Here is a 56,231-nt window from a genome sequence, read left to right as displayed (position 1 = left end):
CATAGGGCAGGGCGCCAAGAACCTCGACCCGGCCCACCGCAAGGACGGCGTCGCCCTGCTGCTGCTCGGCGTCGCGCTGATCGTCGCCGCGGGCACCTGGGCCGACCTCAAGGGCCCCGTCGGCGACCTCGTCGAGATCCTCGTGACCGGCGCCTTCGGCCGGCTGGACCTGCTCGTGCCGATCCTGCTCGGCGCCATCGCCGTACGCCTCATCCGGCACCCCGAGAAGCCCGAGGCCAACGGGCGGATCGTGATCGGCCTGTCCGCGCTCGTCATCGGCGTGCTCGGCCAGGTGCACATCGCCTGCGGCTCACCGGCCCGCAGCGAGGGCATGCAGGCCATACGGGACGCCGGCGGCCTCATCGGCTGGGGCGCGGCCACCCCGCTGTCGTACACGATGACCGACGTGCTGGCCGTGCCGCTGCTCGTGCTGCTCACCGTCTTCGGGCTGCTCGTCGTCACGGCCACCCCGGTCAACGCCATCCCGCAGCGGCTGCGGCAGCTCGGGGTGCGGCTCGGCGTGGTCCACGCCCCGGAGACGGACGAGTTCACGAACGACGACGAGCGCTACGACGAGCAGTGGCGCGAGGCGCTGCCCGCCCGCCCCCGCAAGCGCGCCCAACCGGCCGCCGCCGAGCCGTACGACCCCGACGCGGCCGAGCAGGAGGCACTCAGCCGGCGCCGCGGCAGGCCCCGGCGGTCCGCCGTGCCGCAGCCCGAGATGAACCGTCCGATGGACGCCGTGGACGTCGCCGCCGCTGCCGCCGCCGCGCTCGACGGCGCCGTACTGCACGGGATGCCGCCCTCGCCGCTGGTCGCCGACCTCACCCAGGGCGTGAGCACCGGGGACCGCGAGTCCACGACCCCGACGCCCACGCCGGTGCCGGCCGCGCGGCCGCAGCCGGGCAAGCTCAAGAAGGACGCCACGAAGGCGGCCGGAGGGGAACCGGCGGGCGGCGCGGTCCCCGACCTCACCAAGACGCCGCTGCCCAAGGAGCGGGACCTGCCGCCGCGCGCCGAGCAGCTCCAGCTCTCCGGCGACATCACCTATTCCCTGCCGTCCCTCGACTCCCTCACGCGCGGCGGACCCGGCAAGGCGCGCAGCGCGGCCAACGACGCCATAGTCGCCTCGCTGACCACCGTCTTCACCGAGTTCAAGGTCGACGCCGCCGTCACCGGCTTCACCCGCGGCCCGACGGTCACGCGCTACGAGGTCGAGCTGGGCCCCGCCGTGAAGGTCGAGCGGATCACCGCGCTGACCAAGAACATCGCCTACGCCGTCGCCAGCCCCGACGTGCGGATCATCAGCCCGATCCCCGGCAAGTCCGCGGTCGGCATCGAGATCCCCAACACCGACCGGGAGATGGTCAACCTCGGCGACGTGCTGCGGCTCGCGGAGTCCGCCGAGGACGACGACCCGATGCTGGTCGCCTTCGGCAAGGACGTCGAGGGCGGCTACGTCATGCACTCGCTGGCGAAGATGCCGCACATGCTGGTCGCCGGTGCCACCGGCTCCGGCAAGTCGTCCTGCATCAACTGCCTGATCACCTCGATCATGATGCGGGCGACCCCGGAGGACGTCCGGATGATCCTGGTCGACCCCAAGCGCGTCGAGCTGACCGCGTACGAGGGCATCCCGCACCTGATCACGCCGATCATCACCAACCCGAAGCGGGCCGCCGAAGCGCTCCAGTGGGTCGTGCGCGAGATGGACCTGCGCTACGACGATCTCGCCGCCTACGGCTACCGGCACATCGACGACTTCAACCGCGCGGTGCGCGAGGGCAAGGTCAAGCCGCCCGAGGGCAGCGAGCGCGAACTCCAGCCGTACCCGTACCTGCTGGTGATCGTGGACGAGCTGGCCGACCTCATGATGGTCGCCCCGCGCGACGTCGAGGACGCGATCGTGCGGATCACGCAGCTCGCGCGCGCGGCCGGCATCCACCTGGTGCTCGCCACCCAGCGGCCCTCCGTGGACGTCGTGACCGGCCTGATCAAGGCCAACGTGCCCTCCAGGCTCGCCTTCGCCACCTCCTCGCTCGCCGACTCCCGGGTCATCCTCGACCAGCCCGGCGCCGAGAAGCTGATCGGCAAGGGCGACGGACTCTTCCTGCCGATGGGCGCGAACAAGCCGACCCGCATGCAGGGCGCGTTCGTGACCGAGGAGGAGGTCGCGACCGTCGTCCAGCACTGCAAGGACCAGATGGCGCCGGTCTTCCGCGAGGACGTCACGGTCGGCACCAAGCAGAAGAAGGAGATCGACGAGGACATCGGCGACGACCTCGACCTGCTGTGCCAGGCGGCCGAGCTGGTCGTCTCCACGCAGTTCGGGTCCACCTCGATGCTCCAGCGCAAGCTGCGGGTCGGCTTCGCGAAGGCCGGGCGGCTGATGGACCTGATGGAGTCGCGGAGCATCGTCGGACCGAGCGAGGGTTCGAAGGCTCGTGACGTTCTTGTGAAGCCTGATGAGCTGGACGGCGTGCTCGCGGTGATCCGTGGGGAGTCTGAAGGGTAGGGGCGGGTAGGAGAAGGGTTCCGCCGACGATCCGCCGACGTTTCGCCGACGGAGGGTCACGACGGCCGGGCGGCGTCACCACGGCCGGGCGGCCGATCGTGACTCACCCGTTAGGGATCATTGAGCAACCGTTTCCCCAGGCCCTACGTCAAGTTGAGGGAAGTGACAAACAGGTAGTCCACCATCGGGGTGCCGGGCCATTCCGATGGCGTAAAGGTCGTACCGCCCGGTTGCCCCACCCGTTTGCACCCCCCCTAGACTGAACGCCCAGCACAGGCGGCTAAACGCTCGAAAGGCGCCCCCGTGTCCAACGGCAAATCCCCTGAAGACGAGCGTCCGATCGAAGACGTGTCCCAAGACGCCCCTGACGACGTTTCCGAGGAAGCCCGCCCCTCCGTCGGCCACGCCCTGAGGCAGGCCCGGATCGCCGCCGGGCTGACCGTCGACGACATCACCACCGCCACCCGGGTCCGCATCGCCATCGTGCACGCCATCGAGGCGGACGACTTCGCGCCCTGCGGCGGCGACGTCTACGCGCGCGGGCACATCCGCACCCTGGCCAAGGCCGTCGGGCTCGACCCGGCCGAGCTGCTCGCGCGGTTCGACGCCGAGCACGGCGGACGCCCGGCGCCGACCCCCGCCGCGCCCCTGTTCGAGGCGGAGCGCATCCGTCCCGAGCGGCGCGGACCCAACTGGACCGCCGCCATGGTCGCCGCGATCGTCGCCGTGATCGGCTTCGTGGGCTTCACGTTCGTCAAGGGCGGCGACGACGGCGGCAACGAGGCGAGCGTCGCCGAGGGGGCCCAGCCCTCGTCCGGCGAGTCCGCCTCGTCGAGCGCCAAGCCCAAGAAGCCCGCCGACCCCAAGCCGGAACCGAGCGACAGCGCCATCGCCGCCGCGCCCGCGGACAAGGTGACCGTCAAGGTCAGCGCCACCGAGGGCCGCAGCTGGATCTCCGCCCAGGACCACAACGGCCGGCTGCTCTTCGACGGACTGCTCAAGCAGGGCGACTCCAAGACCTTCCAGGACAACGAGAAGGTCAAACTCGTCCTCGGGGACGCCGGAGCCATCCAGCTCTACGTCAACGGCAAGAAGATCGAGGACGACTTCCGGCCCGGCGCCGTCGAGCGCCTGACGTACACGAAGGGCGACCCGCAGGTCGGATAGGCGGTGCGGGGACCGCGTCGACGCGGGGTCGGCCGGGATCGGCCAACCCCGTCGACGTGGGCCGTCGGCGGGACGAAGTAGTCTTGAGCCCATGCCTGAAAGCCGTACCGTCGCACTCGTCACCCTTGGCTGCGCCCGTAACGAGGTGGACTCGGAGGAGCTCGCAGGCCGTCTGGAGGCGGACGGCTGGAAGCTCGTCGACGACGCCGAGGAAGCGGACGTCGCCGTCGTGAACACATGCGGCTTCGTCGAGGCCGCCAAGAAGGACTCCGTGGACGCCCTCCTGGAGGCCAACGACCTCAAGGGCCACGGAAGAACGCAGGCCGTCGTGGCGGTGGGCTGCATGGCCGAGCGGTACGGCAAGGAGCTGGCCGACGCCCTCCCGGAGGCCGACGGCGTCCTCGGCTTCGACGACTACGCCGACATCTCCGACCGCCTGCAGACCATCCTGAACGGCGGCATCCACGCCGCCCACACCCCGCGCGACCGGCGCAAGCTGCTGCCGATCAGCCCCGCCGAGCGGCAGGAGGCCGGTGCCGCGGTCGCCCTGCCGGGACACGGCCCGACCGACCTGCCCGAGGGCGTCGCCCCCGCCTCGGGGCCCCGCGCGCCGCTGCGCCGCCGGCTGGACGGCTCCCCGGTCGCCTCGGTGAAGCTGGCCTCGGGCTGCGACCGGCGCTGCTCCTTCTGCGCCATCCCGTCCTTCCGCGGCTCCTTCATCTCGCGCCGCCCCAGCGACGTGCTGAACGAGACACGCTGGCTGGCCGAGCAGGGCGTCAAGGAGATCATGCTGGTCTCCGAGAACAACACCTCCTACGGCAAGGACCTCGGCGACATCCGGCTCCTGGAGTCGCTGCTGCCGAACCTGGCCGAGGTCGACGGCATCGAGCGGGTGCGGGTCAGCTACCTCCAGCCGGCCGAGATGCGCCCCGGCCTGATCGACGTGCTGACCTCCACCGAGAAGGTCGCGCCCTACTTCGACCTCTCCTTCCAGCACTCCGCGCCGAACGTGCTGCGCGCGATGCGCCGCTTCGGCGACACCGACCGCTTCCTGGAGCTCCTCGACACCATCCGGAGCAAGGCGCCCGAGGCGGGCGTGCGCTCCAACTTCATCGTCGGCTTCCCCGGCGAGTCCGAGGCCGACCTCGCCGAGCTGGAGCGGTTCCTCAACCACGCCCGCCTCGACGCCATCGGCGTCTTCGGCTACTCCGACGAGGAGGGCACCGAGGCGGCGACCTACGGCGACAAGCTGGACGAGGACGTCGTCGCCGAGCGGTTGGCACGGGTCTCCCGCCTGGCCGAGGAACTGGTCTCGCAGCGGGCCGACGAGCGCGTCGGGGCGACCGTGCGGGTACTCGTCGAGTCCGTGGACCCGGCCGGCGAGGGGGACGGCGTCCGCGGCCGCGCGGAGCACCAGGCGCCGGAGACGGACGGCCAGGTGCTGCTCACGAGCGGCGCGGGCCTGAGTGTCGGTCGTATGGTCGACGCGAAGGTGGTCGGTACGGAGGGTGTCGACCTGGTGGCCGAACCGCTGCTGGGCTCGCCCGAGTGGAGTGAGGAGGCCGGCAGATGACCGGAGTCCCGGCGTCCGCGGCGGGCGGCTCCTCCAGTGCGCGCCGGACCGGCCCGCGCGGCGCCTCGGGCGCGGCACAGGAACCGGCCGGGCGCACGACTTCGGGGGGCGCCGTGGAACGGGATGCGGGAGAGCGGCGAGGGGCCACCGAGGGTGGTGCCGGCGCGCGCGGTGGCAAGATCGCGGCGGCCGCCGTCAACCAGGCGAGTGTCTGGAACGTCGCCAATCTGCTGACGATGCTCCGGCTGCTCCTGGTGCCGGCCTTCGTCGCGCTCATGCTCGGCAACGGCGGGTACGACCCGGCCTGGCGCTCCTTCGCCTGGGCCGCCTTCGCCATCGCCATGATCACCGACCTCTTCGACGGTCACCTGGCGCGCACTTACAACCTCGTCACCGACTTCGGGAAGATCGCCGATCCCATCGCCGACAAGGCGATCATGGGTGCGGCGCTCATCTGCCTGTCCGCGCTCGGCGACCTGCCGTGGTGGGTGACGGCCGTCATCCTCGGCCGGGAACTCGGGATCACCGTCCTGCGTTTCGTGGTCATCCGGTACGGCGTCATCCCCGCGAGCCGGGGCGGCAAGCTCAAGACGCTCATCCAGGGCATCGCCGTCGGCATGTACGTCCTGGCGCTGACGGGGCCCCTGGCCACCCTGAGGTTCTGGGTGATGGCGGCGGCGGTCGTCCTGACCGTCGCGACCGGCCTGGACTATGTGAAGCAGGCCATTGTGCTGCGCCGCCGGGGAATCGCCGAACGCAGAGCGGCGTTGAAGGAGACGGAAGTTTGAGTTCCACGGCCGCCGACGTGGTGCGACTACTCACGGTCAGGGGCGAGACCCTCGCGGTCGCCGAGTCACTGACGGGTGGCATGGTCGCTGCCACGCTCACGGCGGTCCCCGGGGCGTCCAAGGCCTTCCGGGGCTCCGTCACCGCGTACGCGACGGAGCTGAAGCGGGAGCTGCTCGGCGTCGACGGCGAGCTGCTCGCGGCGCGCGGAGCGGTGGATGCGCAGGTCGCCGCCCAGATGGCGGCAGGCGTACGCACGGCGCTGGGCGCCGACTGGGGCATCGCGACGACGGGCGTCGCCGGTCCGGACCCGCAGGACGGGCAGCCCGTGGGGACGGTTTTCGTCGCCGTGGACGGGCCCTTCAGGGCCGAGCAGGGTTGCGCCGATGGCGGAAAAGTGGAGGCGCTGCGGTTGAACGGCGACCGCGCGGAAATTCGTATGGAGAGTGTACAGAGCGTACTCGCACTTCTTTTGAGGGAGCTTGCGAGCGAACAGACCGGGAATGAGCGGGCACAGGATACGGAACGGAACGGGGGGTTTTGATGTTTGCAGCCCTGAGTGAACACGACATCGCTCCCCGCACGGCCGCGGCGCGAGGCGGTACGGTGGGGCGTGAAGGATGCGGTTACACGGTCCGAGGAGGGAGCCACCGATGATTCTGCTCCGTCGCCTGCTGGGTGACGTGCTGCGTCGGCAGCGCCAACGCCAGGGCCGTACTCTGCGCGAAGTCTCCTCGTCCGCCCGAGTCTCACTCGGCTATCTCTCCGAGGTGGAGCGGGGGCAGAAGGAGGCTTCTTCCGAGCTGCTCTCCGCCATCTGCGACGCGCTGGACGTACGGATGTCCGAGCTCATGCGTGAAGTGAGCGACGAGCTCGCCCTTGCCGAGCTGGCCCGGTCCGCCGCGGCGACGCCCAGCGAGACCGTACCGGCACCGGTGCGTCCGATGCTGGGTTCCGTGTCGGTGACCGGTGTGCCACCGGAACGGGTGACCATCAAGGCGCCCGCCGAGGCAGTGGACGTCGTCGCCGCCTGAGCGCCCGAGAACGTGTGCGTGTGAGGCCCCGGCCAGGGGCGCTCCGGAGATCCGGAGCGACGAGGTCGGGGTTTTCGCATGCCCGGAGGTGTCCGGCGTGCGGGTGTGAAGGGCTCTCAGCGGTGCCGCCGCCGGTTTGCCGGTCCGTGTGGGGGCGGTCATCGTGGAAGGAGATGGCCGGGGGGCGAACCGACGGAGGCGTGGATGTACGTCGTGAAGAGCCCGTTGTCCGACGCGGACCTGAAGACCGTCTCCGAGGCGTTGCAGGGCGCTCTCGTCGACCTGGTCGACCTGGCCCTGGTGGCGAAGCAGATCCACTGGAACGTGGTCGGCCCGCGCTTCCGCTCCGTACACCTCCAGCTGGACGAACTCGTCGGCACCGCCCGCACGCACTCGGACACGGTGGCGGAACGTGCCTCGGCGCTCGGCGTCTCCCCGGACGGGCGGGCCGCGACGGTCGCCGTCGGCAGCGGCATCGACGTGACCCCCGAGGGCTGGGTCGACGACACCACCGCCGTCCAGACCGTCGTGGACGCACTGGGCGCGGTGATCGGGCGCATGCGTGAGCGGATCGCGGCGAGCGGTGAGCCCGACCCCGTGAGCCAGGACATCTTCATCCAGATCACGGCCGATCTCGAGAAGCAGCACTGGATGTTCCAGGCCGAAAACGGATGACGCGGGATGGTCTCGGCGCGGACGGCTCGCCGGGCGGCCGCGCTGGGCCTCGGCGTGCTGTGGTGGTGGGCCGTGCTGCGCCTGGCGCTGGAGCCCGGCGCCGGGGTCCTCGAAGGGGCGGTCGCGGTCGGCGGCTGGGGGCTGAGCGTGCTGCCGGTGCACTGTGTGCCACGGCGCCGGGCCGCCGGGGCGCTGGGAGCCGGACGGTGGCGACGGGCCCTGCGCGGGGCGCGGACGCGGGGAGCGGCCACGACCCTCCCGGACGGGCGCTGACCCTTTACGGCGGGTGCCTGGAGGCGTAACGTACAACCAAATGGTTGTAGATGAAGTGGTCGAAGAGGCGGAAGCGGGTACGGACCGCCTGTTCCAGGCCCTGGCCGACCTGACCCGCCGCGACATCCTGCGCCGCTGCGTGCGGGACGACCTGTCGGTGTCCCGGCTGGCCGAGGCCTATCCGATGAGCTTCGCCGCGGTGCAGAAGCACGTCGCGGTACTGGAGCGGGCCGGTCTCGTGGTCAAGGAGCGCTGCGGACGGGAGCAGCTCGTGCGGACCGATCCCGACGCCCTGGGCCGGGCCCGCCGTGCCCTGGACGAACTGGAGGCCGCCTGGCGCGGACGGGTGGAGCGGATGTCCGGTCTGCTCGCCGAGGCGCCGGAGGCCGGATCCGCAGCGCGGCAACCGACGGAAGGACAGAGCCGATGAGTGTCACCAGCCTGGACAAGGATCTCGACAACCTGACCCTCACCCTGGTCGCCGACTTCGCCGCTCCGGTGGAACGGGTGTGGCAGCTGTGGTCCGATCCCCGGCAGCTGGAGCGCTGGTGGGGGCCGCCGGCCTACCCGGCGACGGTGGAGGAGCACGATCTGACGCCGGGCGGAGACGTCACGTACTTCATGACCGGCCCGGAAGGCGAGAAGTTCCGGGGCTGGTGGCGGGTGGCCACGGTCGACGCCCCGAGGTCGCTGGAGTTCACGGACGGATTCGCCGACGAGGACGGGGTGCCGAACGCCGCGATGCCGACGACCGCGAACCGGGTGACGCTCACCGAGCGCGACGGCGGCACCCGCATGGAGATGCGGGCGGTCTTCGACACCCGGGAGCAGATGGAGCAGCTCATGACGATGGGCATGGCGGAGGGCCTGCGCGAGGCGGCCGGCCAGATGGACGCTCTGCTCGCCGCCTAGGACCCGTCCGGCCCGCGGCCTTCCCGGGGTGGCTCGCTCAGCGTCGTGGCCGGACGCCCGTCCGGCCGCCCGGACGCGGTGCGGGCCCCGCCTGGCAGGTCGGGCACCAGTACGTGGGGCGCTCACGGGAGCCGTCGCCCTGGTCGGCCACCCGGACCGACGTGCCGCAGCGCAGGCAGGGGCGGGGAGCCCGGCCGTACACGAACAGGTCCTGGCCGCGCAGGCCCGTCGTGCGGCGGACCGGGCGGTCGCGGTTGGCCTCCAGGAGCTTCTTGGCGAGCGTGGGCAGCCGCGCGGCCCGGTCGGCGGGCAGTTCGCCCACCGGCAGCCAGGGGGTGACGCCGAGCAGGAAGCACAGCTCGCTCTTGTAGACGTTGCCGATGCCGGCGAGATTGCGCTGGTCGAGCAGGGCCTCACCGAGCGCGCGGGGCGGGTCCGCGCGCAGGTTGTCCAGGGCCCGCTCCGGGTCCCAGTCGGGGCCGAGCAGGTCGGGGCCCAGATGGCCGACGGCGCGCTGCTCCTCGGCGGTGCGCAGGATGTCCAGCACCGGGAGGCGGTAGCCGACGGCCGTGCGGTCGGCGGTGCCGAGGATCACCCTGATCTGGTGCGCCGGGCCGCCGCTCCAGCGCTGCCCGGGCGCGAACACCTTCCAGGAGCCGTCCATCCGCAGGTGCGAGTGGACCGTCAGGCCGCCCTCGACACGGGTCAGCAGATGCTTGCCGCGCGGGGTGACGTCCAGGACGGTGCGGCCGGTGAGGTCGACCGTGGCGTACCGGGGGACGCGGAAGTCGCTGCGGGTCAGCACCCGGCCCGCGAGGGCGTCGTGCAGCCGTCGCGCCGCCTGCCAGACCGTGTCTCCTTCGGGCATGACTCAAGGGTGACAGGGTCACGCCCTGATGCGCAGACCGCGCGGGGTGGCGATGAACCCCGCCCCCTCCAGGAGGGGGCCGAACGGGGACGTCAGGGCCGCCGTGCCGTTGACCCGCTCCACCGTGACCGTGCCGAGGGAACCGGCGCGGGCGGCCTCCGCGAGCGCTTCGGCGGCGGCTCGCAGCCGTGGGTCCTCGGTGGGCAGCCGGTCCGGGTCAGAGGGCCACAGCAGCAGGGTCTTGCCGCCGCGCTCCATGTAGAGCGCCGGTTCGCCCTCGACGAGCACCACCAGGGAGCCCGCCTTGCGACCGGGCTTGTGCGTGGCACCGGCCGGCGGTTCGGGCCAGCCGAGGGCCGCACCGTAAGCGTTCGCCGGGTCGGCGGCGGCCAGTACGACGGCCCGCGGACCGACGGAGGCGCGGTCGCGACGGCCGGGGAAACCGGTGTCGTACCCGCCGCGCGGGCCCTCGGAGCGGCCGTGCGCGCCGCCCCCGCGCGGACCGCCGCCCCCGCGCGGGCCGCCGGCGCCCGGCTCGGCGTAGTCGCGAGGTGAGATGTAGTCGCCCCGGGAGGGTGAACGCCCCAGACCGTCGGGGTCGGCGAAGACATCGTCGGAGGGGCGGCCGGCGCCGATGTCGCCGAAGGGGTCCTGGGGGTCGAAGGGGGCGAGGGGGTCGAGGGAGGAGTCGTCGGCGGGGCCGGGGGAGTCGTGAGGTCCGGCGGGGCCGCCGGTCCCGGGCCGGGGCGCGGAACCCTCGGGCCCCGATCCGTTCGCGGAGCCAACGGTCCCGCGGCGGTTCGCGGAGCCGTCGCGCGGGAAGTCCTCCGGCCCGGCCGGGCCATCACCGCGCTCGCGTGCGTTGGCCACCGCGCGCAACCGGTCCACGGCGCCCTCCATGGCGAACTGTGCCGCGCCGAGCCCCTCCACCACGTAACCGCGGCGGGCCTGGCCGCTCTCCTCGAACGCGGCCAGGATCCGGTACACCGCCGAGAAGCCGCCCTCGACGCCCTCCGCGGCGACGGCGCCGCGGGTCACCACGCCGTGCCGGTCGAGCAGCGTGCGGGCCAGGGCATGGGCCCGCACGGTGCCGTCGGCCTCGCGGTCGGGCAGCAGCGACCAGCGGCCCGCGACCGTCGGCGGGCCGGTGCGGGACGCCGGGCGGGCGGCGGCCGTCAACGAGCCGTACCGGCCGCGCGGCACCGCGCGCTTGGCACGGTGGGCCGTGGAACCCGCGGTGCGGCCGGAGCCCAGCACGGAGCGCAGGGGTGCCAGTGTGTCGTTGGTCAGCCGCCCGGACCAGGCCAGGTCCCACAGGGCGTCGGCCAGCTGCGGATCGGTGGCCTCCGGGTGGGTAGTGGCGCGGACCTGGTCGGCGATCTGGCGGAAGAACAAGCCGTATCCGCCCGAGAGCGTGCTCAGGACGGACTCGTGCAGGGCGGTCGTCTCCAGGGGGTGTGGGGGCGGCAGGAGCAGCGGGGCCGCGTCCGCGAGGTAGAGGGAGACCCAGCCGTCCTTGCCGGGCAGTGACCCCGCCCCGGCCCACACCACCTCACCGGCGGCCGTCAGCTCGTCCAGCATCGCGGGGTTGTAGTGCGCCACGCGGGAGGGCAGCACCAGCTTCTCCAGGGCGGAGGCGGGCACGGAGGCGCCCTGCAACTGCTCGACGGCGCGGACCAGCCCGTCGATGCCGCGCAGCGTGTGCCCCTTGCCGATGTGCTGCCACTGGGGGAGGAACTGGCCGAGCGCGGCCGGTGCCACCGGCTCCAGCTCGTGCCGGAGCGCGGCCAGGGAACGGCGGCGCAGCCTGCGCAGGACGGTCGCGTCGCACCACTCCTGGCCGATGCCGGCCGGATGGAACTCGCCCTGCACGACCCGCCCCGACCCCGCGAGCCGCTGGAGGGCCCCCTCGGTGACCGCGACGCCCAGACCGAAGCGGGCCGCCGCGGTGACCGACGTGAAGGGGCCGTGGGTGCGGGCATGGCGGGCGAGGAGGTCACCGAGCGGGTCCTTGACCGGCTCGGTGAAGGCCTCCGGCACACCGACGGGCAGCGCCGTGCCCAGCGCGTCGCGCAGACGGCCCGCGTCCTCGATCGCCGCCCAGTGGTCGGCGCCGGCGATCCGCACCCTGATCGCGCGGCGGGCCGCGGCCAGCTCGGGCGCCCACTGCGGTTCGGCGCCGCGCTCGGCCAGCTCCGCGTCCGTCAACGGGCCGAGCATCCGCAGCAGGTCGGCGACGCCCTCGGGATCCTTGATGCGGCGGTCCTCGGTGAGCCATTGCAGCTCGCGCTCCAGCTCGGTGAGCACCTCCGCGTCGAGCAGCTCGCGCAGCTCCGCCTGGCCGAGCAGCTCGGCCAGCAGCCGCGAGTCCAGGGACAGGGCGGCGGCCCGGCGCTCGGCGAGCGGCGAGTCGCCCTCGTACAGGAACTGGGCCACGTAGCCGAAGAGCAGGGAGCGGGCGAACGGCGACGGTTCCGGGGTGGTGACCTCGACCAGGCGGACCTTGCGAGTCTCCACGTCGCCCATCAGCTCGACCAGGCCGGGGACGTCGAAGACGTCCTGGAGGCACTCGCGGACCGCCTCCAGGACGATCGGGAACGAGCCGTACTCGCTCGCCACCTCCAGCAGCTGCGCGGCGCGCTGGCGCTGCTGCCACAGCGGGGTGCGCTTGCCGGGGCTGCGGCGCGGCAGCAGCAGCGCACGGGCCGCGCACTCGCGGAAGCGGGACGCGAACAGGGCCGAGCCACCCACCTGGTCGGTGACGACCCGGTCGACCTCGCCCTTGTCGAAGACGACGTCGGCCGCGCCGACCGGCGCCTTCTCCGCGTCGTACTCGAGGCCCGGCTTCGCAGGGTCCTGGTCGAGGAAGTCAAGGCCCATCAGGTCGGCGTCCGGCAGGCGCAGCACGATGCCGTCGTCGGCGTGCATGACCTGGGCGTCCATGCCGTAGCGCTCGGACAGGCGGGCGCCCAGGGCGAGGGCCCAGGGGGCGTGGACCTGGGCGCCGAAGGGGGAGTGGACCACGACCCGCCAGTCGCCCAGCTCGTCCCGGAAGCGCTCGACGACGATGGTGCGGTCGTCGGGGACGTGGCCGCAGGCCTCGCGCTGTTCGTCGAGGTACGACAGCACGTTGTCCGCGGCCCAGGCGTCCAGACCCGCGGTGACCAGGCGCAGCCGGGCGTCCTCCTTGGACAGGGAGCCGACCTCGCGCAGGAACGCGCCCAGCGCGCGGCCCAGCTCCAGGGGGCGGCCCAGTTGGTCGCCCTTCCAGAAGGGCAGCCTGCCCGGCACGCCCGGCGCCGGGGAGACCAGGACCCGGTCGCGGGTGATGTCCTCGATCCGCCAGGAACTGGTGCCGAGCGTGAAGACGTCGCCCACGCGGGACTCGTACACCATCTCCTCGTCCAGCTCGCCGACCCGGCCGCCGCCCTTCTTCGGGTCGGCCCCGGCGAGGAACACCCCGAAGAGCCCGCGGTCGGGAATCGTCCCCCCGGACGTCACGGCGAGCCGCTGCGCCCCCGGGCGGCCGGTGACCGTGCCGGCGACCCGGTCCCACACCACGCGCGGGCGCAGCTCGGCGAAGGCGTCGGACGGGTAGCGGCCCGCGAGCATGTCCAGGACGGCGGTGAAGGCCGACTCCGGCAGCGAGGCGAAGGGTGCGGCGCGGCGGACGGTGGTGAGGAGGTCGTCGACCTGCCAGGTGTCCAGCGCGGTCATCGCCACCAGCTGCTGGGCCAGCACGTCCAGCGGGTTGGCGGGGATCCGCAGGGCCTCGATGGCGCCGCTGCGCATCCGCTCGGTGACCACGGCGGACTGCACCAGGTCGCCGCGGTACTTGGGGAAGACCACACCCGTGGAGACCGCGCCGACCTGGTGGCCCGCGCGCCCCACGCGCTGCAGGCCGGAGGCGACGGAGGGCGGCGACTCGACCTGGACCACCAGGTCGACGGCGCCCATGTCGATGCCCAGCTCCAGGCTGGAGGTCGCGACGACGGCGGGCAGCCGCCCCGCCTTGAGGTCCTCCTCGACCAGGGCGCGCTGCTCCTTGGAGACCGAGCCGTGGTGGGCGCGGGCGATCACGGGCGGGGCGCCCTGGGCGGCGCCCGAGCCGCCCATCAGCTCGGCGGGGGAGTGGTGCTCGTCCAGGGGCTCGCCGGTGGCCCGCTCGTACGCGATCTCGTTGAGCCGGTTGCACAGACGCTCGGCAAGCCGTCGGGAGTTGGCGAAGACGATCGTGGAGCGGTGCGACTGGACCAGGTCGGTGATCCGCTCCTCGACGTGCGGCCAGATCGACGGGCGCTCCGCCCCCTCGTTGCCTTCCGCGACCGGGGAGCCGCCCAGCTCGCCGAGGTCCTCTACGGGGACGACGACGGACAGGTCGAACTCCTTGCCCGACTCCGGCTGGACGATCTCGACCCGGCCGCGCGGGGCGAGGAACCGGGCGACCTCGTCCACCGGGCGGACCGTCGCCGACAGCCCGATGCGGCGGGCCGGCTTCGGCAGCAGCTCGTCCAGCCGCTCCAGGGTGAGCGCGAGATGGGCGCCGCGCTTGGTGCCCGCGACCGCGTGCACCTCGTCCAGGATCACCGTCTCGATGCCGGTCAGCGCGTCGCGCGTGGCCGACGTCAGCATCAGGAAGAGGGACTCCGGGGTGGTGATCAGGATGTCCGGCGGCCGGGTGGACAGGGCACGGCGCTCGGCGGCCGGGGTGTCGCCGGAGCGGATGCCGACCTTGACCTCGGGCTCGGGCAGGCCGAGGCGCACGGACTCCTGGCGGATGCCGGTCAGCGGACTGCGGAGATTGCGCTCGACGTCGACGGCCAGGGCCTTCAGCGGGGAGACGTACAGGACGCGGCAGCGCTTCTTGGGGTCGGCGGGCGGGGGAGTCGAGGTCAGCTGGTCCAGCGCGGCGAGGAAGGCGGCCAGCGTCTTGCCGGAGCCGGTGGGGGCGACCACCAGGACGTCCGAGCCCTGCGAGATGGCCTGCCACGCGCCCGCCTGCGCGGAGGTGGGTGCGGAGAAGGCCCCCGTGAACCAGCCGCGGGTCGCGGGTGAGAAGCCGTCCAGGGCTCGGTGTGCGGAGCTGACCATGGCTCCATCGTGCACCCGGCCACTGACAATCGGCCTGGGCCGGGCCCGGAGCCGGGAGCGGCGGGTGCCGGAGCCCGGCGGTGTCCCGGGCTGAGTGCAGGTGCAGGTGCAGGTCGGGGCGCGAGGACCAGGGCCGGGCGTCCGGGTGTGTCTCCGGGGCCCGCCGCGGGTGACGGAGAATGGGGGCATGGCGGGATCGGGCGAGCGCGCACGGCACTGGCGTTACGCGGAGCTGCCCGACGTCGACCTGCTCCGCGCCCAGTACATACGCAAGACCTTCGTGCGCCACACGCACGAGCACTTCGTCATCGCCGCCATCGCCGACGGTGTGGAGGTCTTCCACCACGGCGGGAGCGACCAGTACGCCGGGGCCGGCTCCCTCGCCCTGGTCAACCCGGACACCCCGCACACGGGGCGGGCCGGGGTGCCGGAGGGGTGGCGGTACGGGGCCGTCTACCCGGCGCCCGGGCTGGTGGCCGAAATCGCGGCGGAGACGACGACGCTGCGCGGGACGCCGGGGTTCGTCCGGCCGGTGCTCGACGACCCGTACGCCGTCGAGCTGGTGCACCGCGTGCTGCGGGCCGCCGACGACGGGAACGCGCTCGCCGCCGACACCCTGCTGCGGGTGGCCGTGACCCGGCTGCTGCGGCTGAACGGCGGTCCGCTGCCCCGGCGGCGGGTGCGTACCGCCGGGGCCGGGACGGCGGCACGCGCGCGTGCCGTGCTGGAGGAGCGGATGGCCGACCCGCCGAGCCTGGAGCGGCTCGCCGGGGAACTCGGAAGCAGCCCGTTCGCGTTGCTGCGGGCCTTCCGGGACGCCTACGGAATGCCGCCCCACACCTGGCTGACGGACGCCCGGGTGCGTCGGGCGCGGCGGCTGCTGGACGCCGGGACCTCCCCGGCCGAGGCCGCCGTCGCCGTGGGGTTCACCGACCAGCCGCACCTGAACCGGCACTTCGCGCGGATCGTCGGTGTGCCGCCCGGTTCCTACCAGCGCGAGCGCAAGAACGTACAAGACGCGCCGCGGGAGCCGCTCCTACCGTTCGAGGCGTGACAGAACAGACCGCCCTCCCCGACGCTCCCGACACGGGAGGCGCCGGTGCCAAGCCGGACGCCGCCGTCGTACGGGACGCCCTCGGGGTCGGAGTCGCCGTCGGACTGTCGGGGTTCGCCTTCGGGGTGACCTCGGCCGGCAGCGGACTCACCCTGGCCCAGACCTGCGCCCTCAGCCTCCTGGTGTTCACCGGGGCGTCCCAGTTCGCGCTCGTCGGCGCGCTCGCAGCAGGCGGAAACCCGCTCACCGCGGCCGCGGGGGCCTTCTTCCTGGGCGTCCGCAACGCCTTCTACGGGCTGCGCCTGTCGCAGTTGCTGGCCCTCCCGCGCGCGGTGCGGCCGTTCGCCGCGCAGTGGGTCATCGACGAGACGACGGCCGTGGCGCTCGCACAGCCCACCCGGCGCGGCGTCCGGATCGGCTTCACCGTCACCGGACTCACGCTGTACGTCCTGTGGAACCTCACCACCCTGCTCGGCGCGCTGGGCGCCGAGGCCATCGGGGACACCGACGCCTGGGGCCTCGACGCGGCCGGGCCGGCGGTCTTCCTCGCGCTGCTCGCGCCGATGCTGAAGAACACCACGGAGCGCGCGGTCGCCGCCCTGGCCGTCCTCCTGGGGCTCGGTCTGCTGCCCGTGCTGCCCGCCGGCGTGCCCGTCCTGGTGGCCGCGCTCGCGGCGCCGCTCGTCCTGTGGGCGCGCGGACGCCGCGCGGGTGACACCGAGGACGGTGCGGCCCGCGGGACCGCCGAGGGGGAGGGCGAGCGATGAGCGTGTGGATCGCGATCGGCGTGACCGCCGTGGGCTGCTACGCGGTCAAGCTCCTCGGGCTGCTGGTGCCCGCGGGCGCCCTGGAACGGCCCCTGGTCCGGCGGCTCGCCGCGCTGCTGCCCGTCGCCCTGCTCGCGGCGCTCACCGCCCAGCAGACCTTCGCCGACGGGCAGCGGCTCGTGCTGGACGCGCGGGCCGCCGGAGTCGCCGCGGCCGCCGTCGCGCTGCTGCTGCGCGCGCCGTTCCTGCTCGTCGTCGCGGCGGCCGTGGTGGTCACCGCGGGCGTACGGGCCATGGGCGGCTGAGCCGGCGGGTCAGCCCAGGGGACGGCCGTACGCCCGGAGGGTGCGCAGGGCCTCGAGCGTCATCCGGCCGCGGGCCTCCAGCGCCGGGACGGGCGCCCAACGCCGTCGCCGCACGGGCCAGCCGCCGTCGTCCTCCTGCCCGGCCGCGAGGAAGTCGAGGGAACGGGCCATCTCGTCGTCCGTGAACCACGCGCGCGCGAGCGAACGCGGATCCCTCGCGTAGTCGTGCGGGAAGAGGTGCTCGCCGGGAGTGTGGCCGGCCGGGACCGGACAGGCGTCGAGATCGTCCGGGTCCAGCACGGCGAGCCGCTGCTCGCGCACCAGGCGGCCCAGCCGGTCGGCCGCGGCTCGCGCGCGCGGACGGTCCGGAGCGGTGTCCAGGAAGGCCACGGCCGCCCGGGCCTCGCACGGGTGCGGCGACCCCAGCGACTCGGCCGCCTGCCAGCAGAAGTCCGTGGCCCGGAACAGCCACGCGTGCCAGACCTCGTTGCGGTGCAGCAGGCCGACCACCGGTCCGGTGACGAGCAGCTCGCCGGGAGGGTCGGCCACGACCGGCAGGAAGGGCGCGGCCGGTGCCCCGTCCCGGTCCGCACGGGTCACCGGCAGGGCACCGTCCGGGGTGGACACGGCGGTCAGATAGCGGCAGACCCGTTCGGCCCGCTGTCCGCCGCAGCGGCCGACGGCGTCCAGGACGCGCAGCGCGTGCGCGGTGTGCAGCGGCTGACTGGCCGGGCCGCGCAGATCGGGCTCCAGGGCGTGGCCGTACCCGCCGTCGTCGTTGCGGTAGGCCTCCAGCGCGGTCTCCACCGGGCCGGGGTCCCCGCCGCGGAAGTCGTGCGCGAACAGCCGCTGCTCCAGTACGCGCGCGGTGAGCCAGACGAAGTGCTCCGCGCGCGCGAGCGGTGAGCGCGGGCCCTGGGCGCGGGGGGACGCGGGCGGCGGGATCGCGGGGAGTGGGGACGCTCCGGTTTCGGCCATGGGACAGACCGTAGGCCGAAAGGCGGTTCCGGCAGGTGGTCCCGGCTCGGGGGCCACTCTCAGGGGCGGGATACTGGGGGCATGCGGTTGACGGTCTTCTGGGAGCGGATGACGGATCACTTCGGTCCGGGGTACGCCGACACCTTCGCGCGGGATCACGTGATGACGGAGCTGGGCGGGCGTACGGTGCACGAGGCGCTGGACGCCGGCTGGGACGCGAAGGACGTGTGGCGCGTGGTGTGCACCGTCATGAACGTGCCGCGGGAACAGCGGTGACGGTTCACGAAGATCGCCGTACCGGGCTCTCATGCCGGTGGCGTGGGCGAGACTTGCTCCGTGGCATCCACTGACGAGACCGGGCAGGCCGCCCGGCACGCACCCCCGGCGGGCACCGCGCCGCCCGCCGGCCCCCCGGCCCACGGTTCCGCGGCGGGGCCGGGCGCCCGCATGCCGCGCTGGCTGCCGCGCGCCATGGTGCTGGCCCTCGCGCTCATCGCCGCCTTCCAGCTGGGCAGCTGGGCCTTCCACCAGCTCACCGGGCTGCTCATCAACGTCCTCATCGCGTTCTTCCTGGCCCTGGCCATCGAGCCCGCGGTGAGCTGGATGGCCGGGCGCGGCATGCGCCGGGGGTTCGCCACCTTCCTCGTCTTCCTCGCCGTGCTGATCGCCGCCGCGGGATTCGTCACCCTGCTCGGCTCCATGCTCGCGGGCCAGATCGTCAAGATGGTCGAGGAGTTCCCGGACTACCTCGACTCCGTCATCAACTGGGTCAACGGCCACTTCCACACCGAGCTGAGACGGGTCGACATCCAGGAGGGACTGCTCCGCTCCGACTGGCTGCGCAACTACGTGCAGAACAGCGCGACGGGCGTCCTGGACGTGTCGGCGCAGGTCCTCGGCGGCCTCTTCCAGCTGCTGACGGTGCTGCTGTTCTCGTTCTACTTCGCCGCCGACGGCCCCCGGCTGCGGCGCGGGCTCTGCTCCGTCCTGCCGCCCGCCCGCCAGGCGGAGGTCCTGCGCGCGTGGGAGATCGCCGTGGACAAGACCGGCGGCTACCTGTACTCACGCGGGTTGATGGCGCTGGTCTCCGGCGTCGCGCACTACATCCTCCTGGAGATCCTCGAGGTGCCCTACGCGCCCGCGCTCGCCGTGTGGGTGGGTCTGGTGTCGCAGTTCATCCCGACCATCGGCACCTATCTCGCGGGCGCCCTGCCCATGCTGATCGCGTTCACGGTCAATCCCTGGTACGCGCTGTGGGTGCTGGTCTTCGTGGTGATCTACCAGCAGTTCGAGAACTACGTACTGCAGCCCAAGCTGACGTCGAAGACCGTGGACATCCACCCCGCGGTCGCCTTCGGCTCCGTCATCGCGGGCACCGCCCTCCTCGGCGCCGTCGGCGCGCTGATCGCCATCCCGGCGGTCGCCACACTGCAGGCGTTCCTCGGCGCGTACGTCAAGCGCTACGACGTCACGGACGACCCCCGCGTCCACGGGCGCAGGGGCCGCCGGTCGGTGTCCGGGACGTCCACGCGTCTGCGCAAACTGTGGACCCGGCGCCCGGAGCCGGGGCTGGAGGGACCGGAGCGCACGGAGGGACCGGAGCGCACGGAGGGCGGGGAGGGCACGGACGGCACCAGGGACGGTGGCTCCTCCTGAGGTGCGGCGCACCCGCCTGAGGGACGCCGCCCCGCGGCCTCAGTAGGTGAGACCGGCCCACACACCGGCGCCGGCGGCCGCGCAGCAGCATCCCTGCCCCGGCCACCATCCGCCCCGTACGCCTGCGGGAGCAGGGTCAGCCCTGCGGTTCCTGCGGCTTGGCGTCGATCTCCCGCAGGTTGCGGTCCTTGAACTCGGTGCGGGTCTCGGTGCGGTGACCGCGGGCGATGTAGTCCCGCACCACCGCCTCGACGGCGTCCTGGGGTGAGCCGATACCGGCCAGGACCATCACCTCCACCACGAGTTCGGCGTCGAGATCGATGGTGATCCTGGCCATGTGCGTCCCCTCTCCGACCTCTCCCGGTGTCGCATCCGCATCCAACCACCTGGCTCGCCGCCCGGGGGACGTACGCTCGGAAGTGCCGCGTGGTGCGCTTGACACGAAAATCGAACATCCATTCTTATGGAAGCTCCGGCGGGGCTCGTGACGGGTGATTCGAGTGGGTTCGGGGTGAGATGCACCCGAGTTATCCACAGGCCGGACCCGCATCGGGGCCCATTGTCAGTGGCAGGCATTAGCGTCTTTGACGTGAAGCGATCGAATCAAGCAAACCGGGTGGAACCCATGGCAGGAACCGACCGCGAGAAGGCCCTGGACGCCGCGCTCGCACAGATTGAACGGCAATTCGGCAAGGGCGCGGTCATGCGCATGGGTGACCGGACCAACGAGCCCATCGAGGTCATCCCGACCGGGTCTACCGCGCTCGACGTGGCCCTCGGCGTCGGAGGCATCCCGCGTGGCCGTGTCGTGGAGGTCTACGGCCCCGAGTCCTCGGGCAAGACGACCCTGACCCTGCACGCGGTGGCGAACGCGCAGAAGGCCGGCGGCCAGGTCGCGTTCGTGGACGCCGAGCACGCCCTCGACCCCGAGTACGCGAAGAAGCTCGGTGTCGACATCGACAACCTGATCCTGTCCCAGCCGGACAACGGTGAGCAGGCCCTGGAGATCGTGGACATGCTGGTCCGCTCCGGCGCCCTCGACCTCATCGTCATCGACTCCGTCGCCGCGCTCGTCCCGCGCGCGGAGATCGAGGGCGAGATGGGCGACAGCCACGTCGGTCTGCAGGCCCGGCTGATGAGCCAGGCCCTGCGGAAGATCACCAGCGCGCTCAACCAGTCCAAGACCACCGCGATCTTCATCAACCAGCTCCGCGAGAAGATCGGCGTGATGTTCGGCTCCCCGGAGACCACGACCGGTGGCCGGGCACTGAAGTTCTACGCCTCGGTGCGACTCGACATCCGGCGGATCGAGACGCTGAAGGACGGCACCGACGCGGTCGGCAACCGCACCCGCGTCAAGGTGGTCAAGAACAAGGTCGCGCCGCCCTTCAAGCAGGCCGAGTTCGACATCCTCTACGGCCAGGGCATCAGCCGCGAGGGCGGTCTGATCGACATGGGCGTGGAGAACGGCTTCGTCCGCAAGGCCGGCGCCTGGTACACGTACGAGGGCGACCAGCTCGGTCAGGGCAAGGAGAACGCGCGCAACTTCCTGAAGGACAACCCCGACCTGGCCAACGAGATCGAGAAGAAGATCAAGCAGAAGCTGGGCGTCGGCGTGCACCCCGAGGAGTCGGCCACCGAGCCCGGCGCGGACGCCGCCTCCGCCGCCCCGGCCGACGCCGCACCGGCGGTGCCCGCACCCACGACCGCCAAGGCCACCAAGTCCAAGGCCACGGCAGCCAAGAGCTGACCCGTGACCCGACGAACCGACTGGGCCGAGTACGCGAGCGGCTCCGCCGGGGCGGGCGACGACGCGTACGGGGCGGCTGCGGCCCCGTACGAGACGGATCCTTCCGCCGTCGCTCCCCGCGAGGACGGCGCGGCACGCCTCGGTGACGGCGAGGTGCGCCGCGAAGGCGGGCGGGGCCGTGGAGCGGGCGGCACGCGCGGGCGCCGAAGGCGCGAGCGTGTGGAGCCGTCCGCCGAGGACGGAGGTGCCACTTCCTCGTCGAGGGCCGAGAAGGGGGAGCCTCCGCGGGACCCGGTGGAGCAGGCACGGGCGATCTGCCTGCGCCTGCTCACCGGGACCCCGCGCACCCGCAGACAACTGGCCGACGCCCTGCGCAAGCGGGAGATCCCCGAGGAGGCCGCGGAGGAGGTGCTGTCCAGGTTCGAGGAGGTCGGCCTGATCAACGACGGCGCCTTCGCCCAGGCCTGGGTGGAGTCCCGGCACCACGGCCGCGGGCTGGCCAGGCGCGCCCTCGCCAGGGAACTGCGCACCAAGGGCGTCGAGGCGACGCTCATCGACGTGGCGGTGTCCCAACTGGACACCGAGCAGGAGGAGGAGACCGCGCGCGACCTGGTCGCCCGCAAGCTGCGCGCCACCCGGGGCCTCGACCGCGACAAGAGACTGCGCCGCCTCGCCGGCATGCTGGCCCGCAAGGGCTACTCCGAGGGCATGGCCCTGCGGGTGGTCCGCCAGGCGCTGGAGGAAGAGGGCGAGGACACGGAACACCTCGGCGACGAGGGGTTCTGAGCAGGCGTCCGGCCCGAGGGCACGGCCGAGGAGCGGACACCCCCGTCTTTCCGACCTCCATGGGCACCGAACCGGACACCATCCTGGGGGCGGTGGTGGTCGACCCGGAGGCCGTCGGACGGGTCGACGCGTGTTCGACGCCGGTTGGGCCGGAGAGACCGCCGCCACCACGGCGCGGGCCCACCCCGGCGTGGACTACGCCTTCGTCGCCGACGAGCAGACGAGACCGGTGAACTGGCCGTCCGCAACACCATCGCGCTGCTGCGCGGCAGGAAGACGCAGAAGGTCGGCAGCACCTCGATCCGTCCGGTCACGAAGGGCAACGCGGACACGGCACTCCTGCACTGCCCCGCCGACTACTGATCCCGTGCCGCCACCGGGAGGCCCGCCGTCCGCCAGGCCTGGAAGCCGCCGATCAGGTCGGTGGCCCGGTGCAGTCCCAGACGGTGCAGTGACTCCGCCGCCAGGCTGGAGGCGTAACCCTCGTCGCACACCACGACCACCCGCACGTCGTGATCCGTCGCCTCGGGGACGCGGTGGCTGCCCAGCGGGTCCAGCCGCCATTCCAGTTCGTTGCGCTCGATCACCAGCGCGCCGGGAATCACACCGTCCCGCTCGCGCAGGGCGGCGTACCGGATGTCGACCAGCAGCGCCGTGCCCGCCTCGGCGGCGTCGTACGCCTCTTCCGGCGCGATCCGCCGATACCCGGCGCGTACCCGTTCCAGCAGGGCGTCGATTCCGGTGGGCCCGCTCACTGCCAGTCCTGCGGGCGCTCGACCTGCTCCAGGCGCAGGGTCTGTCCGCTGCGGCTGTAGCGGCGGATCTGCGGCAGGGGCGGGTAGTAGGCGTGCACGGACACCGCGTGGCGGTCGGAGGACTCGTTGAGGACCTCGTGCACGTGGTGCCGGCCGAAGGCGCGCCCCGTGCCGACGGACAGCCGACGCTCCCGGTCCACACCGTCGCTGAGTTCGAGGGTCTTCCAGCCGTCGGTGGGCAGGCGGGCGGCGAGCGCGTTCTCCTTGAGCTCGCCCGCGGCCGTGACGAAGGCACCCACGGAGTCGGCGTGATCGTGCCAGCCGGTGCCGGTGCCGGGCGGCCATCCGATCAGCCAGGCCTCGCTGCCACCCGGCCCGGCCAGCCGCATCCAGGTACGGCCCTCGGGGTCGAGCGGCAGGGAGGCGACCAGTTGGGCGTCGGCCGCCGCCCGCCGTACGAAGTCGAGGAGCTGGGCCTGCGTCGGGGCGGGCGTGGACGCGGACGCGGATACGGGAGAAGCGGGAGAAACGGAGGGGAGGGACACGGGTACCGTCCTGGGAGTTCGCAAGGGAGCGCGCGGCGGCATGTCGACGGGCGGGGCGCGCGAAGGAAAGGGGAGGCGAATTCAGCAGGACGGACGACACACGCAGCCCGCATAGCGGACGAGGTCCATATGGACCCTCCGCCACAGGCACACACAGGTGTCGGTCACGATCCGGAGTAGACCATGACGGTGCGGGCCGGTCAACTCAGCGTCACCATGCGGACAGCGACCGCGCCCCCGGGCGTCCGGACGGGCGGCGGGACCGGCACCCGGCCGACGCGACCGCTGGACGCGACCGCTGGTCGTGACCGCTCAGCGTGAACCCGCCGCGGCCCCCGCCCCCTCCGCGGCCTCGGTCGCCGCCCTGGCCGCCGCCCCGCCCAACGCGCTCTCGGCAGCCGCGTAGAGGTCGGCCGGGCGCACCCCGTTCAGTGCCGTGACCAGGTGGCCGTCGGGCCGCACGAGCAGCACCGTGTGGGCCGCGGCACCCGGGTAGCTCTCGGCGACCAGCAGCTCGGCGTGGTGGGGCAGCGCGGTCACCGCGGCCGCCAGCCGGGGCATGATCCCGGCCGTCACCCAGTGCTTGCGGTCCCACACCCCGGTGCCCGGCGCGATCAGTACCACCAGCAGCGCCCCGCGCCCCAGCCGGTCGCGCAGCCGTACGAAGGTGCCGTCCTCCGCTGTGACGCGCACATCGGTGACGGGTGTCCCCGGCGGTGTACCCACGGACACCTCCCCGCCGAGGGCCTCGGGCGCGAGCGGCGAGTCGGCGTACGTTCCCTGCGCGCCCAGCGTGCCGCGGCCGAGGTGACCGTCCGTCAGCAGTGCGTCGTTGCCGCGGGCGGAGCCGGGCACGTAGGCGCGCAGTCCGCCGCCGCCGCGCACCAGCGGGAGCAACTGGTCGGCGGCGCGCAGCCGCGCGGAGATCGCCGCCCGACGTTCCTGCTGGTAGCTGTCGAGCAGCGCCTCACGTGGCCCGTGGTGCCAGGCCAGGGCCAGTTTCCAGGCGAGGTTGTCCGCGTCCAGGAGCCCCTCCTCCAGGCCCTGCGTGCCCAGCGCGCCCAGCAGATGCGCCGCATCCCCGGCCAGCAGCACCCGGCCCACCCGCCAGCGGCGGGCGAGGCGGTGGTGGACCGTGTGGACGCCGGTGTCGAGGAGCTCGTATGACGGGGTCGAACCGTCGGCCGCCCATCCGGCGAGGGTCTCGCGGATCCGGTTCACCAGCAGTTCGGGCGTGACCAGGTCCTTGCCGGGCGGCAGCAGCCAGTCCAGGCGCCACACGCCGTCCGGCAGCGGGCGGCCGACCACCTCGCCGGTCGAGGGCCCGGCCGTCCGCCACGGCGGCATGCGGTGGAGCAACGCCTCGTCGGGCCACGGGAGTTCGGTCCGCAGTGCGGCGACGGCGTATCGTTCCACCGCCGTACGGCCGGGGAAGCGGATGTCCTGGAGCTTGCGGACGGTGGAGCGCGGGCCGTCGCAGCCGACCAGGTAACTGCCGCGCCACCACGTGCCGGCGGGGCCGCGGGTGTGGGCCGTGACGCCGGACTTCTCCTGCTCGATGCCGTCCAGTCGGCTGTCCACGGCGATCCTGACCAGCCGCTCGCGGGCGAGCGCCGTGCGCAGGACCCCGGCCAGCTCGTGCTGGGCGATGTGCAGGGGGGCCCGGTCGGCGTCGCCGAACACGACCCCGCGCGTCACCTGCTTGCGCCGCATCGACCGCCATCCGGCCCAACGCGAACCCAGCCCCGTCAGCGGTGCGCCGGTCAGCCGCTCGACGAGCGCGACGGCCTCCTCGCGCAGGACGACGGTGCGCGCGGGGCGCGGTTCGTCCTTGCCGGGTCCCTCGTCGAGGACGACGCAGGGCACCTCCTGCCGCGCCAGCGCCAGGGCGAGCGTGAGCCCGACGGGCCCCGCTCCGGTGATGATCACCGGGTCCACGGTGCGGCGCCCCCTGCCCGTGGCGGTGTCCCGGGGGACGTGGGTGAACAGGACATTTGAGCAGGGTGCACGGTCACAGAACGTATGCAACCTATTGCCGCTGCTTGCGTCAAGCGACGGAGGCCGTGGCGATCATGCCACGGCCTCCGCCTATGGTCATACGAGATGACCGAGTGTCAGGTGTGCTAGACCTTGCCGACCGTTCCGGCATCGGCGGTCTCCACGTCGTCCGCGCTGAGCACCGCACCGGTCGACTTCTTCGCCCGCCGCAGCCGGCGCTCCAGCCAGCTCGCGAAGGTGGTGAGGGAGAAGTTGAGCGCGATGTAGATCACCGCGACCACGGTGAAGCTGGCGATCACGTTGGCGCCGTAGTAGCCGCTCATCGTGTTGGCCGAGGCGAGCAGCTCGGGGAAGGTGAGGACCGCACCACCGAGCGCGGTGTCCTTGAGGATCACGACGAGCTGGCTGACGATGGCCGGGAGCATCGTGGTGACCGCCTGCGGCAGCAGGATCAGCCGCATCGACTGCCCCTTGCGCAACCCGATCGCCATCGCTCCCTCGGCCTGCCCCTTGGGCAGCGCGAGGATGCCTGCCCGGACGATCTCCGCGAGGACGGAGGCGTTGTACAGCACCAGGCCCGTGACGACCGCGTACAGCGGACGGTCGTCCGAACTGACGTCGGTGTACTCGGCGAACAGGGCCAGACCGAAGATCATCAGGACCAGCACGGGGATCGAGCGGAAGAACTCCACCACGATCGCGACCGGAATCCGTACCCACGCGTGGTCCGACAGCCGGGCGATGCCGAGCACGGCACCGAGCGGCAGCGCGATGACCATGGAGAGAGCCGCGGCCTTGAGGGTGTTCTGCAGGCCGGGCCAGATGTACGTCGACCAGGGCTCGTCGCTGGTGAAGAACATCTGCCACTTCGCCCAGTCGAGCTGGCCCTTCTCGTCGAGGGTCGTGTAGACCCACCACAGCAGGGCCAGGACGACCACCACGAAGACGGCCGTGAACACGACGTTGCGTCGCTTGGCGCGCGGCCCCTGCGCGTCGTAGAGAACGGAACTCATCGCTTCACCGCCACCTTCTTGCCCACCCAGCCGAGAATCAGACCGGTCGGCAGCGTCAGGATCACGAAGCCGACGGCGATGATCGCGGAGATCAGCAGCAGCTGCGCCTCGTTCTCGATCATGTCCTTCATCAGCGCGGCGGCTTCGGCAACGCCGATGGCCGCGGCGACCGTGGTGTTCTTGATGAGTGCGATCAGTACGTTCGCCAGCGGGCCGACCGTGGAGCGGAACGCCTGCGGCAGCACCACCAGGCGCAGCACCTGACCGAAGCTCAGCCCGATCGCCCGGGCCGCCTCCGCCTGACCGACGGGCACGGTGTTGATGCCGGAACGCAGGGCTTCACACACGAAGGCCGAGGTGTAGAGGACCAGACCCAGGACGGCGAGCCGGAAGTTGATCGTCTCGAAGCTGTCGCCGCCGCCGAGTGTGACGCCGAGGGTCTGGTTGAGACCGAGGGACGCGAACAAGATGATGACGGTGAGCGGGATGTTCCGCACGGTGTTCACGTACGCGGCGCCGAGGCCGCGCATCAACGGCACCGGGCCGACGCGCATGGCGGCCAGTATGGTGCCCCAGATCAGGGAGCCGACGGCTGACAGTGCAGCGAGCTGCACTGTCGTCCAGAAGGCTCCCAACAGGTCGTAATCCTGAAGAAAGTCGAACACGATCTCCCGCGCTTCCGCGTGTAGGGATGCCCGCCCCGGCGCGCCGCCCCTTCCGGAGGGCGGCGCACCGGGGCGGGCCCGGCCTCAGCTCTTGATGTCGCCGATCTTCGGCGCCGGCTCGTTCTTGTAGTTGGCCGGACCGAAGTTGTCCTCCACGGCCTTGTCCCAGGCCCCGTCGGTGGCCATGGCCTCGAGCGCGTCGTTGATCTTGGCCTTGAGGTCGCTGCCCTTCTTGACGCCGATGCCGTAGTTCTCGTTGGTCATCTTGAAGCCGCCGAGCTTGAACTTGCCCTTGAACTGCGACTGGGCGGCGTAACCGGCGAGGATCGAGTCGTCCGTCGTCAGCGCGTCGATGGCGCCGGTCTGCAGGCCGTTCAGACAGGCGGAGTACGTCGGGTACTTCTGCAGCTGGGCCTTGGGCGCGAGCTTGTCCTTGACGTTCTGCGCCGAGGTCGAGCCGGTGACCGAGCAGAGCTTCGCGTCGTTCAGGTCCTCCGGCGACTTGATCTTGTCGTCGTCGGCGCGGATCAGCACGTCCTGGTGGGCCAGCAGGTACGGGCCGGCGAAGTCGACCTTCTCCGAGCGCTCGGGGGTGATCGAGTACGTGGCGGCGATGAAGTCGACGTCACCGCGCTGCAGCATGGTCTCGCGGTCGGCGCTCTTCGACTCCTTCCACTCGATCTGGTCCTCGGTGTAGCCGAGCTTCTTGGCGACGTACGTGGCGACGTCCACGTCGAAGCCCGCGTAGCCGTCCGGGGTCTTCTGGCCGAGGCCGGGCTGGTCGAACTTGATGCCGATGGTGATCTTCTTGCCGCCACCGTCGGACGAGCCGCTGTCCTTGTCGTCGCCGCCGCAGGCGGTGGCGGTCAGGGCGAGGGCGAGCACGGCGGCCGAGGCGGCGGAGACCTTGCGAAGCTTCATGGTGGACATCCTTTGGCTGTGATCGAGCTGCGATCGGACGATCAGAGGATCAGGCGATCAGGTGCGGCTGCCGGGAACGGGCCGCCGGTGCGGCCGGCGCGGGGCGCCGGAGCCGCTCCGAAATCTCAGTGGTGCAGGATCTTCGACAGGAAGTCCTTGGCACGGTCGCTGCGCGGATTGCTGAAGAACTGGTCCGGCGTGGCCTCTTCGACGATGCGGCCGTCCGCCATGAACACCACGCGGTTGGCGGCCGAGCGGGCGAAGCCCATCTCGTGCGTGACCACGATCATGGTCATCCCGTCCTCGGCGAGCTGCTTCATGACCTCGAGGACCTCGTTGATCATCTCCGGGTCGAGGGCCGACGTCGGCTCGTCGAAGAGCATGACCTTCGGGTCCATGGCCAGCGCACGCGCGATGGCGACACGCTGCTGCTGGCCGCCGGACAGCTGCGCGGGGTACTTGTCCGCCTGCGCGCCCACGCCGACCCGGTCGAGCAGGGCGCGGGCCTTCTCCTCGGCCTTCTTGGCGTCGACCTTGCGGACCTTGACCTGGCCCAGGGTCACGTTCTCGAGCACCGTCTTGTGCGCGAAGAGGTTGAACGACTGGAAGACCATGCCGACGTCGGCCCGCAGCCTGGCCAGCTCCTTGCCCTCGGCGGGCAGCGGCTTGCCGTCGATCGTGATCGAACCGTCGTCGACGGTCTCCAGCCGGTTGATGGTGCGGCACAGGGTGGACTTGCCGGACCCGGAGGGTCCGATGACCACGACGACCTCGCCGCGCTGAATCGTCAGGTCAATGTCCTGGAGCACGTGCAACGCGCCGAAGTGCTTGTTGACACTCTTCAGGACGACCAGTTCGCCGGTCGCAGCCTTGTCTTCCTTGGCCACCGATACTTCGGTCATCGCTCTCGGGCTCCGTCCTCCTGGGTTTCGCAGGACAGTAGTGACCCGGGACACGTCGCGTCTCTACATCTGAGCGAGATCTGAGCATCACGATCCGATAGCAATCGGACACGAGTCGTAGCACTTGTGAGCTGGGCGCATATCGGCCGGATAACTTCGAGCGGCCGCAACCGGAAGCCTCTTGACGCCGTCGCCCTCCATCGGCGTCACTGCACAGGACGCACGCGCGCGTGCCCGTCCATGAGCCCGTCCCGATTTCTACCCGCCCCGAGCGTACGGCCGATGAACCGAAGGGAGCCCGGATGAGACTGCTGCTCGTCGAGGACGACAACCACGTGGCCGCCGCCCTGTCCGCGATCCTGGCACGGCACGGTTTCGACGTCACCCACGCGCGCAGCGGCGAGGAGGCGCTCCAGGCGCTCGTCCCCGAGGTCGACGGCTTCGGCGTCGTCCTGCTCGACCTGGGCCTGCCCGACCAGGACGGCTACGAGGTCTGCGGAAAGATCCGCAAGCGCACCAGCACCCCGGTCATCATGGTCACCGCGCGGGCCGACGTGCGCTCCCGCATCCACGGCCTCAACCTCGGCGCCGACGACTACGTGGTCAAGCCGTACGACACGGGGGAACTGCTCGCCCGCATCCACGCCGTCAGCCGGCGCACCGCCCACGAGGACGCCACCGGCAGCACCGAGACCGTGGTCCGCCTCGGCGCGGTGCGCATCGAGCTGCCGACACGCCAGGTGAGCGTGGACGGTTCGGTTGTCCAACTCACCCGCAAGGAGTTCGATCTGCTCGCCCTGCTCGCCCAGCGCCCCGGGGTGGTCTTCCGCCGCGAGCAGATCATCAGCGAGGTGTGGCGCACCAGCTGGGAGGGGACCGGGCGCACCCTGGAGGTGCACGTCGCGTCCCTGCGCTCCAAGCTGCACATGCCCGCGCTGATCGAGACCGTCCGCGGCGTCGGCTACCGCCTCGTCGCCCCCACCGCCTAGCGGGCCCGCGTGAGCACCCGACTGCTCCCGCTGCTCATCGTCCTGATGGCGGCCGTCCTGCTCGCGCTCGGGGTGCCGCTCGGCGTCAGCGTCGCCCGCGCGGAGCAGCAGAAGGTCGTCATCGACCGCATCGACGACACGGCACGCTTCGCCTCGCTCGCCCAGTTCGTCACGGAGGACGGCTCGGGCGGCTCACGCCGGACGGACACGGACGAGCGCCTGGAGACCCTGCAGACCGAGCTGACCAGCTACTACGAGGTCTACGGCATCAAGGCGGGCGTCTTCTACCGCAACCACATCCCGATGGCCAACGCGCCCACGACGTGGTTCCTGCCCCAGGCCGGCGAGGTCCGCGACTCCTTCGACGAGGCGCTGCTCAGCCGCCGCAGCCACGACCCCGCGCAGGTGTGGCCCTGGCAGGACGGCACGCTCGTGGTGGCCTCGCCGGTCATCCGGGACGGCGACGTGGTCGCGGTCGTCGTCACCGAGTCGCCGACCGACTCGATGCGTTCGAGCACCCTGCGCGGCTGGCTCGTCATCGGCGCCGGGGAGGTCGCCGCGATGCTGCTCGCCGTCGGTGCGGCGCTGCGGCTGACCGGCTGGGTGCTCAGGCCGGTACGGGTACTCGACGCCACCACCCACGACATCGCCACCGGGAGGCTGAAGTCCCGGGTCGCGCCTTCCGGGGGGCCGCCGGAGCTGAGACGCCTGGCCCGGTCGTTCAACGAGATGGCCGACCACGTGGAGGACGTTCTGGAGCAGCAGCGGGCCTTCGTCGCCGACGCCTCCCACCAGCTGCGCAACCCGCTCGCCGCCCTCCTGCTGCGCATCGAGCTGCTCGCCCTCGAACTGCCCGAGGGCAACGAGGAGATCGCCTCCGTCCAGACCGAGGGCAAACGCCTGGCCCGGGTCCTGGACGACCTGCTCGACCTGGCGCTGGCCGAGCACAGCCAGGCCGATCTGAAGGTCACCGACGTCGGTGCGCTGGCCGCCGAGCGGGTGGCCGCCTGGTCACCGACGGCCGACGTCAAGGGCGTACGGCTGGTCGGCGACTGCCCGCCGACCACGGGCTGGGCCGACCCGGTGGCCCTGTCGAGCGCCCTGGACGCGGTCATCGACAACGCGGTGAAGTTCACGCCGCACGGCGAGAGCGTCCGGGTCGAGGTCGCCTCCACCGGGGACGCCGCCACCGTCGTCGTCACCGACAACGGTCCCGGACTCACCGACGAGGAGCTCACGCGCGTGGGCGACCGTTTCTGGCGCAGCGGCCGGCACCAGAACATCAACGGCTCCGGCCTCGGCCTGTCCATCTGCCGGGCGCTGCTCGCGGCGGGCGACGGCTCGATCTCCTTCGGCCACCACGAGCCGCACGGACTTCGGGTCACGGTCACGGTGCCCAGGACCGGCACGGTGCCCAAGGAGCCCGAGCGGGTCTACGGCTTGACCGACCGGTAGTAGCGCCGGGCGCCCTCGTGCAGTTCGAGCGGGTCGGTGTAGATCGCGGTGCGCAGGTCCACCAGCTGCGCGGAGTGCACGTGCGCACCGATGCCGTCGCGGCTGTCGAGCACGGTCCGGGTCAGCCACTCGGTGAGCCGCGGATCGACGTCCGCGCGGGTCACCAGCAGGTTGGACACCGCCATCGTCGGCACCACGGCGCCGTTCTGGACCGTGGGGTAGGCCGACTCCGGCATGTTGGTGGTGCGGTAGTAGCGGGTCGCGCCGCCCGACCGGTGCAGCTTGGTCACCAGGTCGTCGCCGATCGGCACGAACCGGAAGGCGGAGCTCTCCGCGATCTCCTTGAGGCCGTCCGTCGGCACCCCGCCGGACCAGAAGAACGCGTCCAGCTCGTCGCCCAGCCGTCCGGGGCCGGTGTCGATCCCGTCCGCCCGGGGCGTGATGTCCGTCTCCGGGTCGATGCCCACCGCCTTCAGCAGCCGGGTGGCGATCAGCCGTACCCCCGAGTTGGGCAGCCCTATGGCCACCCGCTTGCCACGCAGGTCCCGCACCGACTGGATGTCCGAGTCGCTCGGCACGACGAGCTGCACGTAGTCGTCGTAGAGCCGGGTGACCCCGCGCAGCCCTTCGGCGCCCGGGCTGCCGGCCAGCTTGTACGTCTCGACCGCGTCGGCCGCGGCGATCGTGAAGTCGGCCTCCCCGGACGCCACCCGCTCGACGTTCTCCTGCGAGCCCGCGCTGGTCATCAGCCGCACGTCCAGGCCAGGCATGTCCTTGCGCAGCTCGGTGCGCAGCAGCTCGCCGTACTTCTGGTAGACGCCCGCGCGGGTTCCGGTGCTGAACGTGATCGTCCCGCTCGGCGGCTTCTCGCCCAGCGGCAGCAGCCACCACAGCAGCAGCCCGAGCACGACGGCACCGGCGACCGTGCCCTGGACGGCCCGGCGCCTGCCGATACGGGAGAGCAGCGTGGACATGGGGGCGATCCTGCCAGCCCGCACCCGCACTGACCAGGGCCCACTGTCAGTGGCGGTCGCTACAGTCGTCGGCATGAGCAGCACCCCGCCCGCCGAGAGCGGCCCGCCGTCCGCCGAGGGCCGCACCCCGCCCGACCAGGGCAGGACGTCGCCCGACCAGGGCAGGACGTCGCCCGCGGACCTGGTCCGTGCCTTCCACCTCGCCTTCGGGCTGGATGCCCGCAGCACTCCGACCGAGGTCCCGCCCGCCCTGGCCGCGCACAGGGGCGAGCTGCTCGCCGAGGAGGCGGCCGAGGTCGCCGAGGTGTCGGTGCGGGGCCCGCTCGACCGGCTCGCGCACGAACTGGCCGACGTGGTCTACGTGGCCTACGGCACCGCCCTCGTGCACGGCATCGACCTGGACGCGGTGATCGCGGAGGTCCACCGCTCCAACATGACCAAGCTGGGGCCCGACGGCCGCGTCAGCCGCCGGGCCGACGGCAAGGTCCTCAAGGGCGACCACTACGAGATACCGGACGTCTCCGGCGTGCTGCGCCGGCAGGGCTGGACACCGCGGACGCCGGACGCCCCGGAACCGGCCGGCGCCTGACCCGGCGTACGACGGCTCCGGCATCCTGACCCGGCGTGCTACGACTGCGGCACCCGGGTGCCGCAGTCGTGCCGGGGGGACGAGCCCGGTGCCGGTCAGTCGCCCACCGAGGCTTCCTCCGTCGCCGCGGCCCGGGGCGTCCCCTCCGCGAGGCCGCTCGGGCGGTCCGGGTTGTCGCGGCGCGGGAAGAGGCGCATCGCCAGCGGCTCGGTGAAGCGCGCGGTGAGGGGGCCGAGGACGACCAGGATGAGGACGTACGCCGTGGCCAGCGGGCCCAGGGACGGTTCGATGCCGGCGGAGACCGCGAGACCCGCGATCACGATGGAGAACTCACCGCGCGCCACCAGCGCACCGCCCGCCCGCCATCGGCCCTTGACGGAGATCCCGGCGCGCCGCGCCGCCCAGTACCCCGTGGCGATCTTCGTCACGGCGGTCAGCAGCGCCAGCGCCAGCGCGGGCAGCAGGACCGGCGGAATGCTGGCCGGGTCGGTGTGCAGCCCGAAGAAGACGAAGAAGACGGCCGCGAACAGGTCCCGCAGCGGGCTCAGCAGCGTGTGCGCGCCCTCCGCGACCTCCCCGGACAGCGCGATGCCCACCAGGAAGGCGCCCACCGCGGCCGACACCTGGAGCTGCTGCGCGACACCGGCGACGAGGATCGTCAGACCCAGCACCACGAGGAGCAGCTTCTCCGGGTCGTCGCTGGAGACGAAGCGGGAGATGAGCCGCCCGTAGCGCACGGCCACGAAGAGCACCAGGCCCGCCGCGGCCAGCGCGACCGCCAGCGTGATGCTCCCGGTCATCAGACCGGCGCCGGCGACCAGGGCCGTGACGATCGGCAGGTACACCGCCATCGCCAGGTCCTCCAGGACCAGCACGCTCAGGATCACCGGCGTCTCGCGGTTGCCGACCCGGCCCAGGTCGCCGAGGACCTTCGCGATCACACCGGACGACGAGATCCACGTCACGCCGGCCAGGACGACGGCGGCCACCGGGCCCCAGCCCATCAGCAGCGCGGCCACCGCGCCCGGTACGGCGTTGAGCGCGCAGTCGACGAGACCGGCCGGATAGTGGGACTTGAGGTTGGTGACCAGGTCGCTGGCCGTGTACTCCAGACCCAGCATCAGCAGCAGGAGGATGACACCGATCTCGGCGCCGGTCGCGACGAACTCCTCGCTCGCGCCGAGCGGCAGCAGGCCGCCCTCGCCGAAGGCGAGACCGGCCAGCAGGTACAGCGGGATGGGCGACAGCCGGTAACGGCCGGCGAACCGGCCGAGCAGCCCGAGCCCCAGGATGATGGAACCGAACTCGATCAGGAGTACCGCGGAGTGCACGCGCTCACTCCTGCCCGAGTATCGCCGCGGCGGCGTCGACGCCCTCACGGGTGCCGATGACGATCAAGGTGTCACCACCCACGAGCCGGAAGTCCGGCGCCGGCGAGGGAATCGCCTCGGCCCGCCGCAGCACCGCCACGATCGAGGCTCCCGTGTCGGTCCGCAGCCGGGTGTCGCCCAGCAGCCGTCCGTTCCACCGGGAGGTGGCCGCCACCTCGATCCGCTCGGCGACCAGCCCCAGATCGGTGGTGTAGAGCAGGCTCGCGCTGTGGTGGGAGGGCTTCAGCGCGTCGATCAGCGCGCCCGCCTCGGGCCCCGTCAGCCGCAGCGAGTGGGCACAGGAATCGGGGTCGTCGGACCGGTACACGTTCACCGTGCGGGCGCCGTCGCGGTGGGCCACCACCGACAGGTGGCGGTGCTCGCGGGTCACCAGGTCGTACTGGACCCCGATACCCGGGAGCGGCGTCGCCCTCAGGCGTGGAGCTGACACGTGCTTTCCCCTCACTCGTCCTGCGTTGCCTGCCGCGTCTCCGGCTGCGCTTTCCGCACGTGGGTGCCGTGCCCGCGACCTCGCCATGCTGCCATCCGCACGTACGGTGGCGATATGGGTGTCGTGACGGATATACGCAGCCGGTCGCGGTCGGCGAAGCTGGCCGCGGGGGTGTCGTGCGAGAAGGCCGGGAGGAGCGGGAAGAGGAACGTGTCGCTGTTCTGGCGGATCTTCTCGCTCAACGCCGCCGGCCTGGTCGTCGCCACCGCACTGCTGCTGGGACCGGTCACCGTGTCGACGCCCGTGCTGGCCGGGGAGGCCCTCGTCCTGCTGGCCGGCCTCGCGGCCCTGCTGGCCGGCAACGCGGTCGTCCTGCGCATCGGGCTCACCCCGCTGCACCGGCTGGGCCGGGCCATGTCCACCGCCGACCTGCTGGTGCCCGGGACCCGTCCCGAGGTCTCCGGACCGGCCGAGGCGGCGCAGCTCATCGCGACCTACAACACGATGCTGGACCGGCTCCAGGCCGAACGCGCCGCCGGGGCCGGCCGGGCCCTGCAGGCCCAGGAACGCGAACGTCACCGCATCGCCCGCGAACTCCACGACGAGGTGGGCCAGACCCTGACCGCCGTTCTCCTCCAGCTCAAGCGCGTCGCGGACCGGGTCCCCGGGGAACTGCGCGACGAGGTGACCCTGGCGCAGGAGGCCACCCGGGCCGGGCTCGACGAGATCCGCCGCATCGCCCGCCGGCTGCGTCCGGGCGTCCTGGAGGAACTCGGCCTGGCCAGCGCCCTGCGCTCGCTCGCCGCCGAGTTCACGCACCACGGACTGACCGTCCAGCACCACATCCCCGGCGACCTCCCCCCGCTCGCCCCGGAGGCCGAGCTCGTGCTCTACCGGGTCGCCCAGGAGGGACTGACCAACACCGCCCGCCACGCCGACGCCGCCCGCGCGGCGCTCACGCTGCACCCGCTGCCCGGCGACGCCGGGGTCGAACTGCTCGTCCGGGACGACGGCACCGGTCTCGGCACGGCCGCCGAGGGCGCCGGTATCCGCGGGATGCGGGAGCGGGCCCTGCTGATAGGAGCCGAGATCCACTTCGAACCCGCCCCCGGAGGGGGCACCGACGTACGCCTGCGCGTCCCCGCGCCGCCGGGGGACCGTTGTGCAGACCGAACCGGAGACAGCCCCTGATGTCCGCACGGCCCCCGATCCGCGTCCTGCTCGCCGACGACCACACCCTCGTACGCCGCGGAGTCCGCCTCATCCTGGACGGCGAACCCGATCTGACGGTGGTCGCCGAGGCCGGTGACGGTGCCGAAGCGGTCGCGGCCGCGCGGGCCACCGAGATCGACCTGGCCGTCCTGGACGTCGCCATGCCCCGCATGACCGGCCTCCAGGCGGCCCGCGAACTCTCCCGGCGCCTGCCCGAGCTGCGCATCCTCATCCTGACCATGTACGACAACGAGCAGTACTTCTTCGAGGCCCTCAAAGCGGGCGCCTGCGGGTACGTCCTCAAGTCCGTCGCCGACCGCGACCTGGTCGAGGCGTGCCGGGCCGCCGTGCGCGACGAGCCGTTCATCTACCCCGGCGCCGAGCGGGCCCTCGTGCGCTCCTACCTGGACCGCGTACAGGGCGGTGGCGGCCTGCCCGAGCGGCCCATCACCGAGCGCGAGGAGGAGATCCTCAAACTGGTCGCCGAGGGCCACACCTCCAAGGAGATCGGCGAGCTGCTCTTCATCAGCGCCAAGACCGTCGAACGCCACCGCGCGAACCTCCTGCAGAAACTGGGCGTGCGCGACCGCCTGGAACTCACCCGCTACGCGATCCGCGCGGGCCTCATCGAGCCCTGAGCCCGAACCGGGGCCCACACCCCGGCGCCCGCACGGTCGCGCCCGCACCGCCGGTCAGCAGCCGATCGGTGCGGAGCCCACGGCCACGTCGTCGAACCACACGGTGTCGTCGCCCGTCGCGTAGCTCTCCCAGCCCAGCCGCAGGGCGGTCGGCCTGGGCGCGGTGCCGCGGGTGAGCCACTGCTGGTCGACGTCCTGCGTCGGCACCCCGTCGGCGTGCAGGCCCGGAACCTGCTCGTCGCCGAGCCAGGTGTCGAGGCCGGCGGCCGAGGTGTCGATCGCGAACCGCAGGCACTGCCAGCCGTCCGTCGGCAGCGGCCTGCTCAGCGCCACCCCGGCCGGGCTCTGCGCGGGCAGGGTGGCGTCGTCGCTCTCCCGGTTCCACTGCAGCGCGCCGTTCTGGCCGCCCACGCGCAGCGCCCGGCCCCCCTGCGCCGAGTCCGGCATCGACACGAAGGTGACGTGCGAGGTCGGCAGCGCGGTGGTGTGCCGGACCCACATGCGCACGTACATCACCGGGCCGACCGACGACAGGTCCGCGCTGTGGGCGACGAATGCGTGGTTGCAGTACCCGGCCCGGCCGTCCACCCGGAGCGACCTGCCGCCCGCGTGCGACACCGCCGAGTCCACGGCGGCCGTGCCCGTGCCCTGGCAGTCGGGCGCGGTGAACCGCCAGTCGCCGGAGGGCTCGGGGCCGGCCTGGTCCTCGAAGCCCGAGCAGATCACCGCGTCACCGCACTCCGCGGCCGTCGGGGGAGGCGTGGTCGGCGGTGTGGTCGGAGGTGCGGTGGGGGACGTCGTCGGAGTGGCGGTCGGTGTGCCGCCGTCGCCGCAGGAGGTGCCGTTGAGCGCGAAGTCGTCCGGTGCGGGGTCGGCGGACCGCCAGGTCCCCTGCAGTCCGAACTCGGCGGTGCCGCCCGTGGACACGGCGCCGTTCCAGCCGGCGTCGACGGCGACCACGGACGCGCCGGTCTGGGTGACGGTCGCGTTCCACGCCGACGTCACCTGCTGATCGCCGGTGTAGGTCCAGGTCAGGCACCAGTCGCTCACCGCGGGACCGAGGTTGGTGATCCTCACCCGGGCCGTGTAGCCGCCCGCCCACGCGTCGACGCCGTAGTCGACCCGGCAGGCGGCCGCCGCCGCACCGCTCGCCGGCATCGCCACCAGGACCGACACCACCAGCGCCACGGCGGCCACGGCCGCGGTCCAGGGCCGGCGCAGTAATCGAAGGACTCGGGTGCGCACAGGGTGCCTCCAGTGCGGGAGAAGGGATGTGTCAGCACATGCATGGGGCCGGTACGGGGCATGCACAGTGCATGGGAGCGCTCCCATGCATCACACCGAGATTGGCGGTGTACTGTCAAGATGCCTGCGGGCGTTCGCCCCGATCGTGACCGCCTACCCTTAGTGCCATGAGCAGCATCGACCGGAGCCAGTCAGCGGGCGGCACGCGCACCTACGAAGTACGCACCTACGGGTGCCAGATGAACGTCCACGACTCCGAGCGATTGTCCGGTCTGCTGGAGGACGCGGGTTACGTCCGCGCCCCCGAGGGCGCCGACGGCGACGCCGACGTCGTAGTCTTCAACACCTGCGCCGTACGGGAGAACGCCGACAACAAGCTGTACGGCAACCTCGGCCACCTCGCCCCGAAGAAGGCGAGCCGCCCCGGCATGCAGATCGCCGTCGGAGGCTGCCTGGCACAGAAGGACCGCGACACCATCGTGAAGCGGGCCCCCTGGGTGGACGTCGTCTTCGGCACCCACAACATCGGCAAGCTCCCGGTGCTGCTCGAGCGCGCCCGCGTGCAGGAGGAGGCGCAGGTCGAGATCGCCGAGTCCCTGGAGGCGTTCCCGTCCACGCTGCCCACCCGGCGCGAGAGCGCGTACGCGGCCTGGGTCTCGATCTCCGTCGGCTGCAACAACACCTGCACCTTCTGCATCGTCCCCGCGCTGCGCGGCAAGGAGAAGGACCGCCGCCCCGGCGACATCCTCGCCGAGGTCGAGGCCCTGGTCGCCGAGGGCGTCAGCGAGATCACCCTCCTCGGGCAGAACGTCAACGCCTACGGCTCCGACATCGGCGACCGCGAGGCGTTCAGCAAACTGCTGCGCGCCTGCGGGAACATCGACGGCCTGGAGCGCGTCCGCTTCACCTCCCCGCACCCCCGCGACTTCACCGACGACGTCATCGCCGCCATGGCCGAGACGCCGAACGCGATGCCGCAGCTGCACATGCCGCTCCAGTCCGGCTCCGACCCGGTCCTCAAGGCGATGCGCCGCTCCTACCGCCAGGAGCGCTACCTGGGGATCATCGAGAAGGTCCGCGCCGCCATCCCGCACGCGGCGATCACCACCGACATCATCGTGGGCTTCCCCGGCGAGACCGAGGAGGACTTCGAGCAGACGCTGCACGTGGTGCGGGAGGCCCGCTTCGCCCAGGCCTTCACCTTCCAGTACTCCAAGCGCCCCGGCACCCCCGCCGCCGAGATGGAGAACCAGATCCCCAAGGCGGTCGTCCAGGAGCGCTACGAGCGCCTCGTCGCCCTCCAGGAGGAGATCTCCTGGGACGAGAACAAGAAGCAGGTCGGCCGCACCCTGGAGCTGATGGTCGCCGAGGGCGAGGGCCGCAAGGACGGCGCCACCCACCGTCTCTCCGGCCGCGCCCCCGACAACCGCCTGGTGCACTTCACCAAGCCCGACCAGGAGGTCCGCCCCGGCGACGTGGTGACCGTGGAGATCACCTACGCCGCCCCGCACCACCTCCTCGCCGAGGGCGCCGTGCTCGACGTGCGCCGCACGCGCGCGGGCGACGCCTGGGAGAAGCGCAACACCGCCGAGCAGGCCAAGCCCGCGGGCGTGCTGCTGGGACTGCCGAAGATCGGCGTTCCCGAGCCCCAGCCGGCCGTGGCGAGCGGCTGCGGCTGCGACTGACCGCGGGGGTACCGCCGGGAGGCGGCGACACGGGGATACGCTGCCGATCATGCTTGTCGCCGCCGCCGTCTGCCCCTGCCCGCCGCTCCTCGTGCCGGAGGTCGCCGCGGGTGCCGCACCCGAGCTGGACGCCGCACGCGCCGCGTGCACGGACGCGCTGGGTGTGCTCGCCGCCTCCCGGCCCGACCGGCTCGTGGTGGTCGGACCCGCGGACTCCGCCGGGCCCGAGGTCTATCCGCGCGGTGCGCGGGGCTCCTTCCGCGGCTTCGGCGTGGACGTGGAGGTGTACCTCGGCGCCGACAGCGGCGGTGCCGACGGGGCCGAGCTGCCCCACGGCCTCGCCGTCGGCGCCTGGCTCCTCGCGCGGACCGGGTGGACCGACGTCCCCGTCGACGTCATCGGGGTGGGGGAAGAACTGTCCGCCGAGCGCTGTGCCGCCGTCGGCCGGGACGTCGCCGCGCGGGCCGGCCGGACGGCGCTGCTGGTGCTCGGCGACGCCAGCGCGTGCCGCACCCTGAAGGCGCCCGGCTATCTCGACGAGCGGGCGGCGCCCTTCGACGCGGAGGTGGGCCGCGCCCTGGAGACGGCGGACCCGGCCGCACTCGCCGCCCTGGACCCCGGTCTGGCCCGCGAGCTCAAGGCGTCGGGCCGGGCACCCTGGCAGGTCCTCGCGGGTGCCGCCGGGGACTCGGGCCTGGGCGGGGCGCTGCTGTACGAGGACGCGCCCTACGGGGTCGGGTACATCGTGGCGACCTGGTCGTAGTGCACGGACGCAGCGGCGAGGTGCCGCCCGGTCGCAGCGACCGCGCGGCCACCGTGTCGTAGTCGTCGACGCGCCCGCGGACGGCCCGGAGCCCGCCCGGGGCCGGGCTCCGTGACCGTCCGGCGGCGGATCGGTTCAGGAAGCCGGTGGCGGCCCGGCCGGAGGGGGGCCGCCGGGCGTGCCGCCGGGTGCGGCGCCGCCTTCTTCCCCGCCCCCGTCGTCCTTGTGGGCGAGGCGGTCCATGGCGCCCTTGGCCTTGCCCGTGCCGGTCTGGATCCGGTCGCTGTACTTGCCCTTGGTCCTCTCGTCGACGGTCCGCGCCATCTTGTCGAGACCGCGATCGATCTTGTCGCCGTGCTGCTGCGCGAGGTCGGAGACCTTGCCCTTCGCCGGTTCCAGTCTGGCCTTCAAGTTGTCCAGGAGACCCATGGTTCGCCTTCCCTCACGGGGCAGTCAGGTGCGGGCGCCCTTGTCGGCCTCGTTGTCGACGGCCTCCCCTGCGGACTGCTGCTTGGGGATGCCGACGCTCTCCGGGTCGCCGGCCTCGGCGGAGGTCCCGTCGGCCTCGCCGGCCTCCGCCGTGTTCCGCGGACCGGCGTCGGCGGGCTCGGCCGCCCCGGCGGCCTCCGCCGCCTTCGCCTCCGCCGCGCTCCCGGTGTCCGGGACGTCGGTCCGCGTCTCCGCGCCCGACGCCGCCTCGGACTTCTTCGACCTCCGAAAAAGCCGTGTAAAAACGCCCATATCAACTCCATACGTTACTCGTGCGGGCGAAATCCCGCGGCATCCGGTGCGTCCGTTTGCGTGACCGGGGCCATGACCCGGTTCCCCGGGGAGCGGGAACCTCGCAACGGGCAACGACCCCGGACGCGGACCGTCACGTAACTCGTTCGAGGGCGAGGTGAGAGGTTTGCGAGACTGGTGCGGTGAGCAGCGCACCCCCCGCCCCCCGCGTCATCGCCGTAGTCGGACCCACCGCGGCCGGAAAGTCCGATCTGGGCGTCTTCCTGGCCCAGCGGCTCGGCGGCGAGGTCGTCAACGCCGACTCCATGCAGCTCTACCGAGGGATGGACATCGGCACCGCCAAACTGACGCCCGAGGAACGCGGTGGCGTCCCGCACCACCTGCTGGACATCTGGGACGTGACGGTCACGGCGTCCGTCGCCGAGTACCAGCGCCTCGCGCGCGAGCGGATCGACGCGCTGCTCGCCGAAGGACGCTGGCCGATCCTCGTCGGCGGTTCCGGTCTCTACGTCCGCGGGGCCGTCGACAACCTGGAGTTCCCCGGTACCGACCCCGGGATCAGGGCCCGCCTCGAGGAGGAGCTCGAACTGCGCGGCCCGGGTGCGCTGCACGCCCGGCTGGCCGTCGCCGACCCGGAGGCGGCGCGGGCCATCCTGCCCAGCAACGGGCGTCGCATCGTGCGCGCCCTCGAGGTGATCGAGATCACCGGCCGGCCCTTCACCGCCAACCTCCCCGGTCACGACTCCGTCTACGACACCGTGCAGATCGGCGTCGACGTGGCCCGCCCCGAGCTGCACGAGCGCATCGCCCTGCGCGTCGACCGGATGTGGGAGGCCGGTCTGGTCGACGAGGTGCGCGCACTGGAGGCGCAGGGGTTGCGTGAGGGGCGTACGGCGTCCCGCGCGCTCGGCTACCAGCAGGTCCTCGCGGCGCTCGCCGGCGAGTGCACGCTCGACGAGGCACGTGCCGAGACCGTCCGTGCCACCAAGCGCTTCGCGCGCCGTCAGGATTCGTGGTTCAGGCGCGACCCGCGGGTGCACTGGTTGAGTGGGGGTGTGGCGGATCGCACGGAACTTCCGCGACTCGCCCTGTCGTTGGTCGAACGACCGGTTACAGCCTGATCACGTGATGGCATCGGGACGCCCCGGCCGTCATCCGGGCCTTCGGTGGCGTGCCATCATCGAGCTTCGATCGACCGAGTGAGTCCTAGTTGGGAGGGCGCGTGGCGATGGAGGCCGGCCCTCGCGACACCGCACCGAGCACCGAACACGGCACCGCCGACCACGGCGGACCTGAGCCGGACGGCGGCGCCCTGAGCCCCGACGGTCCCGACGAGACGCCGGACGGCGTCTCCGACGGCCCCGCGCCCGCCGAGATGTACGGGGCCGAGGTCGAGGTCGAGTTGCGGCCCCAGCGCCGGCTGCGGATCTGGCAGCTCGCGCCCATCGTGTGCCTGGCCGCGCTCGGCTCCCTGATGTTCGCCTTCCCGCTCGCCTTCGACTTCGGCGACAGCGGCGCCGTGATCGCGATGCTGGGACTGCTGATCTGCTCCTGCGCGGCCGGCTGGGGCATGATGGCCGCCCGCCGGGTCGGCTACACCTGGCCGGGCCTGCCCCAGCGCGGCTCGGGGCGCCGAGCCGACTGGCGGACGATCCTCGTGTACGCCCTGGCCGTCGCCGCGGTCGTCGTCCTGGCCGTGTGGCGGGTCGCCCGCCTTCGGGGCTGACGGGGCCCTCCCGCCCCCGGGCCCGGCTCCGCCCCTCGTCGCCGTGGTGCACCCACCCCGTACGATCGAGGAATGAGCACGCGGATCGCTTTCCTCAAGGGTCACGGCACCGAGAACGACTTCGTGATCGTTCCCGACCCGGAGAACGCCCTCGACCTGCCCCCCGCCGCCGTCGCCGCCCTGTGCGACCGCCGAGCGGGCCTCGGCGGGGACGGCCTGCTGCACGTGGTGCGGTCCGCGGCGCACCCCGAGGCCCGGGGCATGGCCGCCGAGGCGGAGTGGTTCATGGACTACCGCAACGGCGACGGCTCGGTCGCGGAGATGTGCGGCAACGGCGTGCGGGTCTTCGCGCGCTACCTCCAGCACGCCGGGCACGTCACCGAGGGAGACCTCGCCGTCGCCACGCGCGGGGGCGTGAAGACCGTGCACATCGCCAAGAACGGCGACGTCACCGTCGGCATGGGCCGGGCGCTGCTGCCCGCGGGCGACGTCGAGGTGAGCGTGGGCGAGCGCGAGTGGCCCGCGCGGAACGTGAACATGGGCAACCCGCACGCGGTCGCCTTCGTCGCCGACCTCGACCACGCGGGCGACCTGTACGCCCCGCCCTCGCACGCGCCCGCCGGCGCCTATCCGGACGGGGTCAACGTCGAGTTCGTGGTCGACCGGGGCCCCCGCCACGTCGCGATGCGCGTGCACGAGCGCGGCTCCGGCGAGACCCGCTCCTGCGGTACGGGCGCGTGCGCCGTCGCCGTCGCCACCGCCCGCCGGGACGGCCTCGACCCCGCGGCCACCGGGACCCCGGCCACCTACACCGTCGACGTGCCCGGCGGCACCCTGGTGATCACCGAGCGCCCGGACGGCGAGATCGAGATGACGGGGCCGGCCGTGATCGTCGCGGAGGGCGAGTTCGACTCCGCCTGGCTGGAAGGGGTACTCGCCTGAACCACGACCCGGTCACCCGGACCGCGGTGAACCACAGCTCGGTCCATGACACTCAGTGCGAAAACGTAAACCCTCGGACCATCGCTCGAATGGGTGATCCGTTTCACGCTCGGCGAGAGGCGGTCGGCCGCACGTGATGGGCTCGATAGCATCAAGCACCGGCCCGGACGGGGGACCGACAGCATCCCCTGAGCCGTGTCCGCCCTGGGATTCCCCGTCCGCCGGTCCGCGCAGCCGGAGGTGCCCATGAATGCGGAGGCCGTGAATCCAGCGAGCCCGGGACCCGTGCCGCCCGCGGCCACCGGTGCCGTCACGCCGGCGCCCCGCAGGAAGGCCCGCCCCCGGATCGACCTGCGCCGCCTCGGCCGGGCCGCCCTGCTCGGCTCCGCCACCCGCAGCCGTGGCCTGCCCGACGCCATCGGCCACGTCGTCGAGGCCCACCGCGCCCACCACCCCGACGCCGACCTCGACCCGCTGCGCCGCGCCTACGTCCTGGCCGAGTCCTCGCACCGCGGGCAGATGCGCAAGAGCGGCGAGCCGTACATCACCCACCCGCTCGCCGTCACCCTGATCCTCGCCGAACTGGGCGCGGAGACCACCACCCTGACCGCCTCGCTCCTCCACGACACCGTCGAGGACACCGAGGTGACGCTCGATCAGGTCGGCGAGCAGTTCGGCGCCGAGGTCCGCTACCTCGTGGACGGCGTCACCAAGCTGGAGAAGGTCGACTACGGCGCCGCCGCCGAGCCCGAGACCTTCCGCAAGATGCTCCTCGCCACCGGCAACGACGTCCGCGTGATGTCGATCAAACTCGCCGACCGGCTGCACAACATGCGCACCCTCGGTGTCATGCGCCGCGAGAAGCAGGAACGCATCGCCAAGGTCACCCGCGACGTCCTCATCCCGCTCGCCGAACGGCTCGGCGTGCAGGCGCTCAAGTCCGAGCTGGAGGACCTCGTCTTCGCGGTCATGCACCCCGAGGAGTACGCGCACACGCGGGAGCTGGTCCAGGAGAACGCCGCCCGCGCGGACGACCCGCTCGCCGCGGTCGCCGACGAGGTGCGGGGCGTGCTGCGCGAGGCCGACATCCAGGCCGAAGTCCTCATCCGCCCGCGCCACTTCGTCTCGGTACACCGTGTCTCCCGCAAGCGCGGCACGCTCCGCGGCGCGGACTTCGGCCGCCTCCTGGTGCTCGTCCAGGAGGACGCCGACTGCTACGCCGTCCTCGGTGAGCTGCACACCTGTATGACGCCCGTCGTCTCGGAGTTCAAGGACTTCATCGCCGTCCCCAAGTTCAACCTCTACCAGTCGCTGCACACGGCGGTGGCCCGCGCGGAGGACGGCCAGGTCGTCGAAGTCCTCATCCGCACCCACCAGATGCACAAGGTCGCCGAGGCCGGTGTGGTCGCGCTCGGCAACCCGTACGCGCCTCCGGCGGAGGAGCAGAGCGCGGGCGACGGCGAGCGCGCCGACCCCACCCGGCCCGGCTGGCTCTCCCGGCTGCTCGACTGGCAGCGCGGCGCCCCCGACCCCGACACGTTCTGGTCCACCCTCCGCGAGGACCTCGCCCAGGACCGCGAGATCACCGTCTTCCGCCCCGACGGCGGCACCCTCGGCCTCCCCGACGGCGCGACCTGCGTCGACGCCGCCTACGCCCAGTACGGCGAGGACGCCCACGCGACCATCGGCGCCCGGGTCAACGGGCGGCTGGCGCCCATGAGCACGGTGCTGCGGGACGGCGACACCGTGCAGCTCCTGATGGGCCAGGACCCCGCCTCCGAGCCCTCCAGGGAGTGGCTGGAGCACGCCCACACCCCGGCCGCGCGGATCGCCATCCAGCGCCGGCTCGCCGCCCACCCGGAAGCGGCGCCCGAGGCGCAGGAGCCGCCCCGCGGACCCGCCGCACCCGAGCCCCACGCCCACCCGGACGCGCCGCGACCGGCCCCGGACGCCGCACCCGCCCGCCCCGCCGCCGCCGACGTCCTCGTCGACCCACCGGGCGCGACCGTACGGCTGGCCGGCTGCTGCACCCCCGTACCGCCGGACGAGATCACCGGTTTCGCCGTGCGCGGAGGCGTGGTGACCGTGCACCGCGTCCAGTGCGCGGTGGTGGCGCGCATGAAGGGCACCGGGCGCGCGGAGGTCGGTGTGCGCTGGGGGGAGAGCACCGGATGCCGGGTGACCCTGCTCGCCGAATCGTTCGGCCGCCCGCACCTCCTGGCCGACCTCACCGAGGCCATGGCCCTCGAAGGCGCCGAAATCGTCTCCGCCACCGTCGAACCCCCGGACCGCCAGCGGGTCCGGCACAGCTACACCGTCGTACTCCCGGACGCCGCCCGGCTGCCCGCCCTCATGCGCGCCATGCGCGACGTGGCCGGCGTCTACGACGTCAGCCGGGCCCAGCCGCAGCCGGCCGGCGCGTGATCCGGCACACGGCGCCGTACGCGTCCGGTCCGGCACGACGTGTCGCACCGCCTGGTCCGGCACGGTGCACCGCACCGCCTGGTCCGGCAGCGCGTACCGTGCCCGTCTGATCCGGCAGCGCGTACCGTGCCCGTCTGATCCGGCAGCGCGCACCGTGCCCGTCTGATCCGGCGCGCCGCGCCGAACCCGTTCGGGTGCCCCGGGCGCGCGCCGTCGCCGTCGGACACGCGCGCGCTGATAGCCGTGGGGGATGCTGCACACCCCTCACCCCCCGACTCCGCGACTCCGCGCACGCGCCCGGCGCCGGCTCAGGGCCGTGGCGCTGCTCGCCTCCGCCGTCTCCGTCTGCCTGGTCGCCGCGAGCGCCCCGCCGACCCCGCTGGGCGTCGGTGACCGCCTCTTCCCGCAGCTGGGCAACCCCGGGTACGACGTGGCGGCGTACGACCTCTCCTTCACCTACTCCGGCAGCAACAACGAGCCGCTGAAGGCCGTCACCACCATCGAGGTCCGGACGACCGCCGACCTGGACCGGATCAACCTCGACTTCGCCCACGGGAAGGTCGACTCGGTCGAGGTCGACGGCGACCCCGCCGGCTTCGCCACCGCGGGCGAGGACCTCGTCGTGACGCCCGAGGACGCGCTCGACGAGGGAGACTGGACGCGGATCACCGTGCGGCACAGCAGCGACCCGGTGTATTCCGAGGACCGTCAGGGCGGCTGGGTGCGCACCGCCGACGGCCTGGCCATGGCCAACCAGGCGGACGTCGCCCACCTGGTGTTCCCCTGCAACGACCATCCCTCCGACAAGGCGCGGTTCACCTTCCACATCACCGCCCCCGACGGGCTCACGGCCGTCGCGAACGGCCTGCCGACCCGCGTGGACCGCACGGACGGATCGACCACCTGGACCTACCGGAGCCCGCACCCCATGGCCACCGAACTGGCCCAGGTGTCCATCGGCCGCTCCACGGTGCTGCACCGCGCCGGGCCGCACGGACTGCCCGTCCGGGACGTGGTGCCGAGCGAGCACCGCGCGGCGCTCGAACCGTGGCTGGAGAAGACCCCCGGCCAGATCACGTGGATGGAGCAGAAGGTCGGGCGCTACCCCTTCGAGACGTACGGCCTGCTCATGGCCGACGCCACCACCGGCTTCGAACTCGAGACCCAGACACTCACCCTCTTCGAGCGGGAGCTGTTCACCGAGCCGGCCTACCCGAAGTGGTACGTCGAGTCGATCATGGTGCACGAGCTGGCCCACTCGTGGTTCGGCAACAGCGTCAGCCCGGCCACCTGGTCCGACCTGTGGCTCAACGAGGGCCACGCCACCTGGTACGAGGCGCTGTACGCGGAGGAGACCGCGGACAAGACCGTGGCGGCCCGTATGAAGGCCGCCTACGGGGCCTCCGACCGCTGGCGCACGGCGGGCGGACCGCCCGCCGCCCCCAAGCCGCCGAAGAACGGCAGCAAGACCGGGATCTTCCGCGCCAACGTCTACGACGGCGCCGCGCTCGTGCTCTACGCCCTGCGCCAGGAGATCGGCCGCCCCGCCTTCGAACGCGTCGAGCGCGCGTGGGTCGCCCGCAACCAGGACGGCACGGCGACGACCGCCGACTTCGTCCGGCTCGCCTCCGAGACCTCCGGCCGGGACCTGGGCGGCTTCTTCCGGGCCTGGCTGTACGGCGCGAAGACCCCGCCGATGCCCGGCCACCCGGACTGGAAGCAGAACCCCGTCGAGAAGGCCGCGGGGAAGCAGCCCGCCAAGGCGTCCCGGAACACACACGGGGAATAAGCCGGTGACGAGACGGCCCGTGCCGTGCGACCATCTTCGGGACGGCGCGGTACGGGCCCCGGGAATCTCCCCGGTGGTTCGCACGTTGTACACGATGTCGCGGCCCGTACGGCCGCGCCGACCCCTTCCCAGCTACGTAAGGATCCAATGACCTCCTCTTCTTCCCCCTCCCAGGACACCAAGCGTCTCGCGCAGACCTATCCCGAGGGCCTCCGGGCCGATGCCCTGATGGAAGAGGACGTCGCCTGGAACCGCGGAAACGACTCGCAGTGGGACGGCGAGCAGTTCGACCGCTCCGACCGCGCTGCCCTGCGCCGCGTGGCGGGCCTGTCCACCGAGCTCGAGGACGTCACCGAGGTCGAGTACCGCCAGCTCCGTCTGGAGCGGGTCGTCCTCGTCGGCGTCTGGACCTCGGGCACCGTGCAGGACGCGGAGAACTCCCTGGCCGAGCTGGCCGCCCTCGCGGAGACGGCGGGTGCGCTCGTGCTCGACGGCGTCGTACAGCGCCGCGACAAGCCCGACGCCGCCACCTACATCGGCTCCGGCAAGGCCGAGGAGCTGCGGGACGTCGTGCTCCACACGGGTGCGGACACCGTCATCTGCGACGGTGAGCTGAGCCCGGGACAGCTGATCCACCTCGAGGACGTCGTCAAGGTCAAGGTCATCGACCGCACCGCCCTGATCCTGGACATCTTCGCCCAGCACGCCAAGTCCCGAGAGGGCAAGGCGCAGGTCGCGCTCGCGCAGATGCAGTACATGCTGCCGCGGCTGCGCGGCTGGGGTCAGTCGCTGTCCCGGCAGATGGGCGGCGGCAAGGGCGGCGGCCTCGCCACCCGCGGTCCCGGTGAGACCAAGATCGAGACGGACCGGCGCCGGATCCGCGAGAAGATGGCGAAGATGCGCCGGGAGATCGCGGAGATGAAGACCGGCCGCGAGATCAAGCGCCAGGAGCGCAAGCGCCACAAGGTGCCCTCCGTCGCCATCGCGGGCTACACCAACGCCGGCAAGTCCTCGCTGCTCAACCGCCTCACGGGCGCGGGCGTGCTGGTCGAGAACGCCCTGTTCGCGACCCTCGACCCGACCGTGCGCCGGGCCGAGACCCCCAGCGGGCGGCTGTACACCCTGGCCGACACCGTCGGCTTCGTCCGGCACCTGCCGCACCACCTGGTCGAGGCGTTCCGCTCCACGATGGAGGAGGTCGGCGACTCCGACCTGATCCTTCACGTGGTCGACGGTTCGCACCCCGTCCCGGAGGAGCAGCTGGCCGCCGTGCGCGAGGTGATCAGGGACGTCGGCGCCACCGACGTGCCCGAGATCGTCGTGATCAACAAGGCCGACATGGCCGACCCGCTGGTGCTCCAGCGGCTGCTGCGGATCGAGAAGCGGGCCATCGCCGTCTCGGCGCGCACCGGCCAGAACATCGACCAGCTGCTCGCCCTGATCGACAACGAGCTGCCGCGTCCCTCGGTCGAGATCGAGGCGCTCGTGCCGTACACCCACGGCAAGCTGGTGGCCCGCGCGCACGACGAGGGCGAGGTGATCTCCGAGGAGCACACCCCGGAGGGCACCCTGCTCAAGGTGCGGGTGCACGAGGAGCTGGCGGCGGAGCTCGCGCCGTACGTTCCGGCACCGCTCGCCTGAGACCCGCGCGGCCGAACAGCAGGCCGACCGACCGAGGGCCCGCCCCCTGCCGCGGCAGGGGGCGGGCCCTCGGTCACGTACGGAGCCTGTACGGGTCACTGACCGCCGTACGTCTTGCTCATGCTCTGGTACATCGCCTCGGCCGACGGGCCTAGCTGCGGTCCGGCCAGCCAGGTGTTCTCCAGCGGGCCGATCGACGTGTTGGAGACCAGCTTGGTCTCGCCGTCCACCACCCGGAACCAACCGCCGCCGGACGAGCCGCCGGTCATGGTGCAGCCGATGCGGTACATCGTCGGCAGCGACGGGCTCAGCGACAGCCGGCCGGGCCGGTCGAGGCACTTGAACATCTCCAGGCCGTCGTACGGCGCGGCCGCCGGGTAGCCCCAGGCACCCATGCTGGACACCTCGGTCGCCGACGGGGCGGAGAAGTCCACCTCCAGCGCGGCGCCGACGGTCTCCTCCAGCGACTTGCCGCCCTGCTCGGGCTTCACGTGCAGCACCGAGTAGTCGTACGCGGCCCCGTCACCGCCGCTCTCCGAACCGCCCTTGATCCACTGGTCCGAGGTCGCCGCCCAGTCGGCCCACCAAGTGCCGTACGGCGCCATCTCGGTGGTCGTCGCGTTCGCCAGTTCCGCCTCGGACTTGCCGTAGTCGTTGTACGACGGGACGAAGGCGATGTTGCGGTACCAGCCGCCGCTGCCGCCCGCGTGCACGCAGTGGCCCGCCGTCCACACCAGGTTGGACTTCCCGGGGTGGTTCACGTCCTTGACCACCGTGCCTGAGCAGACCATCGAGCCCTCGGGGGAGTCGAAGAAGACCTTCCCCACCGGAGCGGCGTTCTCGTGGTACGGCTTCTCCTCGGCCACGGCCTCGACGGGCGCCGGCTCCGGGTCGGTGGCACCCTGGTCGGCGGCGGCGTCCTTGGTGGTGACGGTCTTGTCGGCCTCCTTCGCGGACTTCATCCGCTCCGGCTCCCACAGGCCCTCGATCACCGGGTTGACGAAGTCCTTGGCCTCACTGAGCCACTTGTCCTCGTCCCAGTCCTTCCAGCCGCCGTCCTTCCACCGGTCGACGTCGATGCCGTGCTCCTTGAGCCGGTTCGCGAGGCCGGCCGCCAGCCCGCCCCCGCCGCCATCGGTGCCGCCCGCGTCGGCGGCCTCGGAGGTGCCGCCGCCGGGCTTGGTGTCGGCCTCGTCCTGCTCCGATCCGCCGCAGGCGGTCGCGGTCAGCGTGAGCGCGGCGACCAGACCGGCGGCGGCGAGTGCGGTGCGCCGCCCGCGCCGTGGCGCGGCGGACCCAGGTGTGGAACGCATGGTGCGACAACCCCCGTTGAAACGTGTGAACGCGTGAATGTCTGTCATGGAACGCGCGGCGGGGTGCCGGCTACGGGCCCGACGCACCCCACCGTCCTCACTGGCCGGCGAACTTGCCGCTCACCGCGTCGAACACGCCCTTGGCCTCGTCGCCCAGGCGCGGACCGGCCAGCCAGCCGGCCGTCACCGGGCCGATGGAGGTGTTGGAGACCAGCGCGGGCTTGCCGTCGGAACCGGCGGCGACCCAGCCACCACCGGACGAGCCGCCGGTCATGGTGCAGCCGATGCGGTACATCGTCGGGTCGGAGGCGTTGAGCGACAGCCGTCCGGGCTTGTCCTGGCACTGGTACAACTTCTGGCCGTCGTACGGCGGCGCGGCCGGGTAGCCGATCGCCTTCATGCTCTCGATCTCCGGCACGGCGGGCGCGTCGAAGTCGACCGGCAGCGCGGCGCCGACCGTCTCCTCCAGCGACTTGCCGCCGCTGCCCTTCTCCGGCGTCACATGGATCACGGCGAAGTCGTACGAGGCGCCGTCACCACCGGTCGCGCCGCCCTGCTCGATCCACTGGTCCGAGGTCTGCGCCCAGTCGCCCCACCAGACACCGTAGGGAGCGAGCTCCTCCTTGGTGGCGTTCTGCAGCTCCTCCACCGACTTGTCGGCGTCGTTGTACGACGGGACGAAGGCGATGTTGCGGTACCAGCCGCCGCTCTTGCCCGCGTGCACGCAGTGACCGGCCGTCCACACCATGTTGGACTTGCCGGGGTGGGCCGGGTCCTTCACGACCGTCGCCGAGCACACCATCGAACCCTTGGGGGAGTCGAAGAGGAGCTTGCCGGCCGTGGCGGCGTTGTCGTGGTACTTGGCCGGTACGGCCTCCGCCTCGACGGGCGCGGGCTCCGGGTCGGTGACGCCCTGGTCGCCGGAGATGTCGTTCTCGTCGACCTCCTGGTCCGGCTCCTCGGCGTCCCGCATCCGGTCCGGGTCCCACAGGCCCTCGATGATCGGGTTGACGAAGTCCTGCGCCTCGCGCAGCCAGTCGTCCTTGTTCCAGTTCTTCCAGGCGCCGTTCTTCCAGTCGTCGACGTCGATCCCGTGTTCCTTGAGCTTGTCCTTGATGTCGTCCGGGATCCGGATGCCGCCGTTGCCGTCGTCCGCGGCGGACGCGGAGGCCGAGGCGTCGCCGCCCGCCTCGGGGTCGCCGTCCTCGCACGCCGTGGCGGTGAGCGCGAGCGCCGAGACGAGCGCCACGGCGGCGGCCGCGGAGGAGGTTCCGCGCCGTCCGCGCCTGTTTCCGCGCGTGCTGAACGACGGCCGTATGGATCGCATGGTGTTGACTCCCCCTGCTGTGAACGAACGTGGTGCCGCGGTCGAACCGCCGAACGACGGTGACCGGGAACGGCACCACACACTATGCGGTGGCTGTGGGGGAGTTCCGACGGAACGGCAACGGTTCGGATACAGCCGCCTGACCTGGCACGCGTCGCCCGCTGGACCGGACCGTCGGGTCGCGCAGCCGGAGCGGACCGCGAAAGCCCCGCGCACACCCCCGCCGTGGCAACGATCTTCAGGCAGGCCGTAACCCCGTGAACGGTCCTCGGTTGGTAGCGGTGGGGGGCCTGCTGTCCGGACGCGGTCCCCCATGCCGGGAGCGCCCGGCACGTCGGGTCGGGTCCGGACGGCGGGAGGTCGACGAGCCGTGGCGGGATCCCCGTACGGAGGGTGCGCGGGCGCCGGCGGGAACGCCGGGCCGGTCGTGGCGAGCGAGCCCGCGGCCGGGGCGTCCACGAGGGCGCACACCGCGCGCGTGGGCGCTGGACAGGGGCGCGGCCTGCACGAGGGCGCTGGGCAGGGGAGCGGCATGGCAGGGTCAGGATCAGGAACAGGGCCAGGAACAGGAACAGGAACAGGGCCAGGGCCAGGAACAGGGCCGGGGGCCGGCGGGCGAAGGAGCGCTCCGAGGCGCCAGGCGGCGCGGGAACCGGCCGCGCGTACCTACGCGCGCGCCCTCCCGGTCGTACCCGTCCGCGCCCGGGGACTCACCATCGAGGGCGCCGACGGCCGCCGTTACCTGGACTGTGTCTCCGGCGCGGGCACCCTGGCCCTCGGCCACAACCACCCCGTCGTCCTCGACGCGATCCGTGCGGTCCTCGACTCGGGCGCCCCCCTGCACGTCATGGACCTCACCACACCGGTCGAGGACGCCTTCGTCACCGAGCTGCTGCGCACCCTGCCGCCGGGACTCGCCGACCGCGCGCGCGTGCGGTTCTGCGGCCCGGCCGGCACGGCCCCGGTCGACGCGGCCGTCGCGCTGGCCCGCGCCGCCACCGGGCGGACCCGGGTGGTCACCGTCACCGATGCCGTCACCGATGCCGACGAGACGTTTCTCGACGACGACCACGGCGGCGGGCCGGGAAGGGAGCGGCCTGCCGGACTCCTCCTGGAACCGGTCCGGAGCCAGGCCGGGGTGCGTCCGGTGCCGGACGGCCTGGTGCGGCGCCTGCGGGCCCGCGCGGCCGACCGTGCCGTCCCGCTCATCGTCGACGAGACCGGGACGGGCGTGGGCCGGACCGGCGCCTACTGGGCCTTCGAGCACAGCGGAGTCACGCCCGATGTGCTGGTCCTCGCCAAGGCGATCGGCGGCAGCCTCCCCCTGGCCGTGGTGGTCCACCGCGAGGACCTGGGCGAACCGGACCGTACGGCCGGCGCCTTCCGCGGCAACCAACTGGCCCTGGCCGCAGGAGCCGCCACCCTCGCCCACGTCCGCGAGCACCGGCTCGCCGAACACGCCGCCACGCTGGGCGGCCGGATGCTGACCGGACTGCGGGCCCTGGCCGCGGAGTTCACGTGCGTCGGCGATGTGCGCGGGCGGGGCCTGATGGCCGGTGTCGAACTGGTGGCGCCGGACACCGCGCCCGACGTCACCGCCCATGGCGCCCGCCCCGGCACCGCCGTCCGCCCCGGCACCGCCGCCCACCTCGCCACCGCCGTCCGCCGGGAGTGCCTGCGCCGCGGGCTGATCGTGGACGTCACGGGTCCGCGCGCGAACGTCGTACGGCTGCTGCCGCCGCTCATCGTGACCGAGGAGCAGATGTCCGCCGTCCTCGACCGACTCGCCGACGCCGTACGGGCGGTGGACCGCGACCGCCCCGGCGGCTCCGTCCCGTTACGCGGGAAGCGCGGCCCGAGATGAGATCCACCCCACGGACACGGCACGCCAGGAGGACCCGCGTTGCACACCGACCCCGCCCCCGAACCGGCCCTCGCGGCCCTCGAACCGGCCCCCGCGGCCACCTCCGCCCCCGGGACCCCCGCTGCTCCGGGGCCTGTTGCGGCTCCGGACGCCGCGCGCGACGCCGCCGCGGAGTCCGACGGGACTCCGGGCACCGCACCACGGCTTGCCCCGGCGCACGGCGTCCTCCCCGGGCCGCGGCCCGCGCCGCACACCCGCCGGTCCGCGGCCGACCCCCTGGACGACCTCGATCCCTGCGCCGCCGCCCAGGCCGCGGGCACGGAGAACCTGATCCGCTGCTGGGCCCGTGAGGCCGACGTGTCCGCCCCCGACGACGGTGTCCTCCACGTGCCGCTGCCGGCCTCCGGTACGGCGCTCGTCGTGCCCGTCCGCTACTGGTCCCCGACCGGAGCGCACCGCTTCGGCCCCCCGCGGCTTTCCGGCTCCCCCGCGTCGGCGCCGCCGGTGGACGCGGTCACACTCGCCGCGCTGCTCGTACGCGAGACGGCCGGTGCACCGGGGCCGGACGGTCCCGACCTCGTCGCGCGCGTGGCCGACTCCGTCCGCCGCACCGCCGTCTTCCTCCGGGACCGCGCCGGTTCAGGTGAACGCGGCGGACCCGACCTCTTCCTCGCCGCCGAACAGGCCCTGCTCCTCGGCCACCCGCTGCATCCCACCCCGAAGAGCAGGGAGGGCCTCACCGAGGACGAGGCACGCCGGTACTCACCGGAGCTGCGCGGCTCCTTCCCGCTGCACTGGCTGGCCGTCGCCCCCTCCGTGCTCGGCACCGACTCGGCCTGGACCGAGCGCGGCCGCCCGGTCACCGCGCCCGCGCTCACCGCGCGCCTCGCGGCGGACGGTCCGGCGGCACCCGAGGGGTACGCCCTCCTGCCTCTGCACCCCTGGCAGTTCCGCGCGGTGCTGCACCGGCCGGACGTCGCCGCCCTCCTGGACGCCGGGCTGGTCAGGGACCTCGGCGCCCGGGGCCCGGCATGGCATCCCACGTCCTCCGTGCGCACCGTCCGCCGTGGCGGCGCCCCCGCCATGCTCAAGCTCTCGCTGGGCCTGCACATCACCAACTCCCGCCGGGAGAACCTCCGCAAGGAGCTCCACCGCGGCGTCGAGGTGCACCGCCTGCTGCGCCGCGGCCTGTCCCGCCAGTGGCGGTCGGCCCACCCGGACTTCGACATCGTCCGCGACCCGGCCTGGCTGGCCGTCGACGGCGCCGACGGCACGCCCGTGCGCGGCCTCGACGTCGTCGTCCGGCACAACCCCTTCCGGCCCTCGGACGACGTCTGCTGCGTGGCCTCCCTCGTGGCGCCGCGGCCGCACACCCGGCTGGCCGAGGTGGTCACCCGGCTCGCCGGGCGGACCGGCCGCCCGCGCGGGGCGGTCGCCGTGGAGTGGTTCCTGCGCTACCTCCACCACGTCGTGCGCCCCGTCCTGTGGCTGGACGCCCGCGCGGGGATCGCCCTTGAGGCGCACCAGCAGAACGCGCTCGTCCTGCTGGACGCCGACGGCTGGCCCGCGGGCGGCCGCTACCGCGACAACCAGGGCTACTACTTCCGCGAGTCCCGGCGTGCGGAACTCGACGCCAGGCTCCCCGGGATCGGCGAACACAGCGACACGTTCGTGGCCGACGCCGTCGCCGACGAGCGCTTCGCCTACTACCTCGCCGTCAACAACGTGTTCGGTCTCATCGGCACCTTCGGCTCCGAGCGTCTCGCCCCGGAGGGCACGCTGCTGGCGGCCTTCCGCCGCTTCCTCCGTGAGCTGGACTCGGGCCCCGACCCCCAGGGCGGCCCGCTCCCCGCCCACCTGCTCGACTCACCCGTGCTGCGCTGCAAGGCGAACCTGCTGACCCGGCTGCACGGCCTCGACGAACTCGTCGGACCGGTGGACACCCAGTCCGTCTACGTCACCATCGCCAACCCCCTGCATGCCTGAGCGGGCCGCCCTCCCGAAGGAGCGACACTGTGAATTCCACCGACGCGAGCGCCGACGACACCCTGGACCTGCACCTGCCCGAGGAGTTCGTCGCCCTCTTCCGGAGCCCGGCGCACGA

The 56,231-nt window shown here is 72.7% G+C and carries 54 protein-coding genes (2 of these 54 only partly in view); 34 read left to right on the top strand and 20 right to left on the bottom strand.

Translation table 11 applies throughout. The features are described 5' to 3' along the window. The 10 genes from R2E43_RS09885 to R2E43_RS09840 form a co-directional block, all read left to right on the top strand. Nucleotides 1–2,515: the 3' portion of a DNA translocase FtsK gene (locus R2E43_RS09885; RefSeq protein WP_003973274.1), read on the top strand. It extends 239 nt beyond the left edge of the window; 2,515 of the gene's 2,754 nt are visible here — the last part of the coding sequence; the start codon falls outside the window, past its left edge; the stop codon is at nt 2,513–2,515. A gap of 303 nt (nt 2,516–2,818) precedes the next feature. Beyond that, the gene (locus R2E43_RS09880; protein WP_003973273.1) at nt 2,819–3,682 is read left to right on the top strand and encodes a helix-turn-helix domain-containing protein; all 864 of its coding nucleotides are present in this window, start codon (nt 2,819–2,821) and stop codon (nt 3,680–3,682) included. A gap of 91 nt (nt 3,683–3,773) precedes the next feature. After that, nucleotides 3,774–5,255, top strand: a complete 1,482-nt coding sequence (gene rimO / locus R2E43_RS09875) for a 30S ribosomal protein S12 methylthiotransferase RimO (RefSeq protein WP_003973272.1) — start codon at nt 3,774–3,776, stop codon at nt 5,253–5,255. Beyond that, nucleotides 5,252–6,043, top strand: coding sequence for a CDP-diacylglycerol--glycerol-3-phosphate 3-phosphatidyltransferase (gene pgsA / locus R2E43_RS09870; RefSeq protein WP_003973271.1), 792 nt, complete (start codon nt 5,252–5,254; stop codon nt 6,041–6,043). The genes rimO and pgsA overlap by 4 nt, the downstream gene beginning before the upstream one ends. Next, nucleotides 6,040–6,585 carry a CinA family protein gene (locus R2E43_RS09865; RefSeq protein WP_011030436.1) on the top strand — a complete coding sequence of 182 codons (546 nt, stop codon included), beginning with the start codon at nt 6,040–6,042 and terminating at the stop codon, nt 6,583–6,585. The genes pgsA and R2E43_RS09865 overlap by 4 nt, the downstream gene beginning before the upstream one ends. A 109-nt stretch (nt 6,586–6,694) precedes the next feature. Beyond that, nucleotides 6,695–7,075, top strand: a complete 381-nt coding sequence (locus R2E43_RS09860) for a helix-turn-helix domain-containing protein (protein ID WP_003973269.1) — start codon at nt 6,695–6,697, stop codon at nt 7,073–7,075. 204 nt (nt 7,076–7,279) lie between these two features. Then, entirely contained in the window at nt 7,280–7,750 is a 471-nt protein-coding gene (locus R2E43_RS09855; RefSeq protein ID WP_003973268.1) for a Dps family protein, read from the top strand. Between the two features lie 6 nt (nt 7,751–7,756). Beyond that, entirely contained in the window at nt 7,757–8,023 is a 267-nt protein-coding gene (locus tag R2E43_RS09850; protein WP_003973267.1) for a hypothetical protein, read from the top strand. A gap of 40 nt (nt 8,024–8,063) precedes the next feature. After that, complete coding sequence (locus tag R2E43_RS09845; RefSeq protein WP_016327415.1) at nt 8,064–8,453, top strand: ArsR/SmtB family transcription factor; 390 nt, start codon at nt 8,064–8,066, stop codon at nt 8,451–8,453. After that, nucleotides 8,450–8,935, top strand: a complete 486-nt coding sequence (locus R2E43_RS09840; RefSeq protein ID WP_003973265.1) for an SRPBCC family protein — start codon at nt 8,450–8,452, stop codon at nt 8,933–8,935. The genes R2E43_RS09845 and R2E43_RS09840 overlap by 4 nt, the downstream gene beginning before the upstream one ends. Nucleotides 8,936–8,972: 37 nt before the next feature. Here the strand turns inward: R2E43_RS09840 and R2E43_RS09835 are convergent, their stop codons facing one another. Together R2E43_RS09835 and R2E43_RS09830 are read right to left on the bottom strand one after the other, a co-directional pair. Beyond that, nucleotides 8,973–9,803: an Fpg/Nei family DNA glycosylase gene (locus R2E43_RS09835; RefSeq protein ID WP_011030437.1), complete on the bottom strand. Its 831-nt coding sequence runs from the start codon at nt 9,801–9,803 to the stop codon at nt 8,973–8,975. A gap of 18 nt (nt 9,804–9,821) precedes the next feature. After that, the gene (locus R2E43_RS09830; RefSeq protein WP_011030438.1) at nt 9,822–14,894 is read right to left on the bottom strand and encodes an ATP-dependent helicase; all 5,073 of its coding nucleotides are present in this window, start codon (nt 14,892–14,894) and stop codon (nt 9,822–9,824) included. 187 nt (nt 14,895–15,081) lie between these two features. Here R2E43_RS09830 and R2E43_RS09825 point away from each other — a divergent pair, with 187 nt between their 5' ends. From R2E43_RS09825 to R2E43_RS09815, 3 genes are read left to right on the top strand one after another with little or no spacing between them, the layout of a single operon-like run. Beyond that, nucleotides 15,082–15,948, top strand: a complete 867-nt coding sequence (locus tag R2E43_RS09825; RefSeq protein WP_003973262.1) for an AraC family transcriptional regulator — start codon at nt 15,082–15,084, stop codon at nt 15,946–15,948. Beyond that, entirely contained in the window at nt 15,945–16,715 is a 771-nt protein-coding gene (locus R2E43_RS09820) for an AzlC family ABC transporter permease (protein WP_003973261.1), read from the top strand. Before R2E43_RS09825 ends, R2E43_RS09820 begins: the two co-directional genes overlap by 4 nt. Next, on the top strand, nt 16,712–17,020 hold the full coding sequence (locus R2E43_RS09815) for an AzlD domain-containing protein (RefSeq protein ID WP_003973260.1): 309 nt from the start codon (nt 16,712–16,714) through the stop codon (nt 17,018–17,020). Before R2E43_RS09820 ends, R2E43_RS09815 begins: the two co-directional genes overlap by 4 nt. Before the next feature lie 9 nt (nt 17,021–17,029). On the opposite strand, the gene R2E43_RS09810 is transcribed toward R2E43_RS09815, so the two are convergent. Continuing rightward, on the bottom strand, nt 17,030–17,998 hold the full coding sequence (locus R2E43_RS09810; RefSeq protein ID WP_003973259.1) for a hypothetical protein: 969 nt from the start codon (nt 17,996–17,998) through the stop codon (nt 17,030–17,032). A gap of 81 nt (nt 17,999–18,079) precedes the next feature. Between R2E43_RS09810 and R2E43_RS09805 the strand changes: the two genes are divergently transcribed. Both R2E43_RS09805 and R2E43_RS09800 read left to right on the top strand, forming a co-directional pair. Next, on the top strand, nt 18,080–18,274 hold the full coding sequence (locus tag R2E43_RS09805; RefSeq protein WP_003973258.1) for a DUF3046 domain-containing protein: 195 nt from the start codon (nt 18,080–18,082) through the stop codon (nt 18,272–18,274). A gap of 60 nt (nt 18,275–18,334) precedes the next feature. Next, nucleotides 18,335–19,654 carry an AI-2E family transporter gene (locus R2E43_RS09800; protein WP_173943960.1) on the top strand — a complete coding sequence of 440 codons (1,320 nt, stop codon included), beginning with the start codon at nt 18,335–18,337 and terminating at the stop codon, nt 19,652–19,654. 136 nt (nt 19,655–19,790) lie between these two features. On the opposite strand, the gene R2E43_RS09795 is transcribed toward R2E43_RS09800, so the two are convergent. After that, nucleotides 19,791–19,991, bottom strand: coding sequence for a type II toxin-antitoxin system VapB family antitoxin (locus tag R2E43_RS09795; protein ID WP_003973256.1), 201 nt, complete (start codon nt 19,989–19,991; stop codon nt 19,791–19,793). A 288-nt stretch (nt 19,992–20,279) separates the two neighbouring features. On the opposite strand from R2E43_RS09795, the gene recA reads away from it, so the two are divergent. The 3 genes from recA to R2E43_RS09780 all read left to right on the top strand — a co-directional run bounded on the left by recA (nt 20,280) and on the right by R2E43_RS09780 (nt 22,553). Next, entirely contained in the window at nt 20,280–21,404 is a 1,125-nt protein-coding gene (gene recA / locus R2E43_RS09790; protein ID WP_011030442.1) for a recombinase RecA, read from the top strand. 3 nt (nt 21,405–21,407) lie between these two features. Next, nucleotides 21,408–22,190, top strand: a complete 783-nt coding sequence (recX, locus tag R2E43_RS09785; protein ID WP_136207318.1) for a recombination regulator RecX — start codon at nt 21,408–21,410, stop codon at nt 22,188–22,190. Between the two features lie 144 nt (nt 22,191–22,334). After that, nucleotides 22,335–22,553: a hypothetical protein gene (locus R2E43_RS09780; protein WP_134111879.1), complete on the top strand. Its 219-nt coding sequence runs from the start codon at nt 22,335–22,337 to the stop codon at nt 22,551–22,553. On the opposite strand, the gene R2E43_RS09775 is transcribed toward R2E43_RS09780, so the two are convergent. The 8 genes from R2E43_RS09775 to R2E43_RS09740 form a co-directional block, all read right to left on the bottom strand. Next, the gene (locus R2E43_RS09775; protein ID WP_136207317.1) at nt 22,547–22,945 is read right to left on the bottom strand and encodes a rhodanese-like domain-containing protein; all 399 of its coding nucleotides are present in this window, start codon (nt 22,943–22,945) and stop codon (nt 22,547–22,549) included. The genes R2E43_RS09780 and R2E43_RS09775 overlap by 7 nt on opposite strands. Then, nucleotides 22,942–23,490 carry a cupin domain-containing protein gene (locus tag R2E43_RS09770; protein ID WP_011030444.1) on the bottom strand — a complete coding sequence of 183 codons (549 nt, stop codon included), beginning with the start codon at nt 23,488–23,490 and terminating at the stop codon, nt 22,942–22,944. The genes R2E43_RS09775 and R2E43_RS09770 overlap by 4 nt, the downstream gene beginning before the upstream one ends. An 81-nt stretch (nt 23,491–23,571) precedes the next feature. Then, nucleotides 23,572–23,643: a putative leader peptide gene (locus R2E43_RS09765; protein WP_316247164.1), complete on the bottom strand. Its 72-nt coding sequence runs from the start codon at nt 23,641–23,643 to the stop codon at nt 23,572–23,574. 159 nt (nt 23,644–23,802) lie between these two features. Beyond that, nucleotides 23,803–25,428 carry an FAD-dependent monooxygenase gene (locus tag R2E43_RS09760; protein ID WP_329430697.1) on the bottom strand — a complete coding sequence of 542 codons (1,626 nt, stop codon included), beginning with the start codon at nt 25,426–25,428 and terminating at the stop codon, nt 23,803–23,805. A gap of 185 nt (nt 25,429–25,613) precedes the next feature. Beyond that, nucleotides 25,614–26,501 carry an amino acid ABC transporter permease gene (locus tag R2E43_RS09755; protein WP_016327419.1) on the bottom strand — a complete coding sequence of 296 codons (888 nt, stop codon included), beginning with the start codon at nt 26,499–26,501 and terminating at the stop codon, nt 25,614–25,616. Continuing rightward, nucleotides 26,498–27,166 carry an amino acid ABC transporter permease gene (locus R2E43_RS09750; protein WP_003973248.1) on the bottom strand — a complete coding sequence of 223 codons (669 nt, stop codon included), beginning with the start codon at nt 27,164–27,166 and terminating at the stop codon, nt 26,498–26,500. Before R2E43_RS09750 ends, R2E43_RS09755 begins: the two co-directional genes overlap by 4 nt. A gap of 84 nt (nt 27,167–27,250) precedes the next feature. Then, a complete protein-coding gene (locus R2E43_RS09745; protein ID WP_003973247.1) occupies nt 27,251–28,087 on the bottom strand; it encodes a glutamate ABC transporter substrate-binding protein in 837 nt (278 codons plus the stop codon). Between the two features lie 125 nt (nt 28,088–28,212). Continuing rightward, complete coding sequence (locus R2E43_RS09740) at nt 28,213–28,989, bottom strand: amino acid ABC transporter ATP-binding protein (RefSeq protein ID WP_003973246.1); 777 nt, start codon at nt 28,987–28,989, stop codon at nt 28,213–28,215. 302 nt (nt 28,990–29,291) lie between these two features. Here R2E43_RS09740 and R2E43_RS09735 point away from each other — a divergent pair, with 302 nt between their 5' ends. Together R2E43_RS09735 and R2E43_RS09730 are read left to right on the top strand one after the other, a co-directional pair. Continuing rightward, nucleotides 29,292–29,978: a response regulator transcription factor gene (locus R2E43_RS09735; RefSeq protein WP_003973245.1), complete on the top strand. Its 687-nt coding sequence runs from the start codon at nt 29,292–29,294 to the stop codon at nt 29,976–29,978. A gap of 9 nt (nt 29,979–29,987) precedes the next feature. Beyond that, a complete protein-coding gene (locus tag R2E43_RS09730; RefSeq protein ID WP_030865097.1) occupies nt 29,988–31,433 on the top strand; it encodes a HAMP domain-containing sensor histidine kinase in 1,446 nt (481 codons plus the stop codon). On the opposite strand, the gene R2E43_RS09725 is transcribed toward R2E43_RS09730, so the two are convergent. Continuing rightward, entirely contained in the window at nt 31,412–32,407 is a 996-nt protein-coding gene (locus R2E43_RS09725) for a TAXI family TRAP transporter solute-binding subunit (RefSeq protein ID WP_011030449.1), read from the bottom strand. The two genes, R2E43_RS09730 and R2E43_RS09725, sit on opposite strands and share 22 nt — an antisense overlap. Before the next feature lie 73 nt (nt 32,408–32,480). On the opposite strand from R2E43_RS09725, the gene R2E43_RS09720 reads away from it, so the two are divergent. After that, a complete protein-coding gene (locus tag R2E43_RS09720; RefSeq protein WP_234328625.1) occupies nt 32,481–32,996 on the top strand; it encodes a pyrophosphohydrolase domain-containing protein in 516 nt (171 codons plus the stop codon). A 95-nt stretch (nt 32,997–33,091) separates the two neighbouring features. On the opposite strand, the gene R2E43_RS09715 is transcribed toward R2E43_RS09720, so the two are convergent. Then, the gene (locus R2E43_RS09715; protein ID WP_003973241.1) at nt 33,092–34,327 is read right to left on the bottom strand and encodes a cation:proton antiporter; all 1,236 of its coding nucleotides are present in this window, start codon (nt 34,325–34,327) and stop codon (nt 33,092–33,094) included. Between the two features lie 4 nt (nt 34,328–34,331). Further along, nucleotides 34,332–34,817: a cation:proton antiporter regulatory subunit gene (locus tag R2E43_RS09710; RefSeq protein ID WP_003973240.1), complete on the bottom strand. Its 486-nt coding sequence runs from the start codon at nt 34,815–34,817 to the stop codon at nt 34,332–34,334. A 114-nt stretch (nt 34,818–34,931) separates the two neighbouring features. On the opposite strand from R2E43_RS09710, the gene R2E43_RS09705 reads away from it, so the two are divergent. Together R2E43_RS09705 and R2E43_RS09700 are read left to right on the top strand one after the other, a co-directional pair. Further along, on the top strand, nt 34,932–36,008 hold the full coding sequence (locus R2E43_RS09705; protein ID WP_003973239.1) for a HAMP domain-containing sensor histidine kinase: 1,077 nt from the start codon (nt 34,932–34,934) through the stop codon (nt 36,006–36,008). After that, entirely contained in the window at nt 36,008–36,667 is a 660-nt protein-coding gene (locus R2E43_RS09700) for a response regulator (RefSeq protein ID WP_011030451.1), read from the top strand. Before R2E43_RS09705 ends, R2E43_RS09700 begins: the two co-directional genes overlap by 1 nt. 54 nt (nt 36,668–36,721) lie before the next feature. Here R2E43_RS09700 and R2E43_RS09695 read toward each other — a convergent pair whose 3' ends face one another. Beyond that, nucleotides 36,722–37,912, bottom strand: a complete 1,191-nt coding sequence (locus R2E43_RS09695) for a cellulose-binding domain-containing protein (RefSeq protein WP_332056123.1) — start codon at nt 37,910–37,912, stop codon at nt 36,722–36,724. A gap of 167 nt (nt 37,913–38,079) precedes the next feature. Here R2E43_RS09695 and miaB point away from each other — a divergent pair, with 167 nt between their 5' ends. After that, complete coding sequence (miaB, locus tag R2E43_RS09690; RefSeq protein ID WP_030865091.1) at nt 38,080–39,597, top strand: tRNA (N6-isopentenyl adenosine(37)-C2)-methylthiotransferase MiaB; 1,518 nt, start codon at nt 38,080–38,082, stop codon at nt 39,595–39,597. Nucleotides 39,598–39,646: 49 nt separating this feature from the next. After that, nucleotides 39,647–40,360, top strand: a complete 714-nt coding sequence (locus R2E43_RS09685; protein WP_030865089.1) for a class III extradiol dioxygenase subunit B-like domain-containing protein — start codon at nt 39,647–39,649, stop codon at nt 40,358–40,360. 135 nt (nt 40,361–40,495) lie between these two features. Here the strand turns inward: R2E43_RS09685 and R2E43_RS09680 are convergent, their stop codons facing one another. Beyond that, nucleotides 40,496–40,789, bottom strand: a complete 294-nt coding sequence (locus R2E43_RS09680) for an antitoxin (RefSeq protein WP_011030455.1) — start codon at nt 40,787–40,789, stop codon at nt 40,496–40,498. Nucleotides 40,790–40,813: 24 nt separating this feature from the next. Then, nucleotides 40,814–41,101 carry a hypothetical protein gene (locus R2E43_RS09675; RefSeq protein ID WP_189284465.1) on the bottom strand — a complete coding sequence of 96 codons (288 nt, stop codon included), beginning with the start codon at nt 41,099–41,101 and terminating at the stop codon, nt 40,814–40,816. Nucleotides 41,102–41,283: 182 nt separating this feature from the next. Here R2E43_RS09675 and miaA point away from each other — a divergent pair, with 182 nt between their 5' ends. From miaA to hflX, 6 genes are all read left to right on the top strand, one after another. Next, complete coding sequence (gene miaA, locus R2E43_RS09670) at nt 41,284–42,222, top strand: tRNA (adenosine(37)-N6)-dimethylallyltransferase MiaA (protein WP_011030456.1); 939 nt, start codon at nt 41,284–41,286, stop codon at nt 42,220–42,222. Nucleotides 42,223–42,329: 107 nt separating this feature from the next. Continuing rightward, the gene (locus R2E43_RS09665) at nt 42,330–42,827 is read left to right on the top strand and encodes a hypothetical protein (protein ID WP_016327425.1); all 498 of its coding nucleotides are present in this window, start codon (nt 42,330–42,332) and stop codon (nt 42,825–42,827) included. A gap of 72 nt (nt 42,828–42,899) precedes the next feature. Further along, complete coding sequence (dapF, locus tag R2E43_RS09660; protein WP_011030458.1) at nt 42,900–43,769, top strand: diaminopimelate epimerase; 870 nt, start codon at nt 42,900–42,902, stop codon at nt 43,767–43,769. A 246-nt stretch (nt 43,770–44,015) separates the two neighbouring features. Continuing rightward, a complete protein-coding gene (locus R2E43_RS09655) occupies nt 44,016–46,193 on the top strand; it encodes a RelA/SpoT family protein (protein WP_332056122.1) in 2,178 nt (725 codons plus the stop codon). Nucleotides 46,194–46,443: 250 nt separating this feature from the next. Next, nucleotides 46,444–47,982: a M1 family metallopeptidase gene (locus R2E43_RS09650; RefSeq protein WP_332056121.1), complete on the top strand. Its 1,539-nt coding sequence runs from the start codon at nt 46,444–46,446 to the stop codon at nt 47,980–47,982. A gap of 147 nt (nt 47,983–48,129) precedes the next feature. Next, nucleotides 48,130–49,623 carry a GTPase HflX gene (gene hflX / locus R2E43_RS09645; protein WP_011030461.1) on the top strand — a complete coding sequence of 498 codons (1,494 nt, stop codon included), beginning with the start codon at nt 48,130–48,132 and terminating at the stop codon, nt 49,621–49,623. A gap of 95 nt (nt 49,624–49,718) precedes the next feature. Here hflX and R2E43_RS09640 read toward each other — a convergent pair whose 3' ends face one another. Continuing rightward, nucleotides 49,719–50,936 carry a trypsin-like serine peptidase gene (locus tag R2E43_RS09640; protein ID WP_332056120.1) on the bottom strand — a complete coding sequence of 406 codons (1,218 nt, stop codon included), beginning with the start codon at nt 50,934–50,936 and terminating at the stop codon, nt 49,719–49,721. Between the two features lie 97 nt (nt 50,937–51,033). Further along, a complete protein-coding gene (locus R2E43_RS09635) occupies nt 51,034–52,263 on the bottom strand; it encodes a trypsin-like serine peptidase (RefSeq protein ID WP_003973224.1) in 1,230 nt (409 codons plus the stop codon). Nucleotides 52,264–52,576: 313 nt separating this feature from the next. Between R2E43_RS09635 and R2E43_RS09630 the strand changes: the two genes are divergently transcribed. The 3 genes in view from R2E43_RS09630 to R2E43_RS09620 are tightly spaced (at most 39 nt apart) and all read left to right on the top strand, a layout consistent with a single transcriptional unit that may run on beyond the window. Beyond that, on the top strand, nt 52,577–54,127 hold the full coding sequence (locus R2E43_RS09630; RefSeq protein ID WP_332056119.1) for an aminotransferase class III-fold pyridoxal phosphate-dependent enzyme: 1,551 nt from the start codon (nt 52,577–52,579) through the stop codon (nt 54,125–54,127). A gap of 39 nt (nt 54,128–54,166) precedes the next feature. Further along, the gene (locus R2E43_RS09625; RefSeq protein WP_332056118.1) at nt 54,167–56,113 is read left to right on the top strand and encodes an IucA/IucC family protein; all 1,947 of its coding nucleotides are present in this window, start codon (nt 54,167–54,169) and stop codon (nt 56,111–56,113) included. A gap of 29 nt (nt 56,114–56,142) precedes the next feature. Beyond that, nucleotides 56,143–56,231, top strand: partial view of a GNAT family N-acetyltransferase gene (locus R2E43_RS09620; protein WP_136207308.1) — the start only. 607 nt of this gene lie beyond the right edge of the window; only the first 89 of its 696 coding nucleotides appear in the window; the start codon lies at nt 56,143–56,145; the stop codon falls past the right edge of the window.

It is taken from the genome of Streptomyces violaceoruber, from assembly GCF_033406955.1.
Classification (GTDB): Bacteria; Actinomycetota; Actinomycetes; order Streptomycetales; family Streptomycetaceae; genus Streptomyces; species Streptomyces violaceoruber.
Note: the sequence above shows the minus strand (reverse complement) of the source record. Positions and strands in the feature narration are given on the sequence as shown.

Bases quoted from the DNA above. Each gene is read 5' to 3' on its own strand.
- rimO (WP_003973272.1), top strand. From the start codon at position 3,774: ATGCCTGAAAGCCGTACCGTCGCACTCGTCACCCTTGGCTGCGCCCGT.
- pgsA (WP_003973271.1), top strand. From the start codon at position 5,252: ATGACCGGAGTCCCGGCGTCCGCGGCGGGCGGCTCCTCCAGTGCGCGC.
- R2E43_RS09860 (WP_003973269.1), top strand. From the start codon at position 6,695: ATGATTCTGCTCCGTCGCCTGCTGGGTGACGTGCTGCGTCGGCAGCGC.
- R2E43_RS09855 (WP_003973268.1), top strand. From the start codon at position 7,280: ATGTACGTCGTGAAGAGCCCGTTGTCCGACGCGGACCTGAAGACCGTC.
- R2E43_RS09850 (WP_003973267.1), top strand. From the start codon at position 7,757: ATGGTCTCGGCGCGGACGGCTCGCCGGGCGGCCGCGCTGGGCCTCGGC.
- R2E43_RS09845 (WP_016327415.1), top strand. From the start codon at position 8,064: ATGGTTGTAGATGAAGTGGTCGAAGAGGCGGAAGCGGGTACGGACCGC.
- R2E43_RS09840 (WP_003973265.1), top strand. From the start codon at position 8,450: ATGAGTGTCACCAGCCTGGACAAGGATCTCGACAACCTGACCCTCACC.
- R2E43_RS09835 (WP_011030437.1), bottom strand. From the start codon at position 9,803: ATGCCCGAAGGAGACACGGTCTGGCAGGCGGCGCGACGGCTGCACGAC.
- R2E43_RS09830 (WP_011030438.1), bottom strand. From the start codon at position 14,894: ATGGTCAGCTCCGCACACCGAGCCCTGGACGGCTTCTCACCCGCGACC.
- R2E43_RS09825 (WP_003973262.1), top strand. From the start codon at position 15,082: ATGGCGGGATCGGGCGAGCGCGCACGGCACTGGCGTTACGCGGAGCTG.
- R2E43_RS09815 (WP_003973260.1), top strand. From the start codon at position 16,712: ATGAGCGTGTGGATCGCGATCGGCGTGACCGCCGTGGGCTGCTACGCG.
- R2E43_RS09810 (WP_003973259.1), bottom strand. From the start codon at position 17,998: ATGGCCGAAACCGGAGCGTCCCCACTCCCCGCGATCCCGCCGCCCGCG.
- R2E43_RS09805 (WP_003973258.1), top strand. From the start codon at position 18,080: ATGCGGTTGACGGTCTTCTGGGAGCGGATGACGGATCACTTCGGTCCG.
- R2E43_RS09795 (WP_003973256.1), bottom strand. From the start codon at position 19,991: ATGGCCAGGATCACCATCGATCTCGACGCCGAACTCGTGGTGGAGGTG.
- recA (WP_011030442.1), top strand. From the start codon at position 20,280: ATGGCAGGAACCGACCGCGAGAAGGCCCTGGACGCCGCGCTCGCACAG.
- R2E43_RS09755 (WP_016327419.1), bottom strand. From the start codon at position 26,501: ATGAGTTCCGTTCTCTACGACGCGCAGGGGCCGCGCGCCAAGCGACGC.
- R2E43_RS09745 (WP_003973247.1), bottom strand. From the start codon at position 28,087: ATGAAGCTTCGCAAGGTCTCCGCCGCCTCGGCCGCCGTGCTCGCCCTC.
- R2E43_RS09740 (WP_003973246.1), bottom strand. From the start codon at position 28,989: ATGACCGAAGTATCGGTGGCCAAGGAAGACAAGGCTGCGACCGGCGAA.
- R2E43_RS09735 (WP_003973245.1), top strand. From the start codon at position 29,292: ATGAGACTGCTGCTCGTCGAGGACGACAACCACGTGGCCGCCGCCCTG.
- R2E43_RS09725 (WP_011030449.1), bottom strand. From the start codon at position 32,407: ATGTCCACGCTGCTCTCCCGTATCGGCAGGCGCCGGGCCGTCCAGGGC.
- R2E43_RS09720 (WP_234328625.1), top strand. From the start codon at position 32,481: ATGAGCAGCACCCCGCCCGCCGAGAGCGGCCCGCCGTCCGCCGAGGGC.
- R2E43_RS09705 (WP_003973239.1), top strand. From the start codon at position 34,932: ATGGGTGTCGTGACGGATATACGCAGCCGGTCGCGGTCGGCGAAGCTG.
- R2E43_RS09700 (WP_011030451.1), top strand. From the start codon at position 36,008: ATGTCCGCACGGCCCCCGATCCGCGTCCTGCTCGCCGACGACCACACC.
- miaB (WP_030865091.1), top strand. From the start codon at position 38,080: ATGAGCAGCATCGACCGGAGCCAGTCAGCGGGCGGCACGCGCACCTAC.
- R2E43_RS09685 (WP_030865089.1), top strand. From the start codon at position 39,647: ATGCTTGTCGCCGCCGCCGTCTGCCCCTGCCCGCCGCTCCTCGTGCCG.
- R2E43_RS09680 (WP_011030455.1), bottom strand. From the start codon at position 40,789: ATGGGTCTCCTGGACAACTTGAAGGCCAGACTGGAACCGGCGAAGGGC.
- R2E43_RS09675 (WP_189284465.1), bottom strand. From the start codon at position 41,101: ATGGGCGTTTTTACACGGCTTTTTCGGAGGTCGAAGAAGTCCGAGGCG.
- R2E43_RS09665 (WP_016327425.1), top strand. From the start codon at position 42,330: ATGGAGGCCGGCCCTCGCGACACCGCACCGAGCACCGAACACGGCACC.
- dapF (WP_011030458.1), top strand. From the start codon at position 42,900: ATGAGCACGCGGATCGCTTTCCTCAAGGGTCACGGCACCGAGAACGAC.
- R2E43_RS09655 (WP_332056122.1), top strand. From the start codon at position 44,016: ATGAATGCGGAGGCCGTGAATCCAGCGAGCCCGGGACCCGTGCCGCCC.
- R2E43_RS09650 (WP_332056121.1), top strand. From the start codon at position 46,444: ATGCTGCACACCCCTCACCCCCCGACTCCGCGACTCCGCGCACGCGCC.
- hflX (WP_011030461.1), top strand. From the start codon at position 48,130: ATGACCTCCTCTTCTTCCCCCTCCCAGGACACCAAGCGTCTCGCGCAG.
- R2E43_RS09640 (WP_332056120.1), bottom strand. From the start codon at position 50,936: ATGCGTTCCACACCTGGGTCCGCCGCGCCACGGCGCGGGCGGCGCACC.
- R2E43_RS09635 (WP_003973224.1), bottom strand. From the start codon at position 52,263: ATGCGATCCATACGGCCGTCGTTCAGCACGCGCGGAAACAGGCGCGGA.
- R2E43_RS09630 (WP_332056119.1), top strand. From the start codon at position 52,577: ATGCCGGGAGCGCCCGGCACGTCGGGTCGGGTCCGGACGGCGGGAGGT.